General features: G+C 65.6%; 47 protein-coding genes (1 of these 47 running past the window's edge). 17 read left to right on the top strand and 30 right to left on the bottom strand.

What is annotated here, in order from left to right; all coding sequences use genetic code 11:
- The first annotated feature begins 791 nt into the window (after positions 1-791).
- The 6 genes from nirB to BTH42_RS12445 all read left to right on the top strand — a co-directional run bounded on the left by nirB (position 792) and on the right by BTH42_RS12445 (position 10,526).
- A complete protein-coding gene (nirB, locus tag BTH42_RS12420) occupies positions 792-3,332 on the top strand; it encodes a nitrite reductase large subunit NirB (protein WP_075299617.1) in 2,541 nt (846 codons plus the stop codon).
- 60 nt (positions 3,333-3,392) lie between these two features.
- Entirely contained in the window at positions 3,393-3,758 is a 366-nt protein-coding gene (nirD, locus tag BTH42_RS12425; RefSeq protein WP_075299619.1) for a nitrite reductase small subunit NirD, read from the top strand.
- 52 nt (positions 3,759-3,810) lie between these two features.
- Complete coding sequence (locus tag BTH42_RS12430; protein WP_075299621.1) at positions 3,811-7,992, top strand: bifunctional nitrate reductase/sulfite reductase flavoprotein subunit alpha; 4,182 nt, start codon at positions 3,811-3,813, stop codon at positions 7,990-7,992.
- A gap of 184 nt (positions 7,993-8,176) precedes the next feature.
- Positions 8,177-9,544, top strand: coding sequence for an MFS transporter (locus BTH42_RS12435; RefSeq protein ID WP_075299623.1), 1,368 nt, complete (start codon positions 8,177-8,179; stop codon positions 9,542-9,544).
- Positions 9,545-9,598: 54 nt separating this feature from the next.
- Positions 9,599-10,060: an SRPBCC family protein gene (locus tag BTH42_RS12440; RefSeq protein ID WP_075299624.1), complete on the top strand. Its 462-nt coding sequence runs from the start codon at positions 9,599-9,601 to the stop codon at positions 10,058-10,060.
- A gap of 172 nt (positions 10,061-10,232) precedes the next feature.
- On the top strand, positions 10,233-10,526 hold the full coding sequence (locus tag BTH42_RS12445; RefSeq protein WP_256701993.1) for a helix-turn-helix transcriptional regulator: 294 nt from the start codon (positions 10,233-10,235) through the stop codon (positions 10,524-10,526).
- A gap of 223 nt (positions 10,527-10,749) precedes the next feature.
- On the opposite strand, the gene BTH42_RS12450 is transcribed toward BTH42_RS12445, so the two are convergent.
- A complete protein-coding gene (locus tag BTH42_RS12450; RefSeq protein WP_075299626.1) occupies positions 10,750-11,115 on the bottom strand; it encodes a hypothetical protein in 366 nt (121 codons plus the stop codon).
- Positions 11,116-11,313: 198 nt separating this feature from the next.
- Entirely contained in the window at positions 11,314-12,114 is an 801-nt protein-coding gene (tam, locus tag BTH42_RS12455) for a trans-aconitate 2-methyltransferase (RefSeq protein WP_075299628.1), read from the bottom strand.
- A 94-nt stretch (positions 12,115-12,208) separates the two neighbouring features.
- Between tam and BTH42_RS12460 the strand changes: the two genes are divergently transcribed.
- Both BTH42_RS12460 and BTH42_RS12465 read left to right on the top strand, forming a co-directional pair.
- Positions 12,209-13,108 carry a LysR family transcriptional regulator gene (locus BTH42_RS12460; protein ID WP_075299630.1) on the top strand — a complete coding sequence of 300 codons (900 nt, stop codon included), beginning with the start codon at positions 12,209-12,211 and terminating at the stop codon, positions 13,106-13,108.
- A 100-nt stretch (positions 13,109-13,208) separates the two neighbouring features.
- Positions 13,209-13,832, top strand: a complete 624-nt coding sequence (locus tag BTH42_RS12465) for a glutathione S-transferase family protein (protein ID WP_075299632.1) — start codon at positions 13,209-13,211, stop codon at positions 13,830-13,832.
- Positions 13,833-13,871: 39 nt separating this feature from the next.
- Here BTH42_RS12465 and BTH42_RS12470 read toward each other — a convergent pair whose 3' ends face one another.
- Both BTH42_RS12470 and BTH42_RS12475 read right to left on the bottom strand, forming a co-directional pair.
- Positions 13,872-14,342 carry an RES family NAD+ phosphorylase gene (locus BTH42_RS12470; RefSeq protein WP_143752028.1) on the bottom strand — a complete coding sequence of 157 codons (471 nt, stop codon included), beginning with the start codon at positions 14,340-14,342 and terminating at the stop codon, positions 13,872-13,874.
- The gene (locus tag BTH42_RS12475; protein WP_075299636.1) at positions 14,339-14,794 is read right to left on the bottom strand and encodes an antitoxin Xre/MbcA/ParS toxin-binding domain-containing protein; all 456 of its coding nucleotides are present in this window, start codon (positions 14,792-14,794) and stop codon (positions 14,339-14,341) included. Before BTH42_RS12475 ends, BTH42_RS12470 begins: the two co-directional genes overlap by 4 nt.
- Positions 14,795-15,005: 211 nt before the next feature.
- Between BTH42_RS12475 and BTH42_RS12480 the strand changes: the two genes are divergently transcribed.
- Positions 15,006-15,398 carry a hypothetical protein gene (locus BTH42_RS12480; protein WP_075299707.1) on the top strand — a complete coding sequence of 131 codons (393 nt, stop codon included), beginning with the start codon at positions 15,006-15,008 and terminating at the stop codon, positions 15,396-15,398.
- A 117-nt stretch (positions 15,399-15,515) separates the two neighbouring features.
- Here the strand turns inward: BTH42_RS12480 and fabV are convergent, their stop codons facing one another.
- Positions 15,516-16,712, bottom strand: coding sequence for an enoyl-ACP reductase FabV (gene fabV / locus BTH42_RS12485; protein ID WP_075299638.1), 1,197 nt, complete (start codon positions 16,710-16,712; stop codon positions 15,516-15,518).
- 148 nt (positions 16,713-16,860) lie between these two features.
- Here fabV and BTH42_RS12490 point away from each other — a divergent pair, with 148 nt between their 5' ends.
- Complete coding sequence (locus BTH42_RS12490) at positions 16,861-19,404, top strand: penicillin-binding protein 1A (RefSeq protein WP_075299640.1); 2,544 nt, start codon at positions 16,861-16,863, stop codon at positions 19,402-19,404.
- A gap of 6 nt (positions 19,405-19,410) precedes the next feature.
- Here BTH42_RS12490 and BTH42_RS12495 read toward each other — a convergent pair whose 3' ends face one another.
- On the bottom strand, positions 19,411-20,763 hold the full coding sequence (locus tag BTH42_RS12495) for an MFS transporter (RefSeq protein ID WP_075299642.1): 1,353 nt from the start codon (positions 20,761-20,763) through the stop codon (positions 19,411-19,413).
- A 381-nt stretch (positions 20,764-21,144) separates the two neighbouring features.
- Here BTH42_RS12495 and BTH42_RS12500 point away from each other — a divergent pair, with 381 nt between their 5' ends.
- Positions 21,145-21,465, top strand: a complete 321-nt coding sequence (locus tag BTH42_RS12500; RefSeq protein ID WP_075299709.1) for a hypothetical protein — start codon at positions 21,145-21,147, stop codon at positions 21,463-21,465.
- A gap of 101 nt (positions 21,466-21,566) precedes the next feature.
- Here the strand turns inward: BTH42_RS12500 and BTH42_RS12505 are convergent, their stop codons facing one another.
- From BTH42_RS12505 to BTH42_RS12525, 5 genes are all read right to left on the bottom strand, one after another.
- Entirely contained in the window at positions 21,567-22,004 is a 438-nt protein-coding gene (locus BTH42_RS12505; protein WP_075299711.1) for a cupin domain-containing protein, read from the bottom strand.
- 64 nt (positions 22,005-22,068) lie between these two features.
- On the bottom strand, positions 22,069-22,758 hold the full coding sequence (locus BTH42_RS12510) for an FMN-dependent NADH-azoreductase (RefSeq protein ID WP_075299644.1): 690 nt from the start codon (positions 22,756-22,758) through the stop codon (positions 22,069-22,071).
- 207 nt (positions 22,759-22,965) lie between these two features.
- A complete protein-coding gene (locus BTH42_RS12515) occupies positions 22,966-24,108 on the bottom strand; it encodes a DNA-binding protein (protein WP_256701994.1) in 1,143 nt (380 codons plus the stop codon).
- Positions 24,109-24,429: 321 nt separating this feature from the next.
- Positions 24,430-24,828, bottom strand: coding sequence for a PIN domain-containing protein (locus BTH42_RS12520; RefSeq protein WP_075299648.1), 399 nt, complete (start codon positions 24,826-24,828; stop codon positions 24,430-24,432).
- Positions 24,825-25,070, bottom strand: coding sequence for an AbrB/MazE/SpoVT family DNA-binding domain-containing protein (locus BTH42_RS12525; protein WP_075299650.1), 246 nt, complete (start codon positions 25,068-25,070; stop codon positions 24,825-24,827). The genes BTH42_RS12520 and BTH42_RS12525 overlap by 4 nt, the downstream gene beginning before the upstream one ends.
- 271 nt (positions 25,071-25,341) lie before the next feature.
- Between BTH42_RS12525 and BTH42_RS12530 the strand changes: the two genes are divergently transcribed.
- Positions 25,342-25,650, top strand: coding sequence for an EthD family reductase (locus tag BTH42_RS12530; RefSeq protein WP_075299652.1), 309 nt, complete (start codon positions 25,342-25,344; stop codon positions 25,648-25,650).
- A 123-nt stretch (positions 25,651-25,773) separates the two neighbouring features.
- Here the strand turns inward: BTH42_RS12530 and BTH42_RS12535 are convergent, their stop codons facing one another.
- A complete protein-coding gene (locus tag BTH42_RS12535) occupies positions 25,774-29,322 on the bottom strand; it encodes an indolepyruvate ferredoxin oxidoreductase family protein (protein WP_075299654.1) in 3,549 nt (1,182 codons plus the stop codon).
- Positions 29,323-29,420: 98 nt separating this feature from the next.
- Between BTH42_RS12535 and BTH42_RS12540 the strand changes: the two genes are divergently transcribed.
- Complete coding sequence (locus BTH42_RS12540; RefSeq protein WP_075299656.1) at positions 29,421-30,326, top strand: LysR family transcriptional regulator; 906 nt, start codon at positions 29,421-29,423, stop codon at positions 30,324-30,326.
- Positions 30,327-30,353: 27 nt separating this feature from the next.
- On the opposite strand, the gene pqqD is transcribed toward BTH42_RS12540, so the two are convergent.
- From pqqD to BTH42_RS12555, 3 genes are all read right to left on the bottom strand, one after another.
- Entirely contained in the window at positions 30,354-30,635 is a 282-nt protein-coding gene (gene pqqD, locus BTH42_RS12545) for a pyrroloquinoline quinone biosynthesis peptide chaperone PqqD (protein WP_075299658.1), read from the bottom strand.
- 125 nt (positions 30,636-30,760) lie between these two features.
- Positions 30,761-31,024 (bottom strand): pyrroloquinoline quinone precursor peptide PqqA, encoded by a 264-nt coding sequence (gene pqqA / locus BTH42_RS35980; RefSeq protein WP_256701995.1) that lies wholly within the window; start codon positions 31,022-31,024, stop codon positions 30,761-30,763.
- A gap of 95 nt (positions 31,025-31,119) precedes the next feature.
- Positions 31,120-33,105 carry a sigma-54-dependent Fis family transcriptional regulator gene (locus BTH42_RS12555; protein WP_075299662.1) on the bottom strand — a complete coding sequence of 662 codons (1,986 nt, stop codon included), beginning with the start codon at positions 33,103-33,105 and terminating at the stop codon, positions 31,120-31,122.
- Between the two features lie 483 nt (positions 33,106-33,588).
- On the opposite strand from BTH42_RS12555, the gene BTH42_RS12560 reads away from it, so the two are divergent.
- The 3 genes from BTH42_RS12560 to BTH42_RS12570 all read left to right on the top strand — a co-directional run bounded on the left by BTH42_RS12560 (position 33,589) and on the right by BTH42_RS12570 (position 37,154).
- Positions 33,589-35,322 carry a methanol/ethanol family PQQ-dependent dehydrogenase gene (locus BTH42_RS12560; protein ID WP_075299664.1) on the top strand — a complete coding sequence of 578 codons (1,734 nt, stop codon included), beginning with the start codon at positions 33,589-33,591 and terminating at the stop codon, positions 35,320-35,322.
- 26 nt (positions 35,323-35,348) lie between these two features.
- Positions 35,349-36,719 (top strand): c-type cytochrome, encoded by a 1,371-nt coding sequence (locus BTH42_RS12565; RefSeq protein WP_075299666.1) that lies wholly within the window; start codon positions 35,349-35,351, stop codon positions 36,717-36,719.
- Positions 36,720-36,839: 120 nt separating this feature from the next.
- The gene (locus BTH42_RS12570) at positions 36,840-37,154 is read left to right on the top strand and encodes a high-potential iron-sulfur protein (protein ID WP_075299668.1); all 315 of its coding nucleotides are present in this window, start codon (positions 36,840-36,842) and stop codon (positions 37,152-37,154) included.
- A gap of 28 nt (positions 37,155-37,182) precedes the next feature.
- On the opposite strand, the gene BTH42_RS12575 is transcribed toward BTH42_RS12570, so the two are convergent.
- The 7 genes from BTH42_RS12575 to BTH42_RS12605 all read right to left on the bottom strand — a co-directional run bounded on the left by BTH42_RS12575 (position 37,183) and on the right by BTH42_RS12605 (position 45,915).
- The gene (locus BTH42_RS12575) at positions 37,183-39,171 is read right to left on the bottom strand and encodes a hypothetical protein (RefSeq protein ID WP_075299670.1); all 1,989 of its coding nucleotides are present in this window, start codon (positions 39,169-39,171) and stop codon (positions 37,183-37,185) included.
- Entirely contained in the window at positions 39,168-40,217 is a 1,050-nt protein-coding gene (locus tag BTH42_RS12580; RefSeq protein WP_075299672.1) for a Gfo/Idh/MocA family protein, read from the bottom strand. Before BTH42_RS12580 ends, BTH42_RS12575 begins: the two co-directional genes overlap by 4 nt.
- 71 nt (positions 40,218-40,288) lie before the next feature.
- Complete coding sequence (locus BTH42_RS12585) at positions 40,289-41,356, bottom strand: ABC transporter permease (RefSeq protein WP_075299674.1); 1,068 nt, start codon at positions 41,354-41,356, stop codon at positions 40,289-40,291.
- Positions 41,357-41,367: 11 nt separating this feature from the next.
- Positions 41,368-42,933 carry a sugar ABC transporter ATP-binding protein gene (locus tag BTH42_RS12590; protein WP_075299676.1) on the bottom strand — a complete coding sequence of 522 codons (1,566 nt, stop codon included), beginning with the start codon at positions 42,931-42,933 and terminating at the stop codon, positions 41,368-41,370.
- Positions 42,930-43,589: a DUF2291 family protein gene (locus tag BTH42_RS12595; RefSeq protein ID WP_075299678.1), complete on the bottom strand. Its 660-nt coding sequence runs from the start codon at positions 43,587-43,589 to the stop codon at positions 42,930-42,932. Before BTH42_RS12595 ends, BTH42_RS12590 begins: the two co-directional genes overlap by 4 nt.
- A gap of 79 nt (positions 43,590-43,668) precedes the next feature.
- A complete protein-coding gene (locus BTH42_RS12600; RefSeq protein ID WP_075299680.1) occupies positions 43,669-44,604 on the bottom strand; it encodes a D-ribose ABC transporter substrate-binding protein in 936 nt (311 codons plus the stop codon).
- A gap of 66 nt (positions 44,605-44,670) precedes the next feature.
- A complete protein-coding gene (locus BTH42_RS12605) occupies positions 44,671-45,915 on the bottom strand; it encodes a ribulose-bisphosphate carboxylase large subunit family protein (protein ID WP_075299713.1) in 1,245 nt (414 codons plus the stop codon).
- Between the two features lie 148 nt (positions 45,916-46,063).
- Here BTH42_RS12605 and BTH42_RS12610 point away from each other — a divergent pair, with 148 nt between their 5' ends.
- On the top strand, positions 46,064-47,029 hold the full coding sequence (locus BTH42_RS12610; RefSeq protein WP_075299682.1) for a LysR substrate-binding domain-containing protein: 966 nt from the start codon (positions 46,064-46,066) through the stop codon (positions 47,027-47,029).
- 23 nt (positions 47,030-47,052) lie between these two features.
- Here BTH42_RS12610 and BTH42_RS12615 read toward each other — a convergent pair whose 3' ends face one another.
- The 8 genes from BTH42_RS12615 to BTH42_RS12650 all read right to left on the bottom strand — a co-directional run.
- Entirely contained in the window at positions 47,053-47,760 is a 708-nt protein-coding gene (locus BTH42_RS12615) for a transcriptional regulator NanR (RefSeq protein ID WP_075299685.1), read from the bottom strand.
- Between the two features lie 42 nt (positions 47,761-47,802).
- Positions 47,803-49,188, bottom strand: a complete 1,386-nt coding sequence (oiaK, locus tag BTH42_RS12620; RefSeq protein ID WP_075299687.1) for a 3-oxo-isoapionate kinase OiaK — start codon at positions 49,186-49,188, stop codon at positions 47,803-47,805.
- Positions 49,189-49,211: 23 nt separating this feature from the next.
- Positions 49,212-50,042, bottom strand: coding sequence for a phosphogluconate dehydrogenase C-terminal domain-containing protein (locus tag BTH42_RS12625; RefSeq protein WP_075299689.1), 831 nt, complete (start codon positions 50,040-50,042; stop codon positions 49,212-49,214).
- A gap of 68 nt (positions 50,043-50,110) precedes the next feature.
- Entirely contained in the window at positions 50,111-51,373 is a 1,263-nt protein-coding gene (locus BTH42_RS12630; RefSeq protein ID WP_083654769.1) for an MFS transporter, read from the bottom strand.
- Positions 51,374-51,721: 348 nt separating this feature from the next.
- Positions 51,722-52,900, bottom strand: a complete 1,179-nt coding sequence (locus tag BTH42_RS12635) for a succinylglutamate desuccinylase/aspartoacylase family protein (protein ID WP_218642007.1) — start codon at positions 52,898-52,900, stop codon at positions 51,722-51,724.
- Between the two features lie 349 nt (positions 52,901-53,249).
- Positions 53,250-54,041, bottom strand: coding sequence for a molecular chaperone (locus BTH42_RS12640; RefSeq protein WP_256701998.1), 792 nt, complete (start codon positions 54,039-54,041; stop codon positions 53,250-53,252).
- A gap of 5 nt (positions 54,042-54,046) precedes the next feature.
- Positions 54,047-55,438, bottom strand: a complete 1,392-nt coding sequence (locus BTH42_RS12645) for a fimbrial protein (protein ID WP_083654766.1) — start codon at positions 55,436-55,438, stop codon at positions 54,047-54,049.
- Between the two features lie 122 nt (positions 55,439-55,560).
- Positions 55,561-57,671, bottom strand: partial view of a fimbria/pilus outer membrane usher protein gene (locus tag BTH42_RS12650; RefSeq protein WP_083654767.1) — the 3' portion only. Its footprint extends 658 nt past the window's final position; 2,111 of the gene's 2,769 nt are visible here — the last part of the coding sequence; its start codon lies off the right edge, out of view; it ends in the stop codon at positions 55,561-55,563.

Here is a 57,671-nt window from a genome sequence, read left to right on the forward strand (position 1 = left end):
GTGGGCGGGGGTGGGGCTAAGGCTCGTCATCATCGTGTCCTTCGGTTGTGCGTGGGGCGCGGCTCGTTCGGCGATGCCGCTGCGAGGCCGCGAAATGACAACGGCGTCCGCTCGTGCGGTTCACGAGGGGACGCCGTTGTCCGTTGCATTGCGGGTTATCTGGTTTGAAGCCGGGCCGGGCGGGGCCGCACAGTGCTGCATATCGCTGCGTACCGCCGCCGGAAGCGCCGCGCCATTGCGGCGTGCTTCACATCGAACCGGCTTCGCTGATCGCGACACCGTTGCCGCGATCAGCTTGCGCATCGTTCATGCAAGGACCACGCCACGTCGTTGCGGGCCACACGCAAAACAGCGCGCAAAGCCATGTGTGACGCCAATCGGAAACGCACCCATCACCTCGCCAAACGCGCTCGCGCACCATCGCGTCGCACTCGTCCTGCGCACGCGCACAGTGCTGCGTCGCACCATCGCTGTGCCTCGCCGCATCAAAACGCGACGCCCGGCGCGCGCGGTCCACGCCCCCGCATAACCTCGCAAACCCATACCGCGTAAGGCGCCGCGGGCTACTTTTTAACAATTGGCACAGCCTTTGCATTAAGCGATGCCAACGGGCCAACGCAGGTCCGCCGCGTGTGCAGCACCGCTGCCGCGCCATAGCAGCACCGAAGCATTACCAAAGCAGCACCGAACAGGACAACGGCGTCCCCCGGATTCAGCCATCGGCTGGGTTCGCGGGACGCCGTTTTTATTTCCGCCATCGCAATCGCCAGACAGCAGAGGACAGCGCGCTCATGAAAATCATCGTTATCGGTCACGGGATGGTCGGCCACAAACTGGTCGAATGCCTCGCGCAGGAGCCGGCGCACGATCTCGACATCACCGTGCTGGGCGAGGAATCGCGGCCGGCCTACGATCGCGTGCATCTGTCCGAGTTCTTCGCGGGCAAGAGCGCCGACGATCTGTCGCTGGTCGAGCCTGGTTTCTTCGAGCGCCATAACGTGCTGCTCAAACTGAACGCGCGGGCCGTCGCGGTCGATCGCGATGCGCGCACCGTGACGGTGGCGAGCGGCGAAACGCTGCCGTACGACCGCCTCGTGTTCGCGACCGGCTCCTATCCGTTCGTGCCGCCGCTGCCGGGCCGCGAGCGCGCCGATTGCTTCGTGTACCGAACTATCGACGATCTCGAAGCGATGCGCGAATGCGGCGAACGCTCGAAAACCGGCACGGTGGTCGGCGGCGGTCTGCTCGGTCTCGAATGCGCGAAGGCGCTGCGCGACATGGGGCTCGACACGCACGTGGTCGAATTCGCGCCGCGCCTGATGGCGGTGCAGGTCGACGACGGCGGCGGCCGCGTGCTGCGCAGCCGGATCGAAGAACTCGGCGTGACCGTGCACACCGCGAAGAACACGAAGGAGATCGTCGACGGCGACGCCGGCACGCACCGGATGCAGTTCGCCGACGGCAGCCACCTCGACACCGACATGATCGTGTTCTCGGCCGGCATCCGCCCGCGCGACGACCTCGCTCGTGCGTGCGGGCTCGAGATCGGCGCGCGCGGCGGCATCGTCATTGACGACGCATGCCGTACCAGCGACCCGTTCGTCTACGCGGTCGGCGAATGCGCGCTGTGGCACGGTCAATTGTTCGGCCTCGTCGCGCCCGGCTACGAAATGGCCCGCGTGGTCGCCAAGCAATTGCTCGGTAATCCTGCTGAATTCGCGGGCGCCGATATGAGCACGAAGCTCAAGCTGATGGGCGTCGACGTCGCCAGCATCGGCGACGCGCACGGCAGCACGCCGGGCAGCCGCACCTATCAGTTCAGCGACGAACGCAAACAGGTCTACAAGAAGCTGGTGGTGTCCGACTGCGGCAAGTACCTGCTCGGCGGTGTGATGGTCGGCGACGCGAGCGAATACGGCACGCTGCTGCAGATGATGCTGAACCGCATCGAGCTGCCGGAAGCGCCCGAATTCCTGATCCTGCCGCACGCGGACGGCAACGCGAAACCGGCGCTCGGCGTCGAGGCATTGCCGGCGGCCGCGCAAATCTGCTCGTGCAACAACGTGTCGAAGGGCGACCTGTGCGCCGCCGTGTGCGCGGGCGCGACCGATATCGGCGCATTGAAGTGCGCGACCGGCGCGGGCACCTCGTGCGGCGGCTGCGTGCCGCTCGTCACCCAGGTGATGAAGGCCGAGATGAAAAAGCAGGGGCTGGCCGTCAACAACCACGTGTGCGAACACTTCCCGTATTCGCGCCAGGAGCTGTATCACCTGGTGCGCGTCGAAGGAGTCCGAAGCTTCGGCGCGCTGCTCGCGAAGCACGGGCGTGGGCTCGGCTGCGATATCTGCAAGCCGGCGGTTGCGAGCATTCTCGCGTCGTGCTGGAACGAATTCGTGCTGAAGAAAGAGCACGCGTCGCTGCAGGACACCAACGACTACTACCTCGCGAACATCCAGCGCGACGGCACCTATTCGGTCGTGCCGCGTATGCCGGGCGGCGAAGTGACGCCCGACGGCCTGATCGCGGTCGCCCAGGTCGCGAAGAAATACGGCCTCTACACGAAGATCACCGGCGGTCAGCGGGTCGATCTGTTCGGCGCGCGCGTCGAGCAATTGCCGCTGATCTGGGAAGAGCTGATCGCGGCCGGCTTCGAATCGGGTCACGCGTACGGCAAATCGCTGCGCACCGTGAAGTCCTGCGTCGGCTCGACGTGGTGCCGCTATGGCGTCGGCGACTCGGTCGGCCTCGCGGTCGAACTCGAGAATCGCTACAAGGGGCTGCGCACGCCGCACAAGATCAAGTTCGGCGTGTCGGGCTGCACCCGCGAATGCGCGGAAGCGCAGGGCAAGGACGTCGGCGTGATCGCGACCGAGAAGGGCTGGAACCTGTACGTGTGCGGCAACGGCGGGATGAAGCCGCGCCACGCGGAACTGCTCGCGGCGGACCTCGATAAAGACACGCTGGTGCGCTACATCGACCGCTTCCTGATGTTCTACGTGCGCACCGCCGACCGTCTGCAACGCACCAGCGTGTGGCGCGACAACCTCGAAGGCGGCCTCGCGTATCTGGTCGACGTGGTCGTCAACGACCGGCTCGGCGTCGCCGCCGAACTCGAAGCGGAGATGCGCAACGTGGTCGACACCTACGAGTGCGAATGGAAGAAGGCCGTCACCGATCCGGACACGCGCAAGCGCTTCCGCCACTTCGTCAACAGCGGCGAAGCGGACGGCAACGTCAGTTTCGTCGAGGAACGCGGGCAGATCCGGCCGGCCACGCCCGAGGAACGGCAAGCGCGGTTCGTGACGATTCCGGTGGTTGCTGAGACGGCTTAACCCGCGTTTTATCCCGCATTTTTCGCAGCTTTTTTGCTCATTCACACAGGAGCCCTCGCCATGAAAAACGAACGCCTGCCCCGCGCATGGACCGCGATCTGCCCGCTCGACGACATCGTGCCGAACACTGGCGTCTGCGCGCTGATCAACGGCGAACAGGTCGCGGTATTTCACGTGGACGGCGGTGATGTTCAGACCGACGGCACGCCCACTATCTACGCGATCGAAAACTTCGATCCGGGCTCGCACGCGGCGGTGCTGTCGCGCGGCCTGGTCGGCAGCCTCGGCGAGCGCATCGTGGTGGCCTCGCCGATCTACAAGCATCACTTCGATCTGCGCACCGGCGAATGCCTCGAAACGCCCGCGTATTCGGTTAGCGCGTTTGCCGCGCGGGTCGAAAACGGCCAGGTGATGGTCGAGGTCTGACCCGGCCGCATTCTTCGCAATTGCTCAAAGCTCCTGAATATCCGGTTCGCGCATGACTGCTACCAGCGTAAAAAGCGTTTGTCCGTATTGCGGCGTCGGCTGCGGAATGGTGCTGCACGTCGAGGACGGCCAGGTCGTGAAGATCGCCGGCGACAAGGAGCATCCGGCCAACTTCGGGCGCCTGTGCACGAAAGGGCAGTCGGCTCACGTCGCGCTGCGCAAATCGGGCCGGCTCGAAGGCGCGTTCGTGCGCCATGCTCGCGACGAAGACCCGGTGCCGCTGCCGATGGCGCAGGCGCTGAGCGATACCGCCGCGCGGCTGCGTCGCGTGCTCGATGAACATGGGCCCGATGCGTTGTCGTTCTACGTGTCCGGGCAGATGTCGCTCGAAGCGCAGTACCTTGTGAACAAGCTCGCGAAGGGCTTTATCGGCACCAACAATATCGAGGCCAATTCGCGGCTGTGCATGGCGAGCGCGGCGAGCGGCTACAAGCTGTCGCTCGGCGCGGACGGGCCGCCGGGATCGTATGAGGACTTCGATCACGCGGACCTGTTTTTCGTCAGCGGCGCGAATATGGCCGACTGTCATCCGATCCTGTTCCTGCGGATGATGGATCGCGTAAAGGCCGGCGCGAAGCTGATCGTCGTCGATCCGCGCCGCAACGCGACCGCCGAGAAGGCCGATCTGTTTCTGCAGATCAAGCCGGGCACCGACCTCGCGTTGCTGAACGGGTTGCTGCATCTGCTGCACGAAAGCGGCACGACGGATGCCGAATTCATCGCGGACTTCACCGAGGGCTGGGACGCGATGCCGGCGTTTCTCGCGGACTACACGCCGGAAAACGTCGCGCGTATCACCGGTCTTGCCGTCGACGATATCCGCAAAGCCGTGCAGATGATCGGCTCCGCGAACGAGTGGATGAGCTGCTGGACGATGGGTCTGAACCAGAGCACGCATGGCACGTGGCACACCAACGCGCTGTGCAATCTGCATCTGGCGACCGGCCGCATCTGCCGGCGCGGCAGCGGACCGTTCTCGCTGACCGGTCAGCCGAACGCGATGGGCGGCCGCGAAATGGGCTACATGGGCCCGGGTTTGCCGGGGCAGCGTTCGGCGCTCGTCGCCGAAGACCGCGCGTTTATCGAAGCGTTGTGGGGCGTCGCGCCCGGCACGCTGAAAGCCGACACGGGTAGCGGCACCGTCGATATGTTCGCGCGAATGGCCGCCGGCGACATCAAGGCGTGCTGGATCATCTGCACGAATCCGGTCGCGACGCTGCCGAACCGGCAGACCGCGATGGCCGGTTTGCGCGCGGCCGAGCTGGTGATCGCGCAGGACGCGTTCCTCGACACCGAGACCAACCGCTACGCCGACGTGCTGCTGCCCGGCGCGCTGTGGGCCGAAGCCGACGGCGTGATGATCAACTCGGAGCGCAATCTGACGCTGATGCAACAGGCGGTCGAGCCGCCCGGCGCCGCGTTGCCGGACTGGCGGATCATCGCGCGGATCGCGTGCGAGATGGGTTTTGCCGACGCGTTCAGCTATGCGAGCGCGGCCGAAGTATTCGACGAGATCACCCGCGCGGCGAACCCGGCGACCGGCTACGACCTGCGCGGCGCGAGCTATCGACGCCTGCGCGAGACGCCGCTGCAATGGCCGGTTGCAGCGGACGCCGCCGCCGATCGCAATCCGCTGCGCTACCTGAACGACGGCGTGAGCCAGACATTGCGGCAAAGCGAAGACGGCAGCGTGCCGCGCATCGCGTTTCCGACCGCCAACGGCAAGGCGACGTTTTTCGCGCGCGCTTACGCACCCGCGGCCGAATTGCCGGACCGCGAATTTCCGATCGTGCTGAACACCGGCCGGCTCCAGCATCAATGGCACACGATGACCAAGACCGGCAAGGTCGCGATGCTGAACAAGCTGAACCCGGGACCGTTCGTCGAGATTCATCCGGAAGACGCGAGCGCGCTCGGCATCCGCGCGAAAGACCCGGTCGAGATTCGCTCGCGCCGCGGTCGCGCGGTGTTGCCTGCGGTGGTGACCGATCGCGTGAGCGCCGGCCAATGCTTCGCGCCGATGCACTGGAACGACGTGTTCGGCGACGACCTGTGCATCAACGCGGTGACCAACGACGCGGTCGATCCGATCTCGCTGCAGCCCGAACTGAAAGTCTGCGCGGTCGCGCTGGCGCCGGTGACGCTCGAGCATGACGCACAACCGGACGACGAAGACGCTACGTTTTGCATGCCGACCGGCGCGACAGCAGTATCAGCTACGAATGCCAAGGACTCCTCCATGCCCCGTATCGAAGCCCTTACGAGCCTGCTGCAATTGCCGCCCGAGCCAGCGCCTTCTCTCACCGATGCCGAACGCGCGTATCTCGCCGGCTTCGTCAATGGTCTGCGCTCGGCCGAAGCGAGCGGTATCGACAGCGTGCCGGTATTGCCGCCCGCCGCGCCGTTCGATGCATCGAAGCGCCTCTACGTGGACGGCCTGCTCGCGGGACTCTATAGCCGCAGCGCGACGACGCCGGGCACCGTAGCCGCCGCATTGCCGCAGCCCGCGCCGATGGAAGAGTCGCGCGAAGCCGGCGTGCGCATCGTCCGTGCACGGCCGAAGGTCACGCTGCTCTGGGCCTCGCAAACCGGCAACACCGAATCGCTGACCGAGCGTTACGCGACGCGGCTGATGGAGTCGGGCTTCGAAATCCGCACCGCGTGCATGGCCGACTATCCGTTCGCGTCGCTCGCGAAAGCGCAATACGTATTGCTGATGAGCAGCACCTTCGGCGACGGCGATGCGCCCGATAACGCGCAGGACTTCTGGACCCAACTGAGCGCGCAAGATGCGGCGCGTCTGGACGGCGTGCGCTTCGCGGTGCTCGCACTCGGCGATCGCAACTACGACCAGTTCTGCGGCCACGGCCGCCGCCTCGACGAACGTCTCGCCGCGCAGGGCGCGCTGCGTCTGCTGGAGCGTGTCGATTGCGACAGCGACTATCAGCAGAGCGCCGACGCATGGCTCGAGAGCGTGATCGTCAGCATCAAGGCCGCGGACGCGGCGCTGCACGCGGTGCCGCCGGGCGGGATGATCAACGCGGTGGTGGGCACGGTGCCGACCAAGACGCGGCCGGCCGCGTCGCGCGTGACCGGCAATCTGCGTCTGAACCGCCACGGCGCCGCGAAGGATACGCGCTACGTGTCGCTGCAAACCGGCGACTCGAACCTCGAATACGAAGCCGGCGATGCGCTCGGCGTGTGGCCGAGCAACTGCCCCGAACTGGTCGACGAACTGATTACGCTCAGCGGACTGCACGCGGACGCGCCGGTGCATGTTTCCGGTCACGGCGACATGCGGCTCGCCGATGCGCTCGGCAAGCACTACGAGATCGCGCGACCGAGCGCCGAAGCGCTCGCGTTCGTCGCATCGCGCAGCGACAACGGCACGCTGCGCGAGTTGCTGACGCCCGCGCGCAAGGCCGATCTGAAGCAATGGCTGTGGGGCCAGCAGCTCGCCGACGTGCTGCACGAATTCCCGCTGAAGCTGAGCGCGACGGAGTTGACCGGCATGCTCAAGCGTATGCAGCCGCGTCTGTATTCGATCGCGTCGAGCCCGAAAGCGCATCCGGGCGAAGTGCATCTGACGGTGTCGGCGGTGCGCTACAACAACGGCCGGCGTCATCGCAAAGGCGTGTCGTCGACGTTTCTCGCCGATCGCGCGAGCGAAACCGACGTGCCGGTCTTCGTGCAGAAGTCCGCGCATTTCCGGCCGCCGCATCAATCCGATACGCCGATGATCATGGTCGGCCCCGGCACCGGCATCGCACCGTTTCGCGGCTTTCTGCACGAGCGGCGCGCACGCGGCGACCGCGGCCGCAACTGGCTGTTCTTCGGCGAGCAGCACGCGGCCACCGATTTCTACTATCGCGACGAACTCGAAGCGATGCGCGCGAGCGGTGTGCTCACGCGACTGGACGTCGCGTTCTCGCGCGACCAGGCCGACAAGATCTACGTGCAGGACCGCATGCGCGAACACGGTGCGCAATTGTGGGCATGGCTCGAAGAAGGTGCGCATTTCTACGTCTGTGGTGACGCGAACCGGATGGCGCGCGACGTCGATGCCGCGTTGAAGGAAGTGATCTCGACGCATGGCGGTCTCGGCGACGACAAGGCACTCGAATATGTGAGCCGTTTGACGCGCGAAAAGCGCTATGCACGCGACGTGTATTGAAGCCGCTGCGTGAAGCTGGCGCGGGCACTGAAGAATTGAGAAAAAGCCGTAAAACAAGGGCCCGGATGGCATGGGGCTTGCATAAAGAAGTCCGGATCGAAAATCTGAACGACCTGCCGGTGCGAGGATATGCAAGGCGGCGACGAGCGGGTCGACAAGGCAATCTATTTAGTGAGGATCTCTGATGAAAAACCTGATGCATTCCCTGAAGAGCGGCGACTGGCGCGCGCTGGTCGCCTGCTTTCTGTATTTCGACACGGGCTTCACCGTCTGGGTGCTGTATGGACCGCTCGCACCGTTCATCAGCAAGAGCATTCAGATGACGCCCGCGCAACAGGGTCTGCTGGTCGCGGTGCCGGTGCTGTCGGCCGCGATTTTGCGCGTGACGCTCGGCAATCTGTATCAGTCCGCGCATGGCAAACGCATCGCGTTGATGGGGGTGCTTCTGTCGGCGGTGCCGACCATCGTGCTGCCGTTGCTGCCGGGCGTGCCGTCGTATCAAACGCTGCTGGTGCTCGGCGTGTTTCTCGGCGTCGGCGGTGCGAGCTTCGCGGTCGCGCTGCCGATGGCCGGCAGCAACTATCCGCCGAAAGTGCAGGGCCTCGTGCTCGGGCTCGCCGCGGCCGGCAATATCGGCGCGGTGCTCGACGGCTTCCTGTTTCCGCAACTGGCCACGCGTTACGGCTGGCAGCTGGCCGCCGGCGGTGCGTTGCCGCTGCTCGCGATTGCCGCGTTGACGCTGTACTTCTGGGCCAACGACGCGGGCGTCAAAACCGGCAGCGTGCTGCGCGCGTTCGGCAGCTTCGCGACCACGCTGGTCGGCCTGATCGTGCTGGTGCTGCTGGTCCAGGCGGGGCTGTTCGGTGCGGGCCGAACCGGCGTGCTGCTGTTGCCGGTGATCGGCGCGCTGCTCGCGATCGCGGTGCTGCCCAAGCGCTACCGTTCGGTGCTCGCCGAGCGCGATACGTGGGTCATCATGCTCGTCTATAGCATCACGTTCGGCGGTTTCGTCGGGATGTCCTCGTATGTGTCGCTGCTGCTGACCGATCTCTATCAACTGTCGAAGATCGACGCGGGTCTGTTCATGGCGTTACTCGCGGCGACCGGCGCGATGGTGCGGCCGCTCGGCGGGCTGATCGCGGACCGGGTGTCCGGCGTGCGCGCGCTGACCGTGTTGCTCGCGATCATCGCGGTAGGCGACTTCGTGTTCGCCGCGGCGATGCCGTCGCTGACCAACGGCATCGCGCTGCTGCTGTGCCTGTACGTTGCATTCGGTCTCGGCAACGGCGCGACGTTCCAACTGGTCCCGCATCGCTGGGCCGGCCGGACCGGCTTGATGTCGGGCATCGTCGGCGCGGCGGGCGGCATCGGCGGCTTTTATCTGCCGGTCGTGATGGGCATCGCGAAGGAGAGCACCGGCAGCTATCAGATGGGCTTCGCGACGTTCGGCGCGTTGGCCGCCTGCGCGTTCCTCGCGATCGTCGCGCTGCGCCGGCCGTGGATGGCATGGTCGATGCAAGCGGGCGTGCTGCACGCGCACGCGACGGAGTGAAAGCTCCTTGCATCGCGTGAGTCGGGTGCCTAATATGCAGCCAGGAGGCTGCATATGAACACATCGACCGATCGCATCGAAAAGCAGATTCTGTTGCGCGCGCCACGCTCACGGGTGTGGCGCGCGCTCGCCGACGCCGAGGAATTCGGCAGATGGTTCGGCGTGAATCTGACCGGCAAACGCTTCGTCCAGGGGCAATACGTGCAGGGGCACATCACGTATCCGGGCTACGAGCATCTGGTGATGGACGTGCTTGTGGAACGCGTGGAGCCCGAACGTCATCTGTCATGGCGCTGGCATCCGGCCGCGATCGACATCACGATCGACTACACGCCGGAACCCACCACGCTGGTCGAGTTCGATCTGACCGAGGTCGACGGCGGCACGCTGCTGCGGGTGGTCGAGTCGGGCTTCGATCAGTTGCCGGTCGGGCGCCGCACGGAAGCGTTCCGGATGAACGACGACGGCTGGGGACAGCAGATGGGCAATATCGAGCGACATGTCGGGCAAGGGTAGCGCGGCATCCGTCAGAGCCGGCACTTCGCGACGCGCGGTGGCGACGAAGACCGGCGCCTCCGGCAGGGGCGCGGGCAAGGCTGCTACGCGTGGCGCGAACGTGCGCACAACGGCGGGAACGACAGCGGGAACGAAAGCGGGATCCGCGAGGGCGCCGCGCAATTGCGCGCCGGTGTTCGCGGCGCTCGGCGACGAGACGCGTCTACGGTTAATCGCGGCGTTGTGCGCGGGCAGCGCGCTGTCGATTGCGCAATTGACGGCCGGCACCGAGATCACCCGGCAGTCGGTGACCCAGCATCTGCGGGTGCTGGCCGACGCGGGTCTGGTGCACGACGTGAAGGTCGGACGTGAGCGTTTATGGGCGTTCGAACCGGCCCGGCTCGATGCGGCGCGGCGCGCGCTGGACGCGATTTCGCAGCAGTGGGATCAGGCGTTGTTGAAGCTGAAGGCGGCGGTTGAGGAGTGAGCGGCGAGGGCGGATGGAAAGGCGCAGAGGCGCGCAGATTTTACCGATACCAATCTGGGCTGTGGTTTGCGCCGGCAGGTGTTTCCACTTCGAATTCGCCGCAATAGCATCGATTTGCTAAAGCGCGCCGTCAAAGCAGAACATTGAAGCACCACGTCACTTCGCACCAACGCAAACAGGGCCATCAACTGGCCCCACACCACCGCAATCAGCGGAGAAAAACCTAATCCGCGATCCGCTTATCGGCCAGCGCGTTCTGGCAGTCGGCAAGCACCTGTTTGAGCAGACGCGCCTGCGGATCGAGTTCGTCGGTATCGAGAATTTCTTCGACCGCGTCGCGCGCCCAGTCGGTGTCGACGAATTGCGCGTGGCGCCGCGCGATTTCGACCGCAATCGCCGACAGTTTCGCGACGCAGAGCCAGTCGGCTTCTCGCGAGTGCCGGTCGAGCCACTTATGCGCGGCTTGCACGTGAAAACTCGCGTCGGGCCAGTCTTCGTTCAGGTAATAAGCGCCGAGGCTTCCGCATGTGAGCCAGCACAGCAGCTCCAGACGGTCACGGGGACTCAGATGTTGGCGTACATCACTCATGGCGACGCTCGCTGCAGTAAATGGCTTCCCGGTGAGGGCGGCCGAGCGCCGTCCTCCGCTTTCAACACACATTAGCATGCGCAATTCCCGGGCGGCAATTCCTGACCAACCCTGGCGCGCAAAGTGGTGCACGCCAGCGGCGAGCGGGGCGCTCGGCGGCCGTTGCCAGCTATGCCGCCCCCGTGTCCCGCGCCGCCGTCAACGCTCGCCGCGCGTCGCGACGATGAAAAGCCGCGGAAACGGCAGCAACACGGTGCCGTCGTCGAGCGCCGGATACGCGTGCGCAATCCCGTCACGGTAGCGTTGCAGGAACGCGTCGCGTTCGGCGGCATCGAGCGCGGCGAGAAACGGCCGCAGCGAACTGCCCTTGAACCATTCGACCACCGCGTCCGCGCCGCCCGCAAGCGGGTGATGGTAGACGGTGCGCCACACGTCGACGCGCGCGCACTGCGGTTTGAGCAGCGCGTAGTACCACTCGGCGCGATGCCGCATCGTGCGCTCGACGCCTTTCAGCTTCGCCGCCCACGGTCCGTTCGCGGCGACCTCGCGCTGCAGCTGATGCGCCGGCTCGTCGAGATTGTCGGGCATCTGCACCGCGAGGCTGCCGCCCGCCGCGAGTTTGTCGACCAGCGCCGGAAACACCTGCTCGTGGTCGGGCACCCATTGCAATACCGCGTTCGCGAGGATCACGTCATACGGTTCGCGCGCGGTCCACGTCGCAATGTCGCTGACGTCGAAGTTAAATTGCGGCAGCCGCTCGCGCGCCGCCGCGATCATGTCGGCGGAACTGTCGATCCCGCTCACCGCCGCGCCCGGCACCCGCGCGGCCAGCACCTCGGTCGAGTTGCCCGGTCCGCAGCCGATGTCGATCGCGCGCCGCGCGCCGTCCACCGGCACAGCGGCCAGCAGATCGCGCACCGGCCGGGTGCGCTCGTTCTCGAACAGCATGTACTGTTTCGCGTGCCAGTCGGCCTGCTTGCGGGTGCCCGTTGCGCTCATGTCGTGACTCCTTGTGGGGTTCGGTGCGGCCATTCTCGGCGCGTCGCGGTGCAGAGTAAAATGAATTTATGCTTCCGATTGCTTCATTTTTCTTATGAAAATCGACACCCTCGGCGTGCAGGCTTTCGTCGCGATCGCCGATCGCGGCAGTTTCCAGAGCGCGGCCGATTCGCTGCACGTCACGCAAACCGCGATCACGCAGCGGCTGCGCAAGCTCGAAAGCTATCTGGGCGTGACGCTGATCGAACGCACCACGCGCTCGATGGCGCTGACCGGCATCGGCGAGAGTTTTCTGCCGCAGGCGCGCCGGCTGCTCGGCGAGCTGGCCGACGCGCTGGTCGAAATTCGCGAGACCGGTATCGCGCAACGCGGCGACGTGTCGATCGCGTGCGTGCCGACCGTCGGCGTGCAGTATCTGCCGCGTATTCTGCAGGCGTATTCGGCGCGTTATCCGCATAACCGCATCAAGATTCTCGATCACGCGTCGGCGGCGGTCGAGGAGGCCGTGTTGCGGCGGGAGGTCGAGTTCGGCATCAACATCGCGCGCGAGCATCATCCCGAACTCGCGACGGTGCCGCTCACCGAAGACCGCTACGTGCTGATCTGTCACGACGCGCATCCGCTCGCGAAGCGGCGGCGCATCGCGTGGCGGCAGTTGCAGGCGTATCCGCTGATCTTTGCCGGCGAGGTCAGCGGCAACCGCGCGCTGCTCGACGTGGCGCTGGCATCGAGCGAGATCGCGTTGCGTTCTTTCTACGAGGTGCAGCGCAGTTCGACCGCGCTCGGGCTGGTCGCGCAAGGGGTCGGCGCGGCAGTGGTGCCGGCGCTCGCGATGCAGCACGGCGCGTATCCGAACGTGCGCACCATCGAACTGACGCAGCCGACCGTGTCGCGTACGCTGGTGCTGGTCGCGCGCAAGACCGCGCAGTTGTCGCCGGCGGCCCAGGCGCTGTACGACATGATCCGCGAACAGGCGACGCTGAAAGCCGGCTGACAGCTTGCCGGCTTGCCCGTTTGCCCGTTTGCAACGCACACCGCGGCGAAACCGCGTGTATTGTCTTTCTCCAACCGCTCGACCCGACCCATTCACCGCGATGCTGCAAATACTCGGCAAGACCACCTCGATCAACGTGCGCAAGGTGCTGTGGACCTGCGCGGAACTGGGCCTTTCATTCGAGCAGGAGGACTGGGGCTCGGGCTTTCGCTCGACCGAAGTCGACGAATTTCGCGCGCTCAATCCGAACGCGATGGTGCCGGTGATTCGCGACGGCGAGTTCGTGCTATGGGAGTCGAACTCGATCATCCGCTATCTGGCGAACCGCTATCGCGGCGACTGGCTCTATCCGGCCGAGCCGCTTGCGCGGGCGCGTTGCGATCAATGGATCGACTGGCAGGCGAGCGAGCTGAATCGTTCGTGGAGCTATGCATTTCTCGCGCTGGTGCGGCGCTCGCCCGCGCATCAGGATGTGCAGCAGATCGCGCTCTCTTGTGCGAACTGGTCGCGGCATATGGCCATCGTCGAGCAGCAACTGGCGCGCACCGGCGCGTTTATCGCGGGGGCGGCGTTCTCTTTGGCGGATATTCCGATTGCGCTGTCGGCCAACCGCTGGCTCGAAACGCCGCAGCGGCACGACGATTTTCCGGCGCTCGATGCTTATCTGGCGCGGCTTGCGGAGCGCGCTGGGTATCGGGAGTATTGCCGGAATGGGACGCCGTGAGTGCTGAGGCGTCTGACGGAGCGCGAGTCGTCCGTGGCCTTAAACCGCCGCTAACAGCTTCATGATGCGCGGATCGTGACGCACATCGATTGCCGTGCCGATCTTCAGGAGAGAAGCATCAGGATGCGCGGGGTTCATCAGATAGTTGAACGCGCAAGGCAAGATCGCGCTGGGAACCTTGAGCAGCACACTGCTGCCACCGTTGAGCCATTCGGTTCCGGCATTGCGGGTCCACGGAAGATCGTCGCGCCAGTTCTCAGGAATTTCGCCGTCGGCGATTTCCGCAAGCATGGTGCCGTCCGGTACTTCGATACGCAAAAGCTGGTACTTGTCCGGCAGTCGGGCAGGGTTGCCGATTTCCTGATGCACGAGAGTCTCGAGCAGCGCGACCGCGGGATGTTCGGCCAGATACACGACCGGTCGGCCGGCAAAGTGCCAGCGACCGGGTGCCCGCAAGCCGCCGATCCCTCGCAGATCGGCGTAATTACTGATTCGCCACAGGTCCATCAGGCGAAATACCCTTCGTCGAGCTGAACGATCGCTTCCTCGACCTGCCGCGAGCCGTGCTCGGTGCTCGCCATTTCGAGGGCGCTTCTGCCGTTAAAGCGCTTCTGCGCGCTGCGCAGCCATCCCATCGCCTTGTCCCGGTTGCCGAATGCCGCGGTTGCCTGCGCGACGATTCTGGCGAGGCGAATCGCTTTGTCCGACTCCTCCGTCGACAGGCGTTCCTGCTGATGCCGCCGATGAGTGAGCGTGCGCCGCGGAATGATGAAGGACAGTTCGTCCGCCTTCAGACCGTATTCCGCGAGGCGGTCGATAACATCGACGCCGACTCGCTCCGCGGCGAGTTCCGCGAGGTCGGATCCGCTGCTCACGGGCGCGTCGAGCAGCATTTGTAGAAGGCCGAACTCTTCGCGGCGTGGGTTGCCGGTTCCGGTGGGCTTGAAGGAAATGGTAGGCATCGGGGCTTTCCTTGGCAATTTGCCTCTCTATTATAGGCATTTTGCCGGCCACCCGCCAGAATACGAATGATAGAGCGAGATCGGCCACCGCGACCCCGCAATGCGCTCTTTCGGCAGCGAAGCCCCGGCGCTTTGAAGCTCACCCCCATCCTGCGCACCGCCCCCCGCGTCCCCTACAATGGCGGCCTTCTATGACCTTGAAGGTTCGACGATGCGGGTAAGCAAATTCGCGCTGGCGCTGCTGACGGCGTGCTTCACTCTGAATGCGAGCGCCGAGATGACGGCCGCGCAATACAAAAAATGGGCGCACGCCGACAACGACTCGATCTACGCGGCGTACATCACCGGCACGATCAACGCGCTCGGCTGGGCCAACGGCGATCTGGTCTCGCAAAAGCGGCCGCCGCTGTTCTGCCCGCCGGAAACGCTCTCGATCGGCAATCAGACCGTCTATCCGATGCTCGACGCGTTCTTCGCGAATCACCCGGGCATCTCCGATGACTTCCCGGTCGGACTGGCAATCCTGCGCGCATTGCAGGGCGCGTTTCCGTGCGGCGCCGGCGCCAGCACGGGAGAAAAGCAGGAAATGAAGCGTAAGAAATGAAGCGCTGAAACGAAGCGCTGAAATGCAAAAGCGCCGGCGGGATCGCAACCCGGCCGGCGCTTCGAAGGGCCAACGTCAAACCGCCGACGTCAAACCCGCAACATCAAACCACCACCATCAAACCTGCACCAGATTCGGAATCTGCACGTCCGGATTGACGTCCGCGTCGTAATCGACACCCTTCATCTCGAAGCCGAACAGACGCAAAAAGTCGGTCTTGTAGCCGGCGAAATCGGTGAGCTCGTAGATGTTGTCGTTGGTCACCTGATTCCACAGTTCCTGCACGCGGCCCTGGACCTGCGGGTCGAGTTCCTTGTAGTCGGCGCGCAGACGGCCTTCGTCGTCCAGATGCGGCTGGCTGCCGTACAGGCTGTCCTTGTACAGGCCGTAGACCTGCTCGATGCAGCCCTCGTGCGTGCCGGTTTCCTTCATCACCTTGAACAGCAGCGACAGATACAGCGGCATCATCGGAATCGCCGAGCTGGCCTGCGTGACGACCGCCTTCAGCACGGAAACCCGCGCATCGCCGCCTTTAGCCGCGAGTTTTTCGCGGATGCCGAGCACCTTCTGGTCGAGGTCCTTCTTGGCCGCGCCGATCGAGCCGTTCCAGTAGATGTCGTGCGTGATCTTCTCGCCGAGGTAGGTGAACGCGGTGGTCTTCGCGCCGTCCGCGAGCACGCCGGCTTCGGCGAGCGCGTCGATCCACATCTGCCAGTCCTCGCCGCCCATCACCGCGACCGTGTGGGCGATTTCTTCCGGCGTCGCCGGCTCCAGCACGGTTTCCTTGATTACTTCCTTGTCGGTGTCGATGCCGCGCAGGTTGACCGCGCGGCCGATCGGCTTGAGCACCGAGCTGAACACTTCGCCGGTCTTCGGATGCTGGCGCTTCGGCGCCGCGAGGCTATAGACGACCAGGTCGACCTGGCCGAGATCGCGCTTGATCACTTCGATGGTGCGCGCCTTGACCGCGTCGGAGAACGCGTCGCCGTTGATGCTGGTCGCGTAGCGGCCTTCGGCGGTCGCGAACTTCTCGAACGCGGCGGTGTTGTACCAGCCCGCGGTGCCGGACTTGGTTTCGCTGCCGGCGCGCTCGAAGAACACGCCGAGGGTGTCCGCGCCCGAGCCGAACGCGGCGCTGATGCGGGCGGCGAGGCCGTAGCCGGTCGACGCGCCGATCACGAGCACCTTCTTCGGGCCGTTGGCGATGGGGCCGCGCGCCTTCACATACTCGATCTGTTCCTTGACGTTGGCTTCGCAGCCGGTCGGATGAGTCGATACACAGATGAAGCCACGCACACGCGGTTTGATGATCATGAAACACCTCTTGTCGGAATTGGCGACATTATAGTGGCCCCGCCGCGCGGGCCGGACATCGGCGCGGGGCACTCCGCACCCGGGCAAAAATCGGCGTAGCCCCCACATCTTGGTACGATTGCGCCTTTCCCAGCCGACCACAGCAAGCGTGAAGCGTCTTTTCTCCTCATTCCTGGCGGCCCTCGACAAAGGGCTGACCGCCGCGAACCCGCTGTTCGCGAAGGGCTGGTGGCATCTGCGCCACCCGACCCGCCGCACTTTCGCGTGGGGGCTCGCCGCGCTGCCCGCGCTGTTCCTGCTGTACGTGCTGCTGCTGATTCCGTTTACGCCGAGCATCGGCGACATCCGCAAGGCGAAGGTCGAGCAACCGGCGCAGATCCTGTCGGCCGACGGCAAGCTGCTCGCCGAATTCAAGCCGTCGAACCGGCAATGGGTCGGTCTCGACCAGATTTCGCCGACCGTCGTCAACGCGCTGATCTCGACCGAGGACCATCGCTTCTACCAGCATTTCGGGCTCGACTGGCGCCGCACCGCATCGGCCGCGCTGCACACGTTTTCCGGCGACCGCCAGGGCGGCTCGACGCTCACCCAGCAGCTCGCGCGCAATCTGTACCCCGATGAAATCGGCCGCGCGCCGACGCTCACGCGCAAGCTGAAGGAAGCGATCACCGCGATCAAGATCGAGATGCTCTATACGAAGCCGGAGATTCTCGAAACCTATCTGAACACCGTGCCGTTCCTGTACAACGCGTATGGGATCGAGATGGCCGCGCGCACCTATTTCGACAAATCCGCGGCCGACCTGAACGTGCTCGAAGCGGCGACGCTGACCGGCATGCTCAAGGGCAACGCGTACTACAACCCGGTGCTCAATCCGGAGCGCGCGTTGCAGCGGCGCAATACGGTGCTTGGGCAACTGGTCAAGTACGGCAAGCTGACGCCGGCCCAGTACGACACGCTCAGCCGCAAGCCGCTGCGCCTCGACTTCGAGCGCCAGGTCGAGCCGCCCGGACCCGCGCCGCACTTCACGCAGCAGCTGCGCAAATGGCTGGTCTCCTGGGCCGACCGCAACGACTACAACATCTATTCGGACGGCCTCGTGGTGCGCACGACGCTCGACTCGCGCTTGCAGACGATGGCCAACCAGGCGGTCAAGCTGCAGGGCAACCAGTTGCAGGGCATCGCCAACTCGGCGTGGGGCACGCATTCCGGCTGCTCGGCGGACAAGGATCTGCTGCGCGCGTTCCTGCGCGAAACGCCGGAGTTCCGCGCGGCCAAAGACGCCGGCCAGACCGACGACGACGCGCTCAAGCAGCTGTCCGCCGACCGCAAGCTGGTGCAGAACGTGTGCGACACGAAAACCCGCGTGCAGGCCGACTTCCTCGCGATGGACCCGCGCACCGGCGAGATCAAGGCGTGGGTCGGCAGCCGCGACTTCAGCGAGGATCCGTTCGATCACGTGCAGCAGGCGCGCCGTCAGCCGGGCTCGACGTTCAAGCCGTTCGTCTACGCGGCCGCGTTCCAGGCGGGTGCGAAACCGGACGACAAGCTGCCCGACAATCCGGTCGAAATCCAGCTGGCCGGCGGCGAAATCTGGAAGCCGAGCGACGAGGACGAACCGAGCGGCCGCGAAATCAGCCTGCGCGACGCGCTTACGTATTCGCGCAACCGGATCACCGCGCAGGTGATGCAGACGGTCGGCCCGAACAAGGTCGCGCGGCTCGCGCGGGCGATGGGCGTGCGCGACAGCCAGCTCGATCCGGTGCCGTCGCTCGCGCTCGGCACCAGCCCGGTCACGCTGAAGGAAATGGTGTCGGCGTACGGCACGATCGCGAACCTGGGCGGCTATGTCGAGCCGCTGATGGTGACCCGCATCGAGGATCGCAACGGCAACGTGCTCGCGCAGTTCGAGCCGGCCGCGCCGCAACGCGAACTGCCCGCCGATACCGCGCGCACGCTGGTCGACGTGATGCGCGACGTGGTCAGCCGCGGCACCGGCGCGAGCATCCGCACGCGCTTCGGCGTGCGTGGCGACGTCGCCGGCAAGACCGGCACGACCCAGGGCAACGCGGACGGCTGGTTCATCCTGATTCAGCCGCAGCTGGTGGCGGGCGCGTGGGTCGGCTTCAACGACAGCCGCGTGACGCTGCGCAGCGATTACTGGGGGCAGGGCGCGCATAGCGCGCTGCCGATCGTCGGCGACTTCTTCCAGCGCGCGCAACGCGCGCGGCTGGTGGACAGCCATCTGAAGTTCGATACCGAGCAGCAGCCGGGCTGGTTCGCCGAGCGCACCGCGCGTCTGCGCGACTGGTTCGAGCAGCTGTTTTCGCGCACGCCGGCGCAGCCCGAGAAGCAGGTCAGTGCGCGCGGAACCGTGCGGCGCGCGCCGGTGGCGACCGCGGAGCCGGCCGCATCGGCGGCCTCGGCTGTGACCGAGGTGCCGGAGATCGCGGCGGGGGCGTCGGTGGTGCAGGGCGATGCGCATGCGCTGCCGCCGCTGTTGCCGGCGCCGGGCTCGGCCAGCGCGCCCGGGCTGGCGGCAGCGCCGGCGAGCGGCAACGGCGTCGATGGAGAAGCGTATGGCGGCGGCGCCGCGGCGCTCGCGCCGACTCCGACGCCCGACGACGTCGTGCCGCCGGATGCCGGCGGGCAGGGCGGCGCAGCGGCCAATACCGGCAACGGCGCGAACTGAGCGCGACTACCCCCGCGCGACCCCCGCCTCACCCGGCGAGCGCGCATGCGGATTGCCATGCGCGGTTTCCAGCGACGAATCGTGATGCAGCAGCAACACCGCGGCCATCCCGATCAGTCCCGCACCGGACAGGCATAGCAGCCCAGCGCCGAAGCCGCCGGTGCTGTCCTTGATCCAGCCCATCGCGAACGGCCCGAAAAAGCCCGCCAGATTGCCGAGCGAATTGACCGCCGCGATCCCGCCGGCGGCCGCCGCGCCCGACAGAAACGCGGCCGGCAACGTCCAGATCACCGGCAGACAGCCGAAAATCCCAAACCCGGCGATCGACAGCGCAATCATCTTCTGCACCGGATTGTCGAGCCCGGCCGCGGCCGCGATCCCACCGGCCGCGACGAACAGCGCGATCGCGACATGCCAGCGGCGCTCGAGATGGCGATCCGAATGGCGTCCCCACACAATCATGCTGATCAGCCCGACGATATACGGCAGCGACGTGACGAAACCCGTCTGCAGATTACTGAGGCCGAACGACTTCACGATTTGCGGCAGGAAGAAACTGAGCCCGTAGTTGGTCGCGTTCGCGCCGAAATAAATCAGCGCGATCGCCAGCACGCGCGGATTGATCAGCGCTTCTTTCACGCTGAAATGCCGCACCGCCTCGCGATGCTCGCGCTCCTGTTTCTGCCGTGCGAGCAGCCAGTCGCGTTCGTCGCTAGACAGCCATCGGGCGTCGGCGGGCTTGTCGGTCAGATAGAGCAGCACCACGAACGACAGCAGCACCGCCGGCAGCGCCTCGATCAGATACAGCCATTGCCAGCCGCCCAGGCCGCCGCGGCCGTCGAGCGACAGCAGCGCGCCGGAAATCGGGCCGCCGATCACCGTCGACAGCGGAATCGCCGCCATGAAGTAGCCGACCACACGGCCCCGGTACGCGGCCGGGAACCATAACGTGAGCAGAAAGATGATGCCGGGGAAAAAGCCCGCCTCGGCGATGCCGAGCAGAATCCGCAGCCCGTAGAACACGTGCGCGGGCGACATCCCGGTAAAGCTCGCGATGTTCGGAATAAACGCCATCGCGCCGGCCAGAATGCCCCACGAAAACATGATCCGCGCGATCCAGCGGCGCGCGCCGAAACGTTCGAGCAACAGGTTCGACGGCACTTCGAAAAAGAAGTACGCAAGAAAAAATACGCCGGCGCCGAAACCGAACGCGCTGGTCGACAGATCGAGCGCCGCGTTCATCTGCAACGCCGCGAAGCCGACGTTCACGCGATCCAGATAGGCGATGAAATAACAGAGCATCAGGAACGGAATGAGCCGGACCGTGACGCGATGCATGGTGCGTGCCTCGAGATTCATCGATGTCTCCTCCGGTTCGGTGACCGGTATGTGCCGCTATTTGGTGGGGTAGGCGGATCGATATGCCTGGGTGCTGAAAAAGGCATCGATAAAGACTAGGCGCTCGCTCGCAATTCCGGAAGTTCTTTTGTGAACCATACGGTCCGATCATCGCGAATGTCCGAACGGCACGAAATTGCGTCCATTGTTATGGGGCACGCAACAGTGTTTTCAGTTGGCGCGGCTGATCTTCGACGAGCTATTACGGATAATTATGGGATTGGAAAATCGGTTAAAAATGCAGGTGCCACAATGAAGTTGAAGCAGGATTCAGACAGTCTTCCCGAACCGTCCGCAGCGGTGCAATCGCGTGGCGATGCAACGCTCGCGCGGATGGAATCGATGCAAAAGAAGAGGGCGTCGAGCATGTCGCGGATGCGCAGTTTCGCAGCGGCAGTGCTCGCGTGCGCGAGTCTCGTCGGCTGCGCGTCGAGTTCGAACGTGGTCGCCAGCGACAAGCCGGGTACTTACACCGTCGCCGCGAGCGCAACCGGTGGCCGCATGGCATGGGCGCGCGCGCACGAACTCGCGATGAACCAGGCGCGCGACTACTGCGAGCAGCGTGGAATGCAAAGCAGTGTGAGGATGGAGACCGTCAGCGGGGTGGCGGCGATGACCGAGCATGCGTCGTCGGTCGATTTCGAGTGTCATCCGCGGTTTTGAAGCGCGGTTTTAGAGCGCGTTTTTTTAACGCGCGGTTTTAAAGTCGTTGTGCATGCATCGACAGGCAAGGGCGGCGCAATGCCGCCCACGGTCCGCATCGATTACTTCTTGTCGAACGTCACCAGATTTTTATCGTTCGTATCGGCGACGAAAATCGCCAACAGCTTCGCCGGCTCGGTCGCGCTCGCGTTTTCGCTGACGCGGTGATGCGCGCCGGGTTTCTCGGTCCACGATTCGCCCGCGTGATAGACATGCTCGGCGCCGTTATCGACGCGGCTGCGGATCGCCCCCGACAGCACATAGCCCACCACGAACGCGTGCCCATGCCGATGCGGGCCCGACTTGCCGCCCGGCGCGTAATCGACGACCAGCGCGGTCATCGTCTTGCCCGGCACGTTCGCGATCGGTACCGCGAAAGCAGGGGTGATGGTTTCGTGCGGCGCGGCGGCGTCTGGACCTGAGCTGGCGTTGGCGTTCGCGTTTGTGCTGGCGCCGGCCGGCGCGGTGGTCTGCGCGGACGCGCACTGCCATGCGCCCATGCTCGTGAGGCCGGCGAGCAGCGCCGTTGTAAACACGCCGCGGATTCTGATCTTGCTCATCTGCTTACTCCTCACAGGTTTCGGACAACGGCTCGTCGGCTGCAACCGCTTCGATGGTTTTCGCCCATTGCGCCCATTGCCCGGCCACCGCGTCCAACTCTGCGCGCGCGCGTTCGAGCGCTTCCGCGCGAGCCTCGGGGTTCGCGAATTGCAGCGGCTGCGCATCGACGAAGCCCGGCGTCTTCACGCCGAGAAAAGCGAACGCGGCTTTGAGCGCCGGCGTCAGCGCATCCATCGATTGATACGGCGAACCCGCGCGCAGATCCGCGCCACGGCTCGTGATGAACAACACCTTTTGCCGGCCGAGCTGGCCGACGGTGCTGCCGTCGTCGGCGAATTTGTAGGTCAGGCCGGTGCGCGTGACGCTGTCGATAAAGGCCTTGAACGCCGACGGCATCGACCAGTTGTACATCGGCATCGCGAACACCAGCGCGTCGGCGGCGAGCAGCCGCGCGCATAGCGCGTCCGACGACGCCAGCGTCGCCTTCATCGCGTCGGTACGCTCGTTGGCCGGCGTGTAGGTCGCGATCGCGAACGCTTCGGTGACGTGCGGCGGGGTGTCGACCGTCACGTCCAGATAATCGAGTTCGAAATCGACGTGCTGTTCGCGCAGGCGCTCGAGAAAATAGCGGCTCAACGCGCGGGAATTGGAGCGCTCGCGCTTCGCGCTAGCGTCGACGTGCATGATCCTCATGATGTGCGTCCTTGTGGTGGATTCAACATGGGATCAGGTTAGACGTTCGATTGGCTCTTTGGAATGACCGGTTTTACTTAAATTCAGGTGGCCACTTGTCCGTGTACTTTTTTGCCAGTCAGCCTACCGCCCAGCCAGCGCGGGAAACCGGGAATGCTGTTGCGTCCGCCCGAAAGGCTCCATTCGTGACCCGGTCCGCTTAGTCGCTTAGTCGCTGTCGCGCTCGTTGTGCCGCCCGGATTTGCTCGCACGTCTGACGAACGGCGCGCCTGAAAACGCCGCCGGCGCGCGGTCCGGCGCGGCTTTTTCGCGGACGCGGCGGGCAGGGCGTGCGGACGCCGGCGCGGACCGTGCTGCTGCGATTTCCCGGGACATCGTGTCGATCCGCTGCCTGAGCAGATCGGTTGCGGCCGAACGCTCGGCCAGCAGTGCGTCCTTTTCCGCGAGCTGCGCGCCGGTTGCCGCCTGCCGTGCGTTCGATGCGGCCAGTTCGGCATTCGCGGCGGCCAGTTGATCGCGCAGCGCGTCGCGCTCGGCGCGGCTTTCGGTTTCCAGCGTCGCCACCCGCTCCAAGCTCGTTTGCAATTCCTTGCGCATACGCAATGTCGCCGCCCGTTCCGCTTCGATTTCGAGCAACGCGCGTTTTTCCGCGGCGGCCAGCCGCTGTTCGTTCTGTTCGTGCGAGCGGCGCAGCTTGGCCAGTTCATCGGCGAAATCGCGGCGGGCGTCGCTCAGCGCGGTGCTTGCCGCGGCGATTTCTTCCTTCGACGCCGCCAGTTGCGCGTTCAGCATCTCGTTGGTCGTCTGCAGTTCGACGATGCGCGCATCCAGCGTGGCGAGCTGGGTGCGCAGCGCGGTGGCGTCGGCGGCCGCCTGGGCGGCTTGTTCTTCGGCCTGCTTGCGTTGCTCGTCCTGTTGGCGGGCCTGTTCGCGCGCGGCGACGATCTGCGCGTCCGCGTCCTGCCTGAATACGTCGAGCGCGGTATGGGCGGCGTCGCTCGACAGACGCCACAGCTGGGCCGCCAGTTCGCCGGCCGCCGTCGCGACCTCGGGCGGCAGATCCGGCCGGCCGACATCGACGCGCGTCTTGTCGCGGACCTCGACCCAGAAATCCCGTAACGCCTTGGCCGGCGCGCTCATGCTGCCTTTGCGCACCAGCTGATACAGCCGGTTGGCGGTCGGCGTTTCGCCGTAACGGAAAAACAGCAACGCGCAGACTTCGCGATATAGCGCCTGCGTGTCGGACGCGCGTTCGCGGGCGGCTTCGATGTCGGATTCGAGGGTCATGGCGTGGTGGCGGCTGTCGGAATGGCGATATGTTGATAATACAACGTAATACGATAAATACACTACACACACCGTTCAAATACACGACATTAGTACTATAATGTCGTGTAGTGGATATGGGGTTGGAAAATTGGTCGCCGCACGGCACGTCATACGCTTTTTTAGCGAATGCAGCCCGTAATTGGCTGCCTCGATGCGGCTATGCGCCCGGGTGTTCGGTTGCAATGGACGTTGCACACCACGCCGACAGGCATGCGGATGCCCGTTTGAGATGGATGCCGGCGCAGCGACGCATAGCTTGAAGAGTCAACCTGCCAGCCGGCCGTCGCCGCGAAGTTTATTGACCCGACGTTCGCCGGGCCGCGTTGGGAAGATTTTTTGGTTTTACCTGACTAACTGCATCCCGGCAGCCTTAGAGGCTGTTACATCAAAAGTCGCGGTGTATTCGCACTCGGCTGCGTATCCTGAGCGCTCGATCAGGCAGTCCGCGAAATCCGCCTTCCCGGACGCCGCGAAAACGCGCAGCGCCTTTCGCACCGTGTCAGCACCTTCAACGACGAGTTCCTTTGTGCCGATCATCGAGTCGATGATCTCCTTCATCTGCTCGCGCTCGACGCCATAGCAGCGCCCAAGCACCCATACGAGCTCCACCAGGGCGATCTGCGAAACGTACCCCGGCCGCTCGGCCGACAGGGACTCCATCAGCGCCGTCGCCTTCTTCGACTGCGCGGCATCATCCTGGGCGAAGTAGCGGACCAGAACGTTCGTGTCCAGTCCGATCATCGCGCCGATGCCCCCTGCTCGGCGATGGCCCGATTCATGTCTTCGATCGACACCTGTTTCCCGGGCTTCTTCACGATACCCTTGAGCGACGCGAGCGAGCGCGTCGCCGGAATGACTTCATACCGGCCCGTCGTTTCGTTGAAGCTGAATTCGATCCGGTCACCGGACTGCAGGCCTAGCTGATTGCGCACGTCCACGGGAATCGTGACCTGGCCCTTTGAAGTGATAGTTGCTGTTGTCATATTGACACCTCCGTTGCTCCTTACCCTAAGGTAAGGCAAACGGAAAAGCAAGGCGCCGTTGTCGATGTCGCTTCCTGATCGGCCCGACTGAACCGTACCCCGACACTCTGCGCGCCAGCACACCGAACAAGCTTGAACTCCGGGCGAAGTTTCATAGACTCAACGAGCCACCCGTCGGCGCAGCCGCACTGGCGCGCCGCGCAATCCGCTCCGACCGGAGCACGCCGAGCACCACACCATCCTCTAAAAGCCGTTCACAGGAGACACAGCCATGGCCCAACTCGTCGCGCTTTACAAGAAGCCCGCCGATACAAAAGCATTCGATGACTATTACGCGTCGACCCATGCGCCGCTGGCGAAGACGCTGCCCGGCCTGAAAAGCTACGAGATAAGCACGGGGCCCGTGGCGTCGGCGCAAGGCGACTCGCCTTACCATCTCGTGGCCTTGCTGGGTTTCGATTCGGTCGACGCGATCAAATCGGCATTCGACTCGCCCGCCGGCCTGGCGACCGCGGCGGACCTGGGCAACTTCGCGCAGGCGGGCGTCGAGTTGCTGATCTTCGATACGAAACAGGCGTAGTCGCATCTCTGTTGCCCGGGCGGCATGCCGCGCGCGAGCGGTCGTCGGGGCAACGCGGTCGCCGGGCGCTTCTTCAGGAGCCTGAAAAGCGCCCGGACGTTCCGCGCGGTTGCTTCAGGCTACTCAGGCCACCGCCGCGGCCTCGACAACTTCGTCCGTGCATCCGTCGAATTCCCGCAGAAGCTGCGCCCGCTTCGCACCAGCCGCATCGACATTCCTCTGCCTCACATGCCCGAACCCGCGCACCGACTGCGGTAATTTCGCGAGTTCGATAGCGACCGGCAGATTCGCGCCGGTCAACTGCTGGGCTACCTGCATGACCAGCGCGCAAAACTCATCGATCGATGCGCGCTCATGCCTGCGCTCGCTCGTGTAACCGAACGGATCGAAGGCCGTGCCGCGCAGTATCTTCAGCTTCGCCAGCATCCGGAAAGCCGTCATCATCCACGGCCCATACTGACGCTTGATCAGACGCCCCTCGTCGTCGCGCTTCGCGAAGACCGGCGGTGCGAGATGGAATTTGAGCGACACGTCGCCCTCGAACGCGGCTTGCAGTTTTGCCGCGAATTGGCCGTCCGTGTACAGCCGCGCGACCTCGTATTCGTCCTTGTAGGCCATCAGCTTGTAGAGGCTGACGGCGACTTCGCGCGTGAACGCGTCGCCACCGGTCCGCCCTTGTTCGACCGCCGCGATCGACTTCACGAACGCATCGAAACGGTCCGCATAGCGGCTGTTCTGGTACGCGATCAACCGCGCGGCGCGGTCCTCGACGATCTGTTGCAGCGACTTCTGCCGCCTTGGCATAAACACGACCGGCGCCAGCTTCTGCAAACCGGCCGCTTCGCGAACCATGCCGGGATCGATCGCGGCCTGACGTCCCCACGCGAACGCGTCTTTATTCATCGTGACCGCCGCGCCGTTCAATTCGACCGCCTGCATCAGCGATGCCTCGGCAAGCGGAATCCAGCCTTTCTGCCACGCGTAGCCGAGCAGGAACATGTTGGTCGCGACCGCATCGCCGAGCAGCGCGGTCGCGATCGCCGTCGCCTCGACCGGTTCGACCACGCGCGTGTTCGCGGCGACCTGCTTGCGCAGCGCATCGGGCGACGCCTGCCAGTCCGGGTTTCTCGCAAACGCGCCGGTCGGCGCGACATCGGTATTGAGGAGTGCGATCGTGCGCGAACGGTTGGCCATCGCCATGGCGTCCTTGCCGGCCGCCACCATCATGTCGCAGCCGAGGATCAGATCCGCTTCGTTGGCCGCCACCCGCGCGGCATGCAGATCGCTCGGCCGGGCGCCGATGCGCACGTGAGACATCACGGCGCCGCCCTTTTGCGCCATCCCTGCCATGTCGAGCACCAGCACGCCCTTGTTCTCGATATGCGCGGCCATTCCCAGCAGCGCGCCGATCGTCACGACGCCGGTGCCGCCGACGCCCGTCACCAGCATGTTGAATGGCCGCTCGAGCGAGACCGGCGCGGGCGCCGGCAAGCCGGTCGGCGCGGCCAGCTGCGTGCGCGCGGCCCGCCTCGGCTTGCCGCCTTCGACGGTCACGAAGCTCGGACAAAAGCCGTCCGTGCACGCATAGTCCTTGTTACACGCACTCTGATCGATGACCCGCTTGCGGCCCAGCTCCGTTTCCAGCGGCAGGATCGACACGCAGTTCGACTGCACGCCGCAATCGCCGCAACCTTCGCAGACCTGATCATTGATGAACACGCGCCGCGCCGGGTCCGCGAGCTTCTTCTGCTTGCGGCGGCGACGCTTTTCGGCGGCGCAGGTCTGCACATAAACGATCGCGGTCACGCCCTTCACTTCACGCAGCGTCTTCTGCAATGCGTCCATCTCGCTGCGATGAACTACCCGCGTGCCCTGCGGCAGCTTCGCGTGCGCGAACTGTTCCGGCTGGTCCGAGACCAGATGAACCTGTTGCACGCCTTCGGCCGCGACCTGTTCGAGAATCCGCAGCGGCGACGGCGCGCCTTCGACCGGTTGACCGCCGGTCATCGCGACCGCATCGTTATAGAGGATCTTGTAGGTGATGTTCACGCCCGCGGCGACCGCCGCGCGAATCGCGAGCGAACCGGAGTGCATGTACGTGCCATCGCCCAGGTTCGCGAAAATATGCGGGGTCGTCGTGAACGATGCCTGCCCCACCCACGTGACGCCCTCGCCGCCCATCTGCGTGAACGTCTCCGTGCGCCGGTCCATCCACATCGCCATGAAGTGACAGCCGATGCCGGCGACCGCCCGGCTGCCGTCCGGCACCTTCGTCGACGTGTTGTGCGGGCAGCCCGAGCAGAAGTACGGCACCCGCGCCGGCAACGCAGGGTCCCACTTCGCGTGCGCCGCGCAATCGGCCGGCGGCAGAAAGCGGGCGACCGATTCGGGTAGCTCGTTTTGCGCTGTGTGGGCTACGCGCGCCAGTCGCGCGGCAATCACCGCGGCGATCGTGGCCGGCGCCAGCTCGCCGTTCGGCGACAGCAGGATGCCGTCCTTCGGCACTTTCACCCACTCGCCCGCCTCGCTGTATTTGCCGACCACACGCGGCCGCGACGCAACCGGTTCGTTATAAAGCTGCTCCTTGATCTGATACTCGATGATCTGCCGCTTCTCCTCGACCACAAGAATTTCCGCGAGGCCCTCGGCGAACTCGCGCACGCACTGCGGCTCCAGCGGCCACGACACGCCGATCTTCAGCAGACGGATGCCTGCCGCCGCCGCGGCGGTTTCGTCGAGACCGAGCAGCGCGAGCGCTTCGAGCGTATCCAGATAGCTCTTGCCGGTCGTGACGATGCCGAACTTCGCCGCCGGCGCGTGCCACGGCTGACGATTGAGCCCGTTCACCCGCACGTATTCGAGCAGCGCGTAAAGGCGCTCGCGTTGCAGGCGGTTTTCCTGTTCGAGCGGCGCATCGGGCCAGCGGATCGAAAAGCCGTCCGGCGGAACCGGATAGTTGTCCGGAATGATGATCTGCACGGCCAGCGGATCGATTTCGAAGGATGCCGAAGTTTCGATCGTGTCGGTGATCGTCTTGAAGCCGATCCAGCAGCCGGAGTAACGCGACATCGCCCAGCCGTGCAGCCCGAACTCGACGAACTCGCGCACGCCGGACGGATTGAGCACCGGCATCATCGCGGCGATAAACGCGTGCTCGCTCTGGTGCGGCAGGCTCGACGACTTGCAGCTGTGGTCGTCGCCGGCAATCACGAGCACCCCGCCGTGCGGCGAGGTGCCGGCGATATTGCCGTGTTTGAACACGTCGCCGCTGCGATCGACGCCCGGCCCCTTGCCGTACCACAGCGAAAACACGCCGTCGACGGTCGCGTTCGGATCGAGGTTGACCATCTGCGTGCCCCACACCGCGGTGGCCGCGAGCTCTTCGTTCAGGCCGGGGACGAACTTGATGTTGGCGGCGGCGAGGTGCTGCTTCGCTCTCCACAGTTCCTGATCGACCGCGCCGAGCGGCGAGCCGCGGTAACCGGATACGAAGCCGCCGGTGTTCAGGCCGGCCGCCTGATCGCGCGCCTTCTGCGCGAGCAGCATCCGCACCAGCGCCTGGGTCCCCGTCATATAGACTCGGCCCTGCGGCTTCAGATATTTGTCCTCCAGCGTGACGCCCTGCTCTTCGCCGGCGTGTGCGGCGAGCGCTGCGTGGCCACCCGATTCCATCGAGTTGTCTCCTGTCTGGCTTATCGATCGTCGCAGTATAGGAACGCACCGGTTCATCGTAAAATCACATTTTCAACAAACCGATATCTGAAAAACAGATGGCCGCCGACATCACGATGAAGCAGTTGAGGTATTTCGTTGCCACCGCCGAATGCGGGCAGGTATCGATGGCCGCGGCGCGGGAACACGTGTCGCAGTCGGCGGTCACGGCAGCGATCGCCGCGCTCGAGGAGATTCTCGGCACGCGTCTGTTCGAGCGTCATTCGCAGGGCGTGACGATCACGCTCGACGGCAACGATTTCTACAATCACGCGCGCCACGTGCTCGATTCGCTGAACGACGCCGTGCACAAGTCGCGTTCGCGCGCGCATGAAATTGCCGGCGTCGTGCGGGTCGCGGCGTCGTATACGGTGATGGGCTATTTCCTGCCGGAGATGCTCGCGCGCTTTCGCGCGAGTTACCCGAACGTCGAGTTCGAACTGCACGATCTCGAACGCGAAGCGCTCGAACAGGCGGTGCTCGCGGGCGATGTCGATGTCGGCGTCGCGCTGCTGTCGAATGCGACCGATATCGGCCGCTTCGAGCATCGCAGCCTGAGCCGCTCGCCGCGCAAGCTGTGGGTCGCGCCCACGCATCCGCTCGCCCGCATCGAACGGCCAAGCTTGCGCGATATTGCTGAGCATCCCTACGTGATGATTACGGTCGACGAAGGCGAAGCGTCGACGCTGCGCTACTGGAAGCGCGAAAAACTCGAACCGAATGTGATGCTGCGTACCGGCTCGATGGAGGCGGTGCGCGCGTTCGTATCGCACGGCTTCGGCGTGACGATTTTGTCGGACATGGTGTTCCGGCCGTGGTCGCTGGAGGGCAAGCGCATCGAGACGCGCGAACTGAAGACCGCGATTCCGCACATGGACGTCGGCATGCTGTGGAGCAAAACCGCGCAGCGTACGGCCGCGACTCGCGCGTTTATCGATTTTCTCGCGTATACGCGGCAGTTGTGAGCCGCGCGCCGCGTCAGGCGTCAGGTGCTAGTCCAGCCAGCCGCGCTGGCGCGCGTGATCGAGAAAGCGGTAGACGTCGGGCGCGAGTTCCGCCGTGCTATACAGCCGCTCCAGTTCGCCGATGATGTCGTCGAGTTCATGCCGGCCGTCGCAACGCGCGAGGATCGCGCCGGCGCTCGTGTTCAGTTTCACCCGCCCTTCCGGATGGAGCAGCACGTACGTGTCCTGCGCCACTTCCCACTGCAGACTGAAGATGCTTCGCAGCCGCGGCCGCAACGGTACGCCGCTGTCTTCGTCGCTGGTGTTCATAGAGGCCACGCCTTTTCGACCGGCTCGGCGATCGAACAGAGATTCTGGATTGGAGAGCGACGCAGCGCGTAAGGTGCGTCGCCCGCGTGCCGTTCGGTCAACGCGGGCGACGCGCCGCGGCCGCTTTAGCGATTGGCGATATACATCGTGATTTCAAAGCCGAAACGCACCTCGGTGTACGACGGGGTGAGCCATTGCATGAGTTGTCTCCTTGTTCGGGATCGGATGAAAACCGCAGCGGATGCGCGGCTGTTTCCTTCAAAGCAAAGCGCATGCCGATTTTGCGGCGCGAACGGTAGTCGGCTGGCGCGCAGCGCTTCGCCGGCACGCGCACTAAAAAACACTTTCAATTGGCTAACGCGAGCGCAACGAACGCGTTGCGGAATCATGCGCTCGGCAGCGTCACAGTGTTGAGTTTTGGAGCACCGGTGCTGCACGATGCAACACCGGTGTAACAGCGCGACGAGCGAGCGCTGCTCGCCAATCAGAGATCGTCGGCGCCGTGACCCGGCTCGACCGCCGGCATCTTGCGATAAATGGTGTTGCGCGACACGCCGAGTTCGCGCGCGGCCGCCGACACGTTGCCGCCATGCCGCGCGAGCGCCGCGGCGATCACCGACACGGTCACGTCCTGCAGCCGCGCGCTTTCCGGCAGGAAACCGCCCGCCCCCGCGCGCGGCTCCAGCGCGCCAGGCTGCGCGGCGCCGCAGCGCATATCGTCGAAAAAGTCGTCGGGAAGGTGCTCGCGACGAATCTCGCCGTCCGCGTCGACCATCGCCGCCGCGGTGCGCAGCAGGTTGCCGAGCTGCCGGAAGTTGCCCGGCCACGGACAGCGCTCGAACATCGCCATCACGTCGGGCGCGACGTGCAACGGTGCGCGCTCCGCGACGGCGGCCGATTCGCGCAGCAGCATCTTCTGGATCACGACCGCCAGATCGGTGCGGTCGCGCAGGCGCGGCAGCCGCACCACGAGACCATTGAGCCGGTAGTAGAGGTCTTCGCGGAAGCGGTTTTGCGCGATCATCTCGCGCAAGTCGCGGTGCGTCGCGCAGATGATCGCGACGTCCACCGCAATGCTTCGGGTCGAGCCGAGCGGATTGACCACGCGCTCCTGCAGCACGCGCAGCAGCCGCACTTGCAGCGAATACGGCATATCGCCGATTTCGTCGAGAAACAGCGTGCCGCCGTTCGCCTGCAACAGCTTGCCGAGCGCGCCTTTGCGGCGCGCGCCGGTGAATGCGCCTTCCTCGTAGCCGAACAGTTCGGACTCGATCAGCGACTCCGGAATCGACGCGCAGTTGACCGCGACGAACGGCCCCGCATGGCGCGGCGAATCGTTGTGGATCGCCTGCGCGAGCAGTTCCTTGCCGGTGCCGGTCTCGCCGTTGATCAGGATCGGAATGTCCTTGCCGATCACCCGGCGGACCTTCGCGATCACCGCGGCGACCTGCGGATCGCCGGTGTCCAGATAGCCCAGCCGCGACAGCCCTGCCGCCGTCGGCATGGATTCCTCGCGCGGCGCCGCGCGGACAGCGTGCTGCACGGCAACCGGCCGGCCGCCGTCGGCGAGCGACGCGCGCCTGAACTGCACCCGCGCGCAAACCACCGCGCCGCTCGGCAGATTGAGCATCAGATGCGGATCGGCGCTCGCGCGCGTGCGGTCGATCAATTGCGCGCTGGTGGTCTGGAACAGCGAGGACAGCGTATGCGCGCGCAGCCCGGCGAGCGACATGCCGAGCTGGAACTGCGCGCTGCGGTTCGCGGACAGAAAGCGGCCGTCGCTGGTGAACGCGACGATCCCTTCCATCAGCGTGCCGAGAAACTCAGGACGACTATGAAACGACACCCGCAGCGTTTCCTGAAAAGTCGTCGTAAACAGATGGTTTTCGATCATCTGCACCGACATCTTCGCGAGCGCCATCGTGTGCTGGTGATAGCTGCGGTAGTCGCCGGTCACGTCGAGCACGCCGATCGCGTCGCCGTACGGATCGAGAATCGGCACGCTCGAACAGGTCAGAAAACGGTTGGCCGCCAGATAGTGCTGGTCGCCGTGCACGACCATCGCGCAGCGCTCGGCGAGCGCGGTGCCGATCGCATTGGTGCCCTGCTGGTCCTCGGCCCAGTTCGCGCCGGGCCGCAGCGCGACTTTTTCCGCGCGGGCGAGAAAGTCGTCGTCGCCGATCGAATGCAGGATCAGCCCTTCGGCATTGGTCAGCACGATCATGCTCTGGGTGTTCGCGATCTGTTCGCGCAACGACTCCATCACCGGCATCGCGTGTGCGCATAGCACGCGGTTCTGCTCGCGTTTGAGTTCGAGTCCCGGCTTCGACAGCACGTCGTAATCGGGCCGCGCGGACGCGCACAGCCCGAACGTTTCGGACCGTTCGTGCGCCTTCTGGATTGCGGGCGCGGGCCAGTCGGTGGCTCGCATGGCCGTCGGAGCGGCGGCCGGACGTACGTGATCGTGCATTGTCTCCCTCCGGGAAAGCCCAGTGCCTTGCCGGACTTTTCGTTTCGGACTTTTCGTTTATTTATTAGCAAGCTCCGGGCCAATCCGATCGAGCGGCAAAGAAACTGTCAACCCGCTTTCAATGCGATCGCGACACACGACATGCGACGCGCGATATAGCGCACGACATGTCGGGCGTCGTCGATTTCGATCGGAGAGGCTGTATTAGCGCAAATTGATCGGCGTCGCGATATGCGGACTCTCCCCGAGTCGGCGACTGTCATTTTTCTCAACACCTGAACGCCCGCGCTGTACCCCGATGCAACACATGCAACGCCGGCGCCGCGAGTGCGTCCGCTCGCGCATTTCCAGCGGGCCGCGCTCGCGGCTCGATCGGCGTAAATGGCATACGACTTGCAGTAACGGCAGCGCAACCGGATCGACATAACAAACGAGGCAACGCCTCCGCCGGCCCTGCATCGACAAACACCTCAGGAGACGATTATGAAAAAGCGTTCGGCCGCCGCCGGCCGGTTGGCTGTCAGTGGAGCGGGCATCGCGCTCGCGGTCGCGATGTGCCTGAATATGGCCGCGGTATCGGCGGCCCCGGATTATCCGGCGGTCACCTATCAGCGCCTGTCGCAAGCGCAGAACGATCCGGGCTGGCTCACCTACTACCGCAGCTATAGCGGTCAGTCGCATTCGCCTCTGAAGCAGATCGATGCATCGAATGTCGCCGGGCTCAGGCAGGCGTGGAGCTATCAATTCCCGGCCGATCTGAAGCAGGGTTTCGAAGCGACGCCGATCGTCAACGGCGACTATCTGTTCGTCACGACGCCGAAGGACAACGTCTACGCGTTCGATGCGAAGACCGGCGAGCAGTTGTGGAAATTCGAACCGAAGCTCGACGCGCTGTCGTTCAAGACCGCCTGCTGCGACGTGGTGAATCGCGGCGTCGCGCTGTACGGCAAGAACGTCTACGTGGCGATGCTGAACGGCGAAGTGGCCGCGCTCGACGCGCAATCGGGCAACGTGGTGTGGAAAAAGCAGATGTTCGAGCCAGGCCAGGGCTACGCGTTTTCTCTCGCGCCGCTCGCGCTCGACGGCTCGATCGTGGTCGGCACGTCCGGCGGCGAATACGGGATTCGCGGCTATATCGCCGCGCTCAGTCCCGACGACGGCTCGACGCTATGGAAGCGCTACACGATTCCCGCCGCCGGCGAGAAAGGCAGCGACACGTGGCCCGACGGCATGCAGGAACACGGCGGCGGCGCCGCGTGGCTGACCGGCACCTACGACGCGGCCACGCAGACGCTGTACTGGGGCGTCGGCAATCCGGGCCCGTGGCTTGCCGCTTTGCGTCCCGGCGACAATCTGTACTCCGATTCATTGCTCGCGCTCGATCCGAAGAACGGCGCGCTGAAGTGGCACTACCAGTACACCAATAACGATACCTGGGACTACGACGGCGTGAATACGCCGGTGCTCGCGAACATCAGCTACAAGGGCAAAAAGTACGACGCGATCATTCACGCGGATCGCAACGGCTTCTTTCACGCGATCGACCGCAAGACCGGCAAGCTGATCTATGCGGAGCCGTTCGTGAAAGCACTGTCGGTGACCGGCTACACCGCCGACGGCAAGCCGGTGCAGGACGCGAGCCGGTTCCCAAAGGCCGGCACCACCATCAACACGTGCCCGAGTTTTCTGGGCGGCAAGAACTGGTGGTCGGTCTCGTACGACCCCGAACGCCATATCGCGGTGGTGCCCTCGCTGCATGCGTGCATGAGCCTGTCCGGCAAGTCGGTCAGCTATATGGAGGGTCTGCCCTACCTCGGCGAAGGCTTCGAAATCCAGCCCGAACCGGGCAGCCAGGGCTTCGGCGAACTGCAGGCGATCGACGTGAACACCGGCAAGAAGCTGTGGGGCCACTGGACCAAAATGCCGTGGAACGGCGGCGTCGCGACGACCGCCAGCGGCCTCGCGTTCAGCGGCTCGCTCGACGGCCATCTGTACGCGTTCGACGTCGCCACCGGCAAGGTGCTGTGGGAAAGCCCGCAACTGGCGAGCGGGGTGATCGCGCAACCGTCGGTGTTCGAGGTCGATGGTAAGGAGTACGTCGCGGTGCTGGCCGGCTACGGCGGCGCCAATCCGATCTGGGGCGGCCCGATGGCCGACATCGCGAAGGACGTACCGCGCGGCGGCACGCTCTACGTGTTCGCGCTCGAGCGCGGCTGAGCCCGCCATCACAGGAACGCATCATCATGAACCTTCGACTCACCGACGCGGCTTTCGCGTGCGCGCTCGCCGTCGCTCACGCGCACGCTCATGCCGCCACTCAGGCTGCAACTCGAATTGCAACTCAGGCCGCAACTCACGCCGATGCCGGCACGCAGACCCGGAGCGCCGCGCCGGGCGCGCTGGGCGTACGGGTCTGCACGCTGCCCGGCAGCCCGTCGGCCGAACTCGACAAGGCCGTGGCGCGCGCGGTGCTGAGCACCGCGGGCATCACCGCGCGCTTCGCGAAGCGCGGGATCGACGACGACGGCGGCGACGACGGCATCTCCGCTCACGAACTGAGCCAGTCGCTGCAACGCGACTGCGACGTGATCGCGGGCTTTCCGCGTTCGAGCGTCGCCGACGGCTCCGACTCGCAGCTGCTGTTTTCGAGCGGCTATCTGCACTCCGGCTACGTGACCGTCAGACTGCGCGGCGCGCGGCCGGCAGCGATCAGCGTCGCCGCAGCGGACGGCAAGATCACGATCGCGGCGACCTGGTCGAGTCCCGCGCAACTGATCGCGGTTCAGCAGAAGGACGCGCGCTTCGACCTGGAAACGTCGTCCGAGCTGACCGTCGACGCGCTCGCGAAAGGCCGCGCGCAGCGCGCGATCGTCTGGTATCCGGCGGTGGTCGCGTACCGGCGCGCGCATCCGCAGCATCAGTTCGATGTCGCGCTCGCCAAGTCGCCGTATGCGGACTGGAATCTGGTGTTCGCGTCGGGGCCCGGCACGCAGGCGCTGCAACAGCGCATCGATGCCGCGCTCACGACGCTGCGCGACGATGGCCAGCTCGCCGCGTTGACGCGCAACTGGATGCTGCCTGCGGGCACCTCGGCGGGCGCGGCGGCACCCGCCACTCCGGCCACCCGGCACGCCGCGCTCGCCCTCGCCCGTTCTCCGGCGCGCTATCTCGACGGCCCGAGCCGGCTGTGGCCGCGCGCGGAGTTCATGCGCGCGAACGGCGCATCGGCCGGCGGCGGCTTCCTCAAGGTCGCGGCGAGCAGCGGCGGCCCCGCGCCGTCGTTCGATCACGACCAGGTCGCGCACGGCGAACACCTGTACGCCGATTCGTGCGCGAAATGCCACGGCGAGAAGCTCGAAGGGATCACCGCGCCGGCGCTGAACGGCCCGTCGTTCGCGCCGGCGGCGAACTCGCACCTGACGATCGGCGGCATTTATCAGTACATGTCGACCAACATGCCCGCCGACAAGCCCGGCAAGATGAGCGACGAAGAATACGCGGACCTGATGGCGTTTTTGCTCTATACGAACGGCTACGACACCGGCGACGCGAAGCTGACCGCGCAGGCCGCGCAGACATCGAAAACGCCGCTGAACGCGGGGCCGCGGCATTGAGCCGCTTGTTCCGGATTGCTTCGCACTGCTTTACGGCGCCGTGCAGCGCGACGGGAACGCGGTATCGACACCCGCGTCCTTCGCTCGCGGCATCGCAACGACATCACCCAGGACGACAAGATGATCTCCCGCAATCGCAGAACCTTTCTTCTCCAGGCCGCCGGACTGTGCGCGGCGTTCGCAAGCGCCGGCGATGCGCTGGCCGCCGCGCCTCTCGTCGATGAAAGCGATCCGGCGGCCGCGTCGCTCGGCTATCGCGCGAAGGCCGCCAGCGTCGACACCGCGAAATTCCCGAAGTACCACGCGGGCGAGCGCTGCGCGAACTGCCGCTTCTACACCGGCGCGGCAGCCGATGCGGCGGGACCGTGCCCGATGTTCGCGGGCAAAGCCGTTGCGGCCGACGGCTGGTGCAACGTCTATGCGCCGCGAGCCTGAGTGCTGACCGGTGGGCGCGGCGTCCAGGTCAGGCCGAGGCCGGCGCGCCAGTTGCATCGGCAAACGCGCACGCGTACGGACGGAGCGTGAGCGCTTGCGCATGCTCGACGCGCGTGGACACGGCCATGACATCCTCCACGCGCGCCGCAGCGCGCAGCGTTTCTTCATCAACGATAACCGCGGTGAAAGGCGCGTCGCAGCCTTGCAATTGCAGGCGAACGCACTGGGTGCGCTCAGTCAGATTCGCGATCATCACGCGTAGGCGGCCCTTCACATCGCGCGCGGCTACGCAAGCGATTCCGCTGCCCTCCGCCGCTGTCACAGTGAGCCTTTCCCAACCCGCGATTGCGGCCAGCGAGCTCGCGACTTCATACAGCGGATAGCGCGTCACGCCTGCGCCCGCCGTCACATCCGCAAGCCCGCGCTCCCCGGTCAACGCGCCGAGCGTCAACGTCTCGACCCGCGCGCCCTTGAGCGCCGCCGCGTAACCGGCCAGCCACGCGGCGCCGAACAGCGCGCTCTGACGCGAATCGCAGCCGGCCATCGCAATCCGTTCGCGCTGCGGATTAGGCATCACCCGCGAGCCGTACGGGTTCTGTCGCATGCCGATCGACACCGGACCGATCGCATAAGGTTGCGCGCCGATCAGCGCGCGGCACGAGCGCGTGATGTGCGGGATCGCTTCGAGCGTTTGCATCACGCTGCGATCGTCGGCCGCGTGGACGATCGGACAGGTCGCGTGGGTGACCCAATCGACCAACTCCAGCGGCGGACGCTTGCGATTGAGTTCGGTGAAATAGCTGAGCATCCCGCCGCCGATCCTGAGCGCGGGAAAGGCGGCGCGCGCGGCGCGATAGACGTCGTCGAGCGCGGGACACGGCGGGCTGACGCTGCCCGGCGGATTCGACTGCCGATGCACGGACGGACTGACCACGATGCCTGTGAGCCGCAGTTTTGCGGCCTCGATCAGCGCGGCCAGCGCGTCGAGTTCGCGGCGCGGTTCGTCGATGCCGGGCAGCGCGTATTCGAGCACGGCGGCGACATTGGCCTGCCGCTGCAACGCGGCGAATTTGCGCAATTCTGCGAGGCCGTGGCCCGCGAGCGGATCGAAGCTCAACGTGAGTTGTTGCGGAGCCAGTTCGGCCAGCAGTTCCGGATGCGCGAGCGCCGCGTCGATTTCGTTTGCGGCAATCGCGATGCCGAGCGCGGGCATTGCTTCTGGCGCTTCCCGAGCGAGATCGACGGTGATCGTCGCGAGATCGTTCCGTGTGGGAAGCGACGGCGCATAAGCCAGGCCCTGAAGCGCCCCGCCGCGCTCAGCGACACTCAGCGTCACGCTCTGCCCCAGCGTGGCCCCCGCTTCGAGCGTATAAGGCCACGGCAGCGCGAGCGGCCGCGAATACGTCTTGAACGACGCATCGGACCAGTTGCGCTGATCCTCCATCTCGAACACGTCGCCGGCGAACGCGCAGCGCACAGTGAGCCCACTGGCCAGATCGTGCTCGATCGCGCGGATGTCCATGAACGGCTGCCACGGATCGATCAATTCAGGAAACGCCGCGTGCTCCTGCGTGCCGTCACCATGTTCGACTCGCGCGGGCGCACCCGCTACGCCGTCGATCGGATGCAGTACGCAGAAGCCGCAGCGCGCGGTCAGAAACGCGTCGCGCGGGGTCACCGATGCGTCGAAGCGCAGCGCGCCATCGGCCGCGCAGACGATCGATAAATCGTAGTCCAGAGTATCGCCATCTGGATTCGCGCATTGCGCGCGATACGCGATCCGAAAGCCGTGTTCGTCCTCGTTCAGTTGGACGCCGTCCAGCAGCGGCCGACAGGTGCCCCAATCCTTGTCGCGCACGAGAAACGCAACCGAGCGGATCACTTCGACACCGCGATAGCGGATCTCGCGCAACGCGCCATCGACCAGCAGCGCCGACCACGGGCCGGCCCGCAGGCAACGCTCCGCTTCGTTGGTTTGTGTGGTGCCGTAGCGCAGGACCGCGAGCTCCGCACTCATCGCGCCTCCCGCGTGCCGGCGCTGAGCAGCTCCGTCATCTCGACGCTGCGCCCTTCGCGCGCCGACAGATACGTTGCCTCGACCAGCGCCAGCGTCGCGAGATTGTCGCGCCCGCTGGTCGCCGGCTCGACACCGCCGCGCAGGCACTCGACCCAATGCGCCTGAATGCTCGCGACACTGCCCTGGATCGCCTCCCACGGCGCGCTCGCCCACGCGAGCGGCGGCGGCGTCGCGTCGCGCGTTTCGGTGCCCGCCGCGCTATGAATCTGCAAGCGGTAATCGGCGAACAGCCGCAGCGTACCGGCCGAGCCATCCACCTCGATCAGCGTCTGCGGAAACAGCTCGCGCGGCAGCCGCGTCGCGTAACTACAATCGACGATACTGGTCACGCCCGGCCCGTGAGTCAGCATGACCGTCGCGACATCCTCGCCGTTGATCGCCGGATTCACGCGTGCAGTGCTCGCGTAGAGCCGCGTCACATCGCCGAACAGAAAGCGCGCGATATCGAGCACATGAATGCCAAGATCCTCGACGATAAAGCGCTCGCCCTCGGCCAGATACGGCTGGCCGCTGAATACGTCGAAGCCCGAGCGAAACGACACTCGGCCCCAGAACGGCTGGCCGATCTCGCCGCGCCGCAACGCCGCGCCGACCGCCTGGATCGCGCTTTGCCAGCGGAAGTTTTCGTGCACCATCAGCGGCACGTTCGCCGCGCGGCACGCGTCGACCATCGCGCGGGCATCGTCGAGCGAGCGCGCGAACGGCTTCTGGCAGATCACCGCGACTCGCGCGCGCGCCGCAAGCTCGACCAGCGGCCGGTGGCTCGCCACCGTGGTCGCGATATCGACGAAATCGAGCTGCTCGGTTTCCAGCATCCGCGCGGCATCCGTATACAGCCGCTCGATCCCGAACTCGCGCCCGGCCGCATGAAGCCGCGTTTCGTCCGCGTCGCACAGCGCGACGATGCGCGCGCCGTCGATACCGCGCCACGCGTGCAAATGGTTACGCGAGAAGAAACCGCAGCCGATCAGCGCGCCTTTGAACACGTTCCGCTCTCCTTATGAATGATTTTTCCGCCCGCCATACGCATCGCTGCCCGCGCCGCTGCCCGCATCGCTCACGCCCCCGTCGCCGCCTGCTTCTGCAACGCGAAGCGCTGCTGCACGCGCCGCTGGATCTGATCGACGACCACCGCCGCGACGATCACCACGCCCTTGATCACCGTCTGCCAGAACGCGCTGACGCCCATCATCACGAGCCCGTCCGACAGAATCCCGATCACAAACGCGCCGATGATCGTGCCGCCGATCTTGCCGCGCCCGCCGGACATCGACGTGCCGCCGAGCACGGCCGCGGCGATCGCGTTCAGCTCGAAGGTTTCGCCGCTCATCGGATGCGACGCGACCAGCTCCGACGCGATGATCAGGCCGACGATCGCCGCGCACAGGCCGGAGAACATATAGACGAACATCTTCACGCGATTGACCCGCACGCCGGACAGTTGCGCGGCGCGCTCGTTGCTGCCGACCGCGTAGATCTGCCGGCCGAGCGGCGTGCGCCCGGCGATATACGCGGCCAGCGCGCCGACCGCGACCAGCAGCCAGATCGTCAACGGAATTCCGGCGATCGTCGCCGAACCAAGCACCGGAAAACCGGTGGTCCCATAGTCCGGATTGCCGGTCAGATTCGGAAACGTCTGGCCGCCCGACGACAGCAGCGCGGCGCCGCGCGCGATATACAGCGTGCCGAGCGTCGCGATGAACGGCGCGACGTTCAGGCGAGTAATCAGCAGCCCGTTGATCGCGCCGACCGCGACGCCGGAGAGCAACGCGACGACGATCACCTCCGGCACGCTCAGAAACAGCGTGTATTCGTTGCCGAGCGGAATGCCATTCAGGAGCAGCCCGCCGGCCACCATCCCCGACAACCCGACGATCGAGCCCACCGACAGATCGATCCCGCCCGCGACGATCACGAACGTCATGCCGATCGCGAGAAACGCATTGAGCGCGACGTGGCGCGACATGATCAGCAGGTTCTCCCAGCTCAGAAAATTGTGCGCGGCGAACGAAAAGAAAATCACCACCGCGAACAACGCGATGAACGTGCGCAGTTTCAACAGCAACAGCAAAGGCGCCTCGCTCAGACTCGCGCCCGGTGCCTCGCCCTTCATGATGATCGCCATCCGGTTCTCCCTCATGCAGTGATTGTGTCGGTGGATGCGCTCGCGTGCGCGCTGCGATGGCCGATCGCCGACGCGGCGACCAGTGCGTCCTGCGTCGCATGGGCGGCGTCGAACTCGGCGGTCAGCCGCCCGTTCGACATCACCAGAATGCGGTCGGAGAGCGCCATCACCTCTTCCAGATCCGACGTAACGAATAGAATGCCGAGCCCTTTGACGGCCAGATCGCGCATCACCTTGAAGATGTCCGCCTTCGCGCCGACGTCGATCCCGCGACTCGGTTCGTCCATCAGCAGCACGGTCGGCGTGGTCATCAGCGCCCGCGCGATCACCACCTTCTGCTGGTTGCCGCCCGACAGCGAGCTGACCGGCAGCCGCCAGTCGGCGACCTTGATCGCGAGTTCGCGGATGTACTGGCCGATCGATTTCTGTTCGCGCTCGGCGTTGATATGAAAGCCGCGCGCGAATTCGGCGAGGCTCGCGATCGTCATGTTCTCGCCGATCGACAGCACCGGCAGCAGCGCATCGGTCTTGCGGTCCTCGGGAATCAACGCGATGCCGGCCGCGACCCGGCCCGCGACCGGTTTGCCCTGCAACGGCTTGCCGTTGAGCACGACTTCGCCGCTCGCCTGCGGGTGGCAGCCGAGAATGCATTCGAACAATTCGGAGCGGCCCGCGCCCATCAGCCCGTAAATACCGACGATTTCGCCCGCATGCAGCGTCAGCGACACACGATCGACGGTAAAGCCGTGGGTCTTGCCCGGCAGGGTTACATCGCGCACGCACAGCACTTCGCCGCCGCGCGCGTGGCCGATCGGTCGTGAGAAGTCCTTGGTATCGCGGCCCACCATCTGGCGCACGATCCACGGCACGTCCACTTGCGCCATCGGCTGCTGGCCGGTGATGCGGCCGTCGCGCAGCACCGTGATGTAGTCGCCGATCCGGATCAGCTCTTCGAGCCGGTGCGAGATGTAGACGATCGCGACGCCCTGCGCTTTGAGTTCGGCGATCACGCGGAACAGCACCTCGACTTCGGCCGCGCTCAGCGCCGAGGTCGGTTCGTCGAGAATCAGCACACGCGCGTCGTGCGCGAGCGCCTTCGCGATTTCGATCAGTTGCTGCTGGCCGATGCGCAGATCCTCGACCAGCGTGTCCGGACTCAGATCGAGTTCGAGACGCGTGAGCAGTTCGCGCACGCGACGCCGCTGCGCATCGATATCGATATGCACGCCCGCGCGGGTGATCTCGTGCGCGATGAACACGTTCTCCGCGATCGACAGGTTCGGAAAGAGATTGAGTTCCTGATAGACGATGCCGATGCCTTTTTGCAACGCATGCGCGCTGCTTTCGAGTTCGATCGGCTCGCCGTCGAGTATCAATCGCCCCGAGGTCGGCTTCTCGGCGCCGGCGATGATCTTCATCAGTGTGGACTTGCCCGCGCCGTTCTCGCCGACCAGCACGTTCACGGCCGCGCGCCGCACCGCGAAGTTCGCTTCTTTCAGCGCGATCGTGCCCGGGTAGACCTTGGTTACCGCTTCGACCTGCAGGATCACTTCGTCCTTCACCGGTGTCGCGCTCATGGCTTGTCTCCGAGCGCGATCGCGAGCGGCACGACTTCGGGCTGCTCGGCCGACGAGTCGTATGAGAACGCGCCGGTCACCGTCACTTCCTTGCCCTTCAGGCCGTCGCGCGGCAGCGGCTTCATCACGTGCGTAGCCGCATAGCTATTGAGCGCGGTGCCGAACTGCGCGTATTCGATCTGATTGCGAAAGCTCTCGAACGAGATGAAGTCGAGCGAGTCGCGCAGCGTGGTGCCGAGCACGGTCGGACCGATATCGACGACCACGTCGACCTTGCCGTCGCCGTCCACGTCGATGCCGATGGTCCCCTGGCTCGACTGCGTATCGACTTCGACGATCTTGCCGTGTACTTTGGTCGGGAAATTCCACGGCGCGCTGTCGTCCTTGCCGCGATAGCCGTATTTGCGGCCCGCCGCGTCGGCGTCCGCGCCGATCGCGTCGCGCAGCGCCGGATAGTCGGTCGCGCGCTTCTCGACATCGGGGACGATCTTCGTCGCCCACATCGACGCGACCATCGCATTCGGATCGAAGCCGGCCGACGCATATCCATCGCGCGATTGTTTGGACGCCTGAGCGTCGTGCTTGACCAGCTTGCAGCCGGCCAGTGGGCCGCTCATCGCGATCACGACGAGCACGCCGCAGATGCAACCTCTCATGGTTCACCTCATGCCACACCGGTTGAAAAGCCCGCCGCGCCGCGCGAAGGCCCCCCGGCCCGCGCGCGGTGGCCGGCGATCAGCGCAGCGCGAACATGTCGAGCTTGCCGGCGTTCGCCTTGGTGATCAGCGAGCAGTTGATCAGCTGCTTTTCGGGCTTGCCGGTCGAGCCGGTCTTCAGATACTTGTCGGCCTGTTCGACCGCTTCGTTGGCGGCCTGCGCGGCCGGCTGCAACACGGTCGCGCGGATTTCGTCGCGCTTGATCGCGTCGCGCACGTCGTTGCTGCCGTCGAAGCCGACCACGATCACGTCCGGGCGCTTCGCCGCTTTCAGCGCGGCCGATGCGCCCATCGCCATCGTGTCGTTGCCGGCAATCACGCCCTTGATGTCCGGATGGCTTTGCAGGATCGTCTCCATCACCCGGTACGCTTCGGTCTGGCTCCAGTTCGCCGATTGCCGCTCGACCATCTTCAGATTCGGAAACTGGTCGATCACGTCGTGATAGCCCTTCGAGCGAATCCCCGCATTGATGTCGGATTCGCGCCCGACCAGCTCGACGTAGTTGCCCTTCTCGCCGAGCGCCTTCACGAACGCGCGGCCGCCGAGCTGCGCGCCCTGATAGTTGTTCGACACGATCTGCGAGACCGCGATGCCGGTCGCGTTGATTTCGCGGTCGATCAGGAACGACGGAATGCCCGCGTCCTTCGCCTTCTTGACCACGGAGATCGACGCCTCGGAACCGGCGTTGTCGAGCACGATCGCCTTCGCGCCGCGCGCGATCGCGGTGTCGACGAGTTGCGACTGCTTGTTCGCGTCGTCGTCGTGGACCAGCACGATCGTGTTGTAGCCGAGCGCTTTCGCGCGCGCATCGGCGGTATCGGCTTCGGCCTTGAAGAACGGATTGTCGTGCGACGGGGTGATGATGGCGATCAGGCCGGCCGCGTGCGCGCTGGTCGTACCGACGACCGCGAGCGTGGTCAACGCGATGGCGAACAAGCGCTTCGATGCTTTCATGATCTGTCTCCTATGTGTTTCGTTATCGGGTCCAGCTACGTCATGCACTGCATCCTGCTGTTCCTGTCACTTCCAGAATTCGAGCGCGCCGGCCAGCGCGCGATTGCGTTCGGCGTGACGCGCGAGCGGCACCCCTTCGATCGCCGCGACCCACGCTTCGCGCAACGCCTCGACACCGGCAGCCACCCCTTGCGGATGACCGAAGATGCCGCCGCCCGCTGTATGGATCAGATCCGCGCAGCCGATTGCCGCATACGTGTCGGCCGCCTGCAATCCGGTCTGGCCCGAACTGAACACCGGCATCGCGCGCATCGGCGCGGCGTCCAGTGCCGGCGCGAGCACCGCGCGCGCGGCCGCGATCACGCTGTCGTCCGGTTCGCTGAACTTGTTGCGCAGGCCGTTCACGTGCAGATGATCGGCGCCCGCCAGACGCCAGATTTTTTGCCACGGCGCGTAGTCCCAGCCGAGCGCTTCACAGCGCGTCAGATAACCCCAGCCCGCGCGATGCGCATGAATCGGCAACTGGCTATGGCGGCGCAATTCGGTGAGACCGACGAGCCCGACCGAATTGAGCACCGCCATCACGCAGGTGCCGCCGTGTTCGAGCACGAGGTCGTGGCGGCGCTTCATCTGATCGAGCTCGCCGGTCAGGTTGAACGCGACCATCACTTTCTTGCCGGTGCGCTGCGCGTGATCGTTGACGACCCGCATCACCGCGCGCACGCGCTCGTCGAACGGGCAATGCGGGCCGTCGCCCTGTAGTTCGTCGTCCTTGATGAAATCGATGCCGCCCGCGACCAGCTCCTTCACCTGCTCGGCGGTTTCCTCGGGCGAGAGCCCGACGCTCGGCTTGATGATCGTGCCGATCAGCGGACCGCGTTCGACGCCGGACAGCTTGCGCGTGCCGTCGATACCGAACGCGGGGCCCGGATACGCGGCCGCGAACGACGCCGGCAGTTGCAGATCCTTCAGACGCAGTCCCGATACCTGGCGCAGTTCGAACAGATTGCCGGCAATCGTCGACATCAGATTCGGCAGCGACGCGCCGAAGTTTTCGATCGGCCACGACAACTCGAGCATGCACTGCGTGTAGCGCTGCGACTGTGCCGCGCCGCTCAGACTCGGCGTATCGCTATGCCCGAGCACCTCCAGCCGCTCGACCCGCGCGCCGGAGCGCGCCTTCAGTTCCGGCGTCTCGTTGGGCAGCGCGACGAAGGTGCCGCTCGACTGCTCGCCGGCGATCACGTCGGCGGCCTGGTGCGGGTCGACGCCGGTTTCCAGCCAGTAGGTCGCGTGGATGCGTTCGGTCACGATGGGTTCCTTGTCGATCAGAGCTGTCTGCACTTTAGTCACAGCGCCACGGCGGGACAATCGATTTGTTCTCGCCGGGCTGTGAGAAAATCTCATACGCTAGCGGGACCCGCCGAGGCCGGCTGCAAGCCCGCCCAAGGAGACATTCATGCACACCCCACGCCCCTCCCTGAACGCATTGCGCGCATTCGAAGCCGTCGCCCGGCTGCGCAGCATGACGCTCGCCGCGCACGAACTGTGCGTGACGCACGGCGCGATCAGCCGGCAGATCAAGGCGCTCGAAGAAACGCTCGGGCTCACGCTGATCGTGCGCTCCGCGCAGGCATCCGATCCGACGCCCGAAGGCGCGCGCCTCGCCGAAGGGCTCACCGCCGCGTTCAATCTGATCGACGCCAGCATCGAGCAACTGAAGCCCGAGCCGCTGACGCTGTCGTGTTCGGCGTCGGTGATGATGTACTGGCTGATTCCGCGCATCGCGGGTTTTCATCAGCGTTATCCGCAGACCGAATTGCAGTTCAACATGAACTACGACCAGATCGATTTCGTGCGCGACAAGATCAGCGTCGCGATTCGCGCGAATACGATCGAGCCGCCCAAAGACGCGATCACGCGCCAACTGATGGACGAATGGATCGGCCCGGTGTGTTCGCCCGCGTATGCGCAGCAGCACGGTCTTGCAACGCCGCGCGACCTCGAACGCGCGGCGTTGCTGTCCACCAGAACGCGACCCGAAGCGTGGTCCGACTGGTTCGCCGCGACCGGGCTCGACGCGGTGCCGCAGGAAGCGGCCGGCGCGTACGATCACTTCTATCTGCTGATTCAGGCGGCCGTGTGCGGGCTCGGCATCGCGCTCGTGCCGCAGATGCTGGTGATGAACGATCTGATTTCCGGCAAGCTGTGCGCGCCATTCGGCTTCGTGCGCGGGCCGCGTCAGCTGGTGCTGTGGGTCGCGCCGCATCTGCGCGCGCATGCGGAGGTCAAGCAGCTGGAGCAGTGGCTGACCGCTGAGATGAACGAGAGTCTGAAGGAGATGACCGCGTTTCTGGCGAGCACCGAAAACGCGGCGGCAAGCGAGGCGACAAGCGACGCGGCACGCTTGCAGGTGCCGGGTTGAACCCCGGACCCGCATCGTCCGGATTACGAAAGAATCAGCTTCCCATACAACGTATTCGCGCGGCTCAGATGCGCGTGCATCGCCTGCGCGGCGGCCTCGCCGTCGTGGCTCGCGATCGCCTCGACGATCCGCTCGTGCTCCGCGAGCGTCAGTTGCTCGGCGCCGGGTGCGCGAACCATCGGCCGGTAGTATTCGGCGGCCCAGCGGAAAATCGATTCGACGATCGACGGATAGATCGGATTGCCGCTGATCGCCGCGATCTCCCGATGAAACGCCATATCGCATTCGACAAACGCATCGCGATCGTCGAGCGCCGCGCGCTGCGCGTCGACCCGCGCGCGCAGGCGGTCGATATCGGCGTCGCTCGCGCAGCCGGCCGCCATCCGCGCGGTGCCGGTTTCGAGAAAGAGCCGCGCCGCTTTCAGATGATCGAGCATGTCCGGCTGCGTGCGCAGCAGATGCATCGTGCCGACCGCGATCTGCGCGATCAGACTTTGCGCGGTCGGCACGACGACCCGCGCGCGCTCCCCGTGCGCAATTTCGACGATGCCCGCGCGCTCCAGCGTTTGCAGCGCCTCGCGGATCGCCGGCCGGCCCACGCCGTAGGTTTCCATCAGTTCGCGCTCGGACGGCAGTTGCTCGCCGGGCGCGACCGCGCCCGACTGGATGCGCTCCATCAGCCGGTCCAGCACTTCCTGGTACAGCTTGCGCCGCTGAATCGTTTCGGCCATGCCTGTTGCTCGCGTCAATGACTCGCGTCGAAGAAAGCGCCATTATTCCAGAAGCCGCCCCGCGCGGACCGCGCCGAAGAACGACGCCGCGCCGATCTGGCCGCCCTTCAGAACGATCTCCAGACCGTCGCGCGCCGGCTGGTCGGACCATGCGCGGCACAGCGGCGCGCCGGGCGCCATCCCCGCCGCGACGCTCAACGCCGCGATGCCGAGCCGGCTCGCGACTTCGCCGGAACTGTCGCCGCCGGCCACCACCACGCGCTCCACTTGCGTGCGTTCGAGGATCCGCAGCATCACGTCGGCGAGCGCTTCGCCGACGCGCCGCGCGGCCTCCGAACGTGTGAGCCGCGCGCTCGCGGCGATCTCGTCGAAGCCGAGTACGTCGGCGTCGTCCGGGCCCTCGGCGCTAAATACCAGCGCGCTTTGGCCGCGCGACAGCGCATCGATGCTTAGTTGTACCGTGCGTTCCACCTCGGCCTCGCGGGTGTCGGCGTCGAGCGCGCGGCGCAGATCGAGACGCTCGACCTTGAAGCCGTTCTCGCGCGCCCAACGAATCTGCCCGGCCGTCACCGGCGAACAGCTGCCGCTGACCGCGGCGATTGCATCGACTGGGGCGGCCACCGGCAAGGAAGGCGTCGCGGGCACGAGTCCCAGCGCGCGCCAATGCGCGGCCAACGCATACTGCAAGCCCGACGACGACGCGGTGAACACGCCCGCGCCGCGCTGCTCCCACACGAGCCGCCCGGCGGCCGCGAGCGATGCTTCGTCGAGCACATCGATCATGACGACCGGCGGGTCGTCGTGCATCAGCGCATTGAGTTTCGCGTCGGCCGCCTCCGGCGACGCGAGCTGCACGAAGTCGATCAGACCGATCTCACGTTGGGTCTGCCGCGCCAGATGCATCCGCAGGTCCGCTTCGTTCATCGGCGTGACCGGATGGCGCGACATGGTCGGATGGCGGTCGAGCCGGTAGCCGGTCCCGTCGACCGCCGCGAACAGATTGCCGAACGCCTGGTAGCGCTTCAGCCGCGGCGCGCCGATCACCATCGGCGACCACCGGCCCGGCATCTGCTTGACGCCGAGATCGATCGCGCGGCCGATCGAGCCGGTCTCCGGCGACGAATCGAACGTCGAGCAGACCTTGTATTGCAGGATCGGCGCGCCGAGCGCGGCGAGACTTGCGAACGCGCGCGGCAGCGCGTCGTCCATCCATTGCGGACTGCGCCCGCGCGACGATCCGGCAAGGCCCACGCAGCGCACGCCTGGAAAGCGCGCGAGCAGCTCGGGCGTCGGTGCGTCGAGGCACAGCAGCGTCGGCACGCCGGCCGCGCTCAGCGCTTCCATCGCGTCGGTCGAGCCGGTGAAATCGTCGCCGTAGTATGCGAGCAGCAGGCCGTCGGGCCAGTGCGCGGCGGTGGCTTCGGTCATTGGTCAGGACTCCGGCGCAACGCTCAGGTAATACGGCGAATGCTTTCGGCAATCTCCGCGCGATCGAACACGTTCTTCCAGTCGTCGCGCATCAGCCGCGGCTTGCCGAACTCGATCGCCTTGTTGCACGCATCGGAGAACGCGCCCGGAATCTCGTTGAAGATCACCGCGGCCAGAATGTTCATATGGCCGAGCAGGAAGTCGCGCGCGGCCTGCTCCGGCACGCCGCGCTTCACCGTTTCGTCCATCGCCTCGCGCATCACGTACAGCAGCGTCGCGCAGATCGTTTCCGACAGACCGGGTTCAAGAATCGCCATCTGATCGACGCTCAAACGATACGAACGCAGGATCGGCGCGTAGATCACTTTCGCGACCGCTTCGCCGAGATCGAACGCTTCCTCCGGCCCCTGCATCAGCGCGCTGACGATCGACTGCTTCGCATGCGCGCCACCGAAGTGGTCGTGCAGCGATTTCTCGTCGGTGTCGTAGTTGAAGATGACCGGATGGCACGGATGCGCGACGAAGTACGTGAGGTCCTTGCGATCGGGTAGATGGCCGGCGAACGGCGCGGCCGCGTCGAGCGTCATCACCATCGTGCCGGGCCGCAGCTTCGGCGCGATTTCATGGCTGAGCTTGCCGATCAGCGTATCGGGCACCGCGAGGATCACGACGTCGGCGCCGTCGAGCGCGGCGTCGGCCGACACCACGTCGAGGCCCAGTTCGTCCTTCAGACGCTTCTGCCCGGCCGCGCCCGGCTCGACGTGCGCGACCCGGTAGTCCGACTTCAGCAGGTTATTCGACAGCCGCACGCCCATCTTGCCGCCCGCGCCGAACAACGCGATTTTCTCTTTCATCCTGTGTCTCCTTCAGTTGTCGAGGTGCGCCGGAAGCCGCGGCTCCGGCACCGTGATTCACGTCAATCTCAATGCGCCTGCGCCGGCTCCAGCGCGGCGCGGCTGCTGGTGCGGCCGAGCGCCAGCGCGAGCACGGCGGACATCAGCATCATCGCGCCGACGATCAGCATCGGCAGTTGATACGAGCCGCTCACATCCTTCGCGATGCCGGTGACGTACGGCGCGACGAAACCCGCGATATTGCCGACCGTATTGATCAGCGCGATGCCAGCCGCGGCCCCCGCGCCCGACAGGAAACGCGCGGGCAGCGCCCAGAAATTGGGCAGCGCGGCGAAGATCGCGCAGGCGGTGACAGTGATGATCGCGATGCTCGCAGTGGGCGAGCCCATCTGCAGCGCGAGTGGCACGCTCACCGCGCCGATCAGCGCCGGCACCGAGATGTGCCACGAGCGCACGCCGCGCCGGGTCGCATCGCGGCTCCACAGAAACAGCACGATCGCCGCGGGCAGATACGGGATCGCGGTAATCAGGCCCTTCTGGAATACGTTGAAGTGGGTGCCGAAGCGCGTCTCGAAGCCGCCGATGATCGTCGGCAGGAAGAACGCCAGCGCATAGAGGCCATAGATCAGGCCGAAGTACATCAGCGAGAACAGCCATACGCGGCCATTAGTCAGGGCTGCGAATGGACTGGCGTGCTGCACGAGCGCGCCTTTCGCGACCTTGCGCTGTTCCTCGGCGGCCAGCTCGCCGGTGAGCCAGTCGCGCTCGGCGGCCGACAGCCACTTCGCCTGCGACGGCTTGTCGGTCAGATAGAACCACGCGATCACGCCGACCAGAATCGCCGGAATCGCGACGCCGAAGAACATGATGCGCCAGCCGGCGAGGCCGAACAGACCGTGCGCGTCGATCAGCAGCGCGGCGACCGGCGCGCCGATCACGATCGTCAGCGGCTGCGCGAGATAGAACAGCGCGAGGATATGGCTGCGATGCCGGGCCGGCACCCACATGCTGAGAAACAGGATCGCGCCGGGGAAAAAGCCCGCTTCGGCGACGCCGAGCAGAAAGCGCAGCGCATACAGACCGTTGACGCTGCTCACCCACGTGAACAGCAACGCGACGACGCCCCAGGTGACCATGATGCGGGCCAGCCAACGCCGCGCGCCGAACTTGTGCAGCGCCAGATTGCTGGGAATCTCCAGCACGATGTAACCGATGAAGAACACGCCCGCCGCGAGCCCGAACTGCGCGGCGCTCAGGCCGAGATCCTTGCTCATCCCGTTGGGCCCCGCGAACGAGATCGCGGTCCGGTCGAGAAAGTTGATGAAGAACATCAGGGCGACGAACGGCACGAGTCGCCACGACACCTTACGAATGGCCGACCGTTCGATGGCCGCCGGATCTGTAACGTTCACGTGTCCTCCCGCTATGCTGGATGGCCTAACTGGTGTGATGAGTAGACCATCGTGAGCACGCGCGACGACATAGGCGTAAACACCCGGTCGCTGCGATTTTTTCTCACAGGGAGTTGATAAAAGGTCGCGTCAGACAGGCGGTCTGACGGATAGCGGCGGAGCAGAGATCACAGCGCCGGCCGCGCGGCCGGCGCTGATGCGGGAAGGAAGCGCGGGGTGACCGCGTGTTAACGGGCGCGTTGCCAGGCGCCGGCGCGCCGGACTACATCACTCCACATAGTCCTGCGGCTGCTCGTGCCCGGCACTCTGATAAAGAATCATCACGAGCGGAATGCCGGGCTCGGCGGTCGCATCGGTGCGCAGCCCGGCCACCTCGCCGGCGACCCCGGCCGTATATTCGGCGACCACCTCGCCGAAGGTATTGCGTTGGATCGCGACCTTCTGGTTGGCCGTAACGTGGTCGTTCAGCTTCACCAGCAACTCGACGAAGCCGCCATGCGTGCTCATCACCGCATGCCCGCTATTGCCGACGAAAATCCCGACGTCCGCGCCGGTGCGCCCCATCGGTCCGGCGATCACGCCATAGCGTTTCAGCACGTTCAGCGTGCCTTCGACGAACAGCGGAATCATCTGCAGATCGAGCACGCGCGCGGCGCCGATCTCCGGCGTGATCGCCGGAATCCCGACGTTGATCAGCGCGTTCGCGAGCAGGGTCGGGTATGCGGGGTTGTCGAAGATCTGCCGGATCGGAAACAGCCCGGCTATCGCGCGCACTTCGGGCAATTCCATCCGCGCGAGGTTGAACGAGGTGACCTCCATGCCGGTCGTGCCGGTATGGAAATCGAGCGCGTAGTCGGTGTTCGGGCGCAGCAGCCGGTTGAACAGCAGACCGGCATGGCGGCTCGGCGCGCTCGGCCCGTTCTCGTTGCCCGGCCATTCGCGATTGATGTCGATCAGGTCGATGCCGCGGCCCGAATTCGGCCAGCGCCGCTCCATCGATTCGAGCGCGGGACGCGACACGTCGAGCACCGCCAGCACGGTGCCCGACATCTTCGCCGGGTCGAGCTGCGCGAGCACGCTGTGGATCGTATGGACCGGGCTGATTTCGTCGCCGTGCACGCCGCTCACGAACGTGACGCGCTTGCCCGGCTTCGCGCCGCGCACGACGACCACCGACACGTACCAGTGCTGGCCGGTCGGCATCTGCACGCCCTGGAAATAGAACTTGTGCGTCGTGCCGGGCGGCAGGTCGTTGACGTCGAGCGCGCTGATCACCTTCTTGCCGTCGATCACGTCGCCGGTGTAGACGGTGCCGGCCGTGCCCGCTGTGCCGCCGGGCGCCGCGCCCGCGGCCGGCGCGTTCGCGCCCTGCTGCTGCGCATAGGCGGTGCCGGCCTGGGTCGCGAGCGCGGAGGTCGCGCCGACCAGCGCAATCGCGGTTTTCATGAAGCCTCGTCGGTCCACCGAATCTTTCGTTTCGCTTGTCATGGCCACGCTTCCTGAGTTGTTATCGGAGATCGTTTGCGGCTCGTCGCGATACAGCCCGATGCGCGAGCCCCGCATAGCGTAGAACACGGCGAGCCGAATTGCACGGTATCGCGCGGAGAATCGGTGGATCAGCGGACCTGTCGCGGGCTGCAGATAGCCGGTCGCGACGTCCACGACCAGCGTCAGCTGCGTGCTGGTGCGCGGGGCGTCGGTAGACAGATAGTTTTCGAGTGCCTGGTGCTTGAGGCTGCGCCGCCGGCCGAGGCCGGGAGGTGTGTCGATGGAAGGTGGCAGGAAGCCGCGCCGGTCACTGACCGGCAGCGGCGAGCTTCAACCGCCGCTCGCCGCCGACCGGATTACCGTCGTCGTCGATCAGCGCGAAAGCGATCTCCACGTCGTCGCCGGGCACGCCGTGGAGCTTGTCGAACACCACCGACGTGCGGCTCAGCGGAGCCAGCATCTCGACCGGCAACGCCTCGTCGGCACCGGCCAGCTTCGCGTGGATCTTGCCGAACGTCGCGTGATACGGCGTCGGGTTATAGATATCGAGCCGCAGCCGATCCGTGCCGTGCGCGGAAAATTCCAGCCGCCCCGGCAGCGCGTCCGCCTGCTCGCGCAGACCGTCGGGACGCACGAACACCTTCAACTGGGTGCGCATCATCACGGTCACCTGTTGCGCGTCGGGTGCTTCGTTGGCGCGCGTGGCCGGAATCTCGTACAGGTTGAGCCAGAACAGCGACTCGCGGTCGGCCGGCAACGGCATGCCGGTGTTGAGCAGTCGCAGGCTGGTCTGCTCGCCGCGGTTCATGCGGAAGATCGGCGGCAACGCGATGATCGGCGCTTTCGCGTCCTGCGGCACCGAGTCGATCGCGCCGTCGTCGACCCACGCCTGCACGAGCACCGGATAGTCGTTCAGGTTGAACAGCTGTACCGATGTTTCGTTTTCCTTAGCGTGCACGATCACGCGCGACACTTCCGGCGTGACGCCGGCAAACGCGGGCGCGATCGTGCCCGCGAGCGGGATGGCCAGCAGCAGCGCGCGGCCTAGACGAACGAAGCGGTTGAATCCGCCCCGCCCCACAGAAATCATCGCTTTCATCACGTTCACTGCACCCGTACGATCACCTGCGCGGTCGCGTTATAACGCCCCGCAGTGACGTTCGATTTGAACGACTTGAACGTCGCCATGATATTGCGCGTGTAGGTCTTCGTCGTACTGCTCGAACCGGTTTGCGTCGCATCGTTGAGCACCGGGTCCCAGCCGTCGGCCGCGCCGCCGGTCGTCACGTACTGGTTGGTCAGCAGATTGAGCGCGCTGCCGCCCGGTCGCGACAACGCGACGCCAACGCCGGTCGCCACGCTGGGGTCGCTGCCGTAGCCGTCGGACAGCAGATAGGTCACGCCGGTGCCGCTCGTCGTCAGGCCTTCGCTAGTCGCGCTCTGCGCATTGCCGGGCGCCGCGAGAATACCGAGCGCGGTCTGATTCGCCGCGGTGCCGCTGACGAACGACGACAGCCCCGACGGCGTGGTGCTCTGACACTCCACCCGGATCGTGATCGGCCGCTGCACCGATTCGCCCGCCTGCAGACGGGAGATCGTCATGGTCGGAAACAGGATCGTCGGCGTGGTGTTCAGTACCGCGCAGGTCGCCGCGCGTCGCACGATCACGTTGCCGTACGGATTGATCGAGCCGGGCCACGAGCCGTACCAGCCGGAATACACGCTCTTCGAGTCCGCGCCGACAGACAGCCCCGACGAAATCAGGCTGCCGCTCGCGCCGCCCTTGAACGCGACATAGGCCATCGGCTGCGACTGGCCCCATTTGCCGGTGCCCGAACTCGAACCGCTATTGCAGGCCGAGCACTGAAACAGTTCGAGCCGGTACTGACTGAAGTTCTTCGCCTTGACGAGAAACCAGCCCTGGCTGTCGGTGTCGAGTCCCGTCAGCGCGCGCGCCTGGTAGTAGCGCGTCACGTACTGGCCAGTCGTGACGTTGGTCACGCGCGAGACGATGCCCTTGTAATAGCTGGTGTAGGTGCCCGGAATCCCCGAGGTGCCGCTGATGTCGGTGGCGCCCGCGTAGGTGCTGTCGCCATTGGTCGCGAAGTACTCGTACATCGTGCCGGCGGCATCCGGCGAGCAGCGAAACAGCACCCGTTCGGGGCTGTACGAACCCACCCCGTTGTTGCCGAGGTTGTACACCGCCGACACTCCGGAGCCGAGCAGCGTGCCATCCGGCACGAACGGCGGCGTATTGACGTTGACCGTCATCGGATAGGCATTCGCGCCCGACGTGTCGGTCGAACCGCTCCAGCTGCCGACGACCAGGTTCGCGTCGGTGTAGGAACCCGATGTCGTCGACGTGGTGCGGCCGGTGATCTTGTAGCAGCCGGTGGCCGCCCACGCGGCGGCCGGCAGCGCGCCGCCGGCCATGATCAGCAGTACTGCGAAGCAGCAGCGCGCGCCGCGTTGCCATAGTCCGTTGAATCTCGACATATCCTTATCCGTCACTCGTCGCCCGGTTGTTGTCAGGCGTTGCTCAACTATCGATCACGCCGCTGTGCCCGCCGCTAGCGGGAGGCGGCCGATGTGGCCACTCGTGTGGCCATTGCCGGCAGCTAGTGGCTGCCGCTGCCGCCCGCGTCGTTTAGCGCCTGCAGCGAACTCGCCGGCGCCACGCAGCGCGCGCCTTCGACCCGAATCAGCGGCGCCTGCCGATCCTCTTTCGCGACCCGATACGGCAGCGAACACGTGCCGCCTTCGTCGTCGCTCCATTTGATCGTCACCGTGCCCTCTTCTTTCGGCACCCGCGCGTACACCAGGCCGCCCTGTCCAACCACGCCGATCACCGCGCCATGCGCATCGCCGTCGAGCACGTTCGCGCCGAGCGGCAACGGCGTGCCGTCCGCCTGGGTGGCTTCGATCAGCAGCGCGTGGCCGGTGCGCGTATCGAAGCGCAGCCGCACGATCGAGCCCGCGTACGGCGCGACCCGCAGCTGATTGGTGGTCAGCTCCGCGTTCTGGTTGATGCCCTTCGCGTCGAGCGCGACGTCGTTGTACTGGTACGGCGTCAGCCACGGCACGATCGCGAAACCCCAGCGGTCGATCTTCGCGCCGAGCCCGTTGCGCACCTGCGCACCTTCCGCGCCCTTCGCCTCGACGACGCCGAACGTATCGCTGACATACGGGCCGAGCGTGAGCCCGCCCGGATGCAGCACCGCCGCGCCGCGCGCATTCACGCCCGCCTGCCAGAAACCGTTGCCCTGCGAATAGCTGCCGCCGGCGGTGACGCTCGAGAAATTCTTCTGCAGGTTCGCGCTCGCGGTGCGGGCCGCGTTGTCGGTCTGCGCCGACGCGCTGAGCCCGTAGCTGAGCGTCTTCGCGTCGTCGACGGTGCCGCTCACCGACGCTTGCAGCGAGGTGCCCTGGCGCGTGCCGCTCGCCACGCTGCCCGAGACCGACGCGCTATTGCCGAGCGGAATCGAGACCGTCAGCATGTACAAATTCGACGAATCCGCCGACGTCACCGTCGGGCTGTTGCCCGCGACCAGATTCGGCATGCCGGTGCTGTACAGCGCGCTCGACTTCTGGCGGATGAACGACAGGTTGTAGCTGATCGCGCGGTAGTGATTGTTGTAGCTGAACTGGAACTGCGTATCGCGCGGACGCCCGCCGTAATAGCTGGTCAACGCGCCGGACAGCGACAGCGCGCCGTAATCGCCGAGCGTCTGATTGATGTTAACGGTCGCCTGGTCGCGCTGCTGGTAGGTCGTCGAACTCCACGCGTCGCCGCGCTCCGCGGCGGCCTGCGAGCCGATCGAATCGAGAAAATCGCGGTAGCCGCGGGTCGAATAGCGATAGCCGGCCAGCGCGAGCGTGGTGCCGGTCTGCTGGATCGTGTGGCTGTAGTTGAGCGAGCTGCGCCAGCCGTTGACCGGCTGGCCGTTCGCATCGCGCGCATTCGACCACGCGAGGTTCGCGCCGAACGCGCCCGCGCGGGTGCCGAGCACCACGCCGCCCAGCACCGACTGGTAGCGATCCGACACGCGCAGGCCGCCGTTCGCGGTCACGAGGTTGGTCAGCCCGCGCTCGTAAGTCAGATCGACGAACTTCGCGCTGCTGCCCTCGACCTGCCGCACCTGGCCGGCGGTGAAGCTGTAGTGCGACACGCCTGGCCGCAACGAATTGGGCAGCGCCGAAAACGGCACCGAGAACGTCGAGACCTGGCCATCCGCTTCGACCACCTGAACCGACAGATCGCCCTGGTAGCTGGTCGGATTCAGATCGCGGATCGCGAACGGGCCCGGCGCGACCGAGGTCTGGTAGATGATGTTGCCGTTCTGGCTGACGATCACGCGCGCATTGGTGCGCGCGACGCCGTTGACGACCGGCGCGTAGCCGCGCATCGACTCGGGCAACATGCGGTCGTCGGTTTCGAGGTGCACGCCCGTGTAGCCAACCGAACTGAGCAGGTTGCCGCCGGTGAAGCTTTGCCCCAGCGTGATCTGGCTGTTCAGTTGCGGCAGCGGCCGCTCCGCGTACGCGCGGATATTGTTCCAGCTGCTCTGATGCGCGCCGCCGCTGCCGGACCACGTATAGGCGGCCTGCTCGTGAAAGCGCCACAGCCCGACGTTCAGGCCGGCGTTGATGCCGGTATACAGGGAGTCCGAACGAATCCCGTACGACGATGACGTGTACGCGTTGGTGTCGTAGTTGAAATAGGCGGCGG

This window comes from Burkholderia sp. SRS-W-2-2016 (genome assembly GCF_001931485.1).
In the GTDB taxonomy this organism is placed as follows: Bacteria; Pseudomonadota; Gammaproteobacteria; order Burkholderiales; family Burkholderiaceae; genus Paraburkholderia.

Coding starts and splice junctions, on each gene's coding strand:
- BTH42_RS12595 (WP_075299678.1), bottom strand. CDS start 43,589: ATGAGAGGTTGCATCTGCGGCGTGCTCGTCGTGATCGCGATGAGCGGC.
- BTH42_RS12475 (WP_075299636.1), bottom strand. CDS start 14,794: ATGCCTACCATTTCCTTCAAGCCCACCGGAACCGGCAACCCACGCCGC.
- BTH42_RS12645 (WP_083654766.1), bottom strand. CDS start 55,438: ATGTCGAGATTCAACGGACTATGGCAACGCGGCGCGCGCTGCTGCTTC.
- nirD (WP_075299619.1), top strand. CDS start 3,393: ATGAAAAACGAACGCCTGCCCCGCGCATGGACCGCGATCTGCCCGCTC.
- BTH42_RS12555 (WP_075299662.1), bottom strand. CDS start 33,105: ATGCACGATCACGTACGTCCGGCCGCCGCTCCGACGGCCATGCGAGCC.
- BTH42_RS12500 (WP_075299709.1), top strand. CDS start 21,145: ATGCAAAAGAAGAGGGCGTCGAGCATGTCGCGGATGCGCAGTTTCGCA.
- BTH42_RS12495 (WP_075299642.1), bottom strand. CDS start 20,763: ATGAATCTCGAGGCACGCACCATGCATCGCGTCACGGTCCGGCTCATT.
- BTH42_RS12630 (WP_083654769.1), bottom strand. CDS start 51,373: ATGTTCTTCATCAACTTTCTCGACCGGACCGCGATCTCGTTCGCGGGG.
- BTH42_RS12520 (WP_075299648.1), bottom strand. CDS start 24,828: ATGATCGGACTGGACACGAACGTTCTGGTCCGCTACTTCGCCCAGGAT.
- BTH42_RS12565 (WP_075299666.1), top strand. CDS start 35,349: ATGAACCTTCGACTCACCGACGCGGCTTTCGCGTGCGCGCTCGCCGTC.
- BTH42_RS12510 (WP_075299644.1), bottom strand. CDS start 22,758: ATGAGGATCATGCACGTCGACGCTAGCGCGAAGCGCGAGCGCTCCAAT.
- BTH42_RS12615 (WP_075299685.1), bottom strand. CDS start 47,760: ATGGCCGAAACGATTCAGCGGCGCAAGCTGTACCAGGAAGTGCTGGAC.
- BTH42_RS12560 (WP_075299664.1), top strand. CDS start 33,589: ATGAAAAAGCGTTCGGCCGCCGCCGGCCGGTTGGCTGTCAGTGGAGCG.
- BTH42_RS12635 (WP_218642007.1), bottom strand. CDS start 52,900: ATGAAAACCGCGATTGCGCTGGTCGGCGCGACCTCCGCGCTCGCGACC.
- BTH42_RS12625 (WP_075299689.1), bottom strand. CDS start 50,042: ATGAAAGAGAAAATCGCGTTGTTCGGCGCGGGCGGCAAGATGGGCGTG.
- BTH42_RS12505 (WP_075299711.1), bottom strand. CDS start 22,004: ATGGGCGCATGGCAGTGCGCGTCCGCGCAGACCACCGCGCCGGCCGGC.
- BTH42_RS12570 (WP_075299668.1), top strand. CDS start 36,840: ATGATCTCCCGCAATCGCAGAACCTTTCTTCTCCAGGCCGCCGGACTG.
- tam (WP_075299628.1), bottom strand. CDS start 12,114: ATGAGCGCAACGGGCACCCGCAAGCAGGCCGACTGGCACGCGAAACAG.
- oiaK (WP_075299687.1), bottom strand. CDS start 49,188: ATGACCGAAGCCACCGCCGCGCACTGGCCCGACGGCCTGCTGCTCGCA.
- BTH42_RS12585 (WP_075299674.1), bottom strand. CDS start 41,356: ATGGCGATCATCATGAAGGGCGAGGCACCGGGCGCGAGTCTGAGCGAG.
- BTH42_RS12640 (WP_256701998.1), bottom strand. CDS start 54,041: ATGAAAGCGATGATTTCTGTGGGGCGGGGCGGATTCAACCGCTTCGTT.
- BTH42_RS12600 (WP_075299680.1), bottom strand. CDS start 44,604: ATGAAAGCATCGAAGCGCTTGTTCGCCATCGCGTTGACCACGCTCGCG.
- BTH42_RS12465 (WP_075299632.1), top strand. CDS start 13,209: ATGCTGCAAATACTCGGCAAGACCACCTCGATCAACGTGCGCAAGGTG.
- nirB (WP_075299617.1), top strand. CDS start 792: ATGAAAATCATCGTTATCGGTCACGGGATGGTCGGCCACAAACTGGTC.
- BTH42_RS12435 (WP_075299623.1), top strand. CDS start 8,177: ATGAAAAACCTGATGCATTCCCTGAAGAGCGGCGACTGGCGCGCGCTG.
- BTH42_RS12610 (WP_075299682.1), top strand. CDS start 46,064: ATGCACACCCCACGCCCCTCCCTGAACGCATTGCGCGCATTCGAAGCC.
- fabV (WP_075299638.1), bottom strand. CDS start 16,712: ATGATCATCAAACCGCGTGTGCGTGGCTTCATCTGTGTATCGACTCAT.
- BTH42_RS12530 (WP_075299652.1), top strand. CDS start 25,342: ATGGCCCAACTCGTCGCGCTTTACAAGAAGCCCGCCGATACAAAAGCA.
- BTH42_RS12535 (WP_075299654.1), bottom strand. CDS start 29,322: ATGGAATCGGGTGGCCACGCAGCGCTCGCCGCACACGCCGGCGAAGAG.
- BTH42_RS12460 (WP_075299630.1), top strand. CDS start 12,209: ATGAAAATCGACACCCTCGGCGTGCAGGCTTTCGTCGCGATCGCCGAT.
- BTH42_RS12440 (WP_075299624.1), top strand. CDS start 9,599: ATGAACACATCGACCGATCGCATCGAAAAGCAGATTCTGTTGCGCGCG.
- BTH42_RS12590 (WP_075299676.1), bottom strand. CDS start 42,933: ATGAGCGCGACACCGGTGAAGGACGAAGTGATCCTGCAGGTCGAAGCG.
- BTH42_RS12575 (WP_075299670.1), bottom strand. CDS start 39,171: ATGAGTGCGGAGCTCGCGGTCCTGCGCTACGGCACCACACAAACCAAC.
- BTH42_RS12480 (WP_075299707.1), top strand. CDS start 15,006: ATGCGGGTAAGCAAATTCGCGCTGGCGCTGCTGACGGCGTGCTTCACT.
- BTH42_RS12525 (WP_075299650.1), bottom strand. CDS start 25,070: ATGACAACAGCAACTATCACTTCAAAGGGCCAGGTCACGATTCCCGTG.
- BTH42_RS12540 (WP_075299656.1), top strand. CDS start 29,421: ATGGCCGCCGACATCACGATGAAGCAGTTGAGGTATTTCGTTGCCACC.
- pqqD (WP_075299658.1), bottom strand. CDS start 30,635: ATGAACACCAGCGACGAAGACAGCGGCGTACCGTTGCGGCCGCGGCTG.
- BTH42_RS12430 (WP_075299621.1), top strand. CDS start 3,811: ATGACTGCTACCAGCGTAAAAAGCGTTTGTCCGTATTGCGGCGTCGGC.
- BTH42_RS12450 (WP_075299626.1), bottom strand. CDS start 11,115: ATGAGTGATGTACGCCAACATCTGAGTCCCCGTGACCGTCTGGAGCTG.
- pqqA (WP_256701995.1), bottom strand. CDS start 31,024: ATGATTCCGCAACGCGTTCGTTGCGCTCGCGTTAGCCAATTGAAAGTG.